Genomic DNA, 55749 nt, shown 5'->3' with positions numbered 1-55749 from the left:
ACCCTGTTCTCCTTCTCCGCGATCGGCAAGAAGGACGACAAGGGTCGCGAGCGCTACACGATGCGCAACGACGAGTCCGGCGCGGTGCTCTGGGATCCGGGCAACCGCACGGTGATCGTCGAGGTCGCCGACGACTGGACGCCGAACCTCAGCGTCAGCTTCGTGGACCGCGGCCCCCTCTCGGAGGCCGCGATCCCGTCGGCGTCTAGACCTTCTTGAGCACCGTGACGCCGCGTGCCTCGAGCAGCGTGCCCGAGCCGTGCAGCACCTCGCCGTCGAGACCGGTCAGCTCGACCGGCTCGGCGGTCCGGTTCACCACGAACCAGTAGTCGCCGCGCACCGCGAGCTCGACCCGCCCGCGCAGTTCCTCCGGCAGTTCACTGACGATCCCGGCCCGCTGCAACAGGTCACCCAGGACCGGGACGAGACCTTCCGGACCGAGCCGGGTCGACACGTACGCCGCCGAGCCCGTCCCCACGCTGCGCCGCGTGATGGCCGCACCGCCGTCCTTGTAGCCGGCGAGCACCTCCACCCCCGCAGCGGTGACCTCGACGCGATCGGTCCAGACCGTGCCGATGGTGCCGTTGTCGAGCGCGGCGCTGTCGCCGTCCAGCAACGGCTCGAACTCCTCTATCCGGATGCCGAGCAGGTCACGCAGCGCACCCGGGTAGCCACCGAGCCAGATGTGGTCGTTCTCGTCGACGACCCCCGAGAAGTACGTGGTGACGAGGTGTCCCCCGGCGTTCACGTAGGACTCGAGGCGTTCCCGCAGCGCCTGCGGCACCACGTGCAGGATCGGCGCCACGACCATGTCGTAACCGGCGAGCTCGGCGTGCGACGGCACGACGTCGGCGCGGACGCCGAGGTCGAGGAACGCCGTGTACCAGTCGAGGGCCTCCTGCTTGTACCGCAGCCGATCGGTCGGGTGCGAATCCTGCTCGCTGGCCCACCACGAGTCCCAGTCGAAGACGATCGCGGCCCGTGACGGCGTGCGCTCGGTCCCCGAGATCGGGGCGAGCTTGCGCAGGGTGTCCCCCAGCGCCACGACGTCGCGGAACAGCGTGCTGTCCTCGCCGGCGTGCGGGACCATCGCCGAGTGGTACTTCTCGGCTCCGGCCTTCGACTGGCGCCACTGGAAGAAGCAGACCGCGTCGGCACCGTGCGCGACGTGCGTGAGCGAGTCACGCGCCAGCTCGCCCGGCTTCTTCGGGACGTTGATCGGCTGCCAGTTGACCGCGCTGGTCGAGTGCTCCATGAGGAACCACGGCTTGCCGCCCGCCACCCCGCCGGTGAGGTTCGCCGAGAACGACAGGTCGTCCAGCGACTGCGCACCCGGCAGGCGGTAGTGGTCGTTCGAGACGAAGTCGACGTCGGCCGCCCACGCGGCGTAGTCCATCGGCTTCTGCTCGCCCATGATCATGAAGTTGGTGGTGACCGGGATGCCCGGCGTCAGCTCGTGCAGCACGTCCCGCTCGGCGCGCAGGTACACACGCAGGGCCTCGGACGAGAACCGCTTGAAGTCGAGCTGCTGGGTCGGGTTCGGGTGGGTCGCCGCCAGCCTCGGCGGGAGGATCTGCGCCCAGTCGCTGTAGTGCTGCGACCAGAACGAGGTGCCCCACGCCGCGTTGAGCGCGTCGAGAGTGCCGTACTTCTCCTGCAACCACGACCGGAACGCCGCCGCGGCGTCGTCGGAGTAGTCGTAGATGTTGTGACAGCCCAGCTCGTTGGAGACGTGCCACGCGGTCAGCGCCGGGTGGCTTCCATAACGCTGCGCCATCACGCGGACCAGGCGCAGGGCGTGCTCGCGGAAGATCGGCGAGGTGGGGCGCCACTGCTGACGCCCGCCCGGCCAGATCGTGCGGCCCTGCTGGTCTACCGGGAGGATCTCCGGGTGCTTCGTGGTCAGCCACGGCGGCGGCGAGGCCGTCGCGGTCGCGAGGTCGACCGAGATGCCCCCGGCGTGCAGCAGATCCAGGATCTCGTCGAGCCAGCCGAAGTCGTACTCACCCTCGGTCGGCTCGAGGCGTGCCCACGAGAAGATGGCGAGCGAGACGATCGTGACGCCGGCCGCACGCATGGCGCGCACGTCCTCGTCCCAGACCTCCCGCGGCCACTGCTCGGGGTTGTAGTCGGCGCCGTACTCCAGCCGGGGCTGCTGCCCCGGCTGGGTCGGGCGAAGCCAGCGAGTTGTCACTTGACCGTGAACCCCTGCTCCTTGCCGTACGCCGCGGACTGGTCCTGCCACGCCTTGAGGCCATCGGCCAGCGGCGTCGAGGAGACGTACGCCTTGCCGACGCTGTCGTTGAAGATGCTGTTCGCGTACACCTGGAAGGGCAGGTACGACCAGCCGGGCGTCACGTTCTTCGAGGAAGCGGCGAAGATCTCGTTGGCCTTCTGGCCGCCGAAGTACTTGAACTCGGTGTTGAGGAACGCCGCGGAGTCGAGCTGCTTGACGGTGGCCGGGAACGCGCCGTTGTCGACGCGGGTCTGCACGCCGTCGCCGTCGTTGGCGTACTTCAGGAAGCCGTACGCGAGTGCCTTGTTGGAGGACTTCTCCGGGATGGCGAGCGAGCTGCCACCGTTCTCGGCGGAGGCGGTGCCACCGGCGGTCCACTGCGGCAGGGCCGCGACGCGCCACTTACCGGAGCCCGCGGGGGCGCCGGAGGTGAAGTTGGCGGGCATCCACGCGCCGGTGTTCAGGGTGGCGATGGACCCGTTGCCGAGGCCCTGGTACCACTGGTCGCTCCAGGAGCTGATCGGCGCGAGCAGCTTCTCGCTGATCAGCGCCTGCCAGACCTTGACGAACTCCTGCGAGCCGGCGTCGTTCAGGTTGATCGTGACGTTGGTGCCGTCGACCTGGTACGGCTTGCCGCCGGCCTGCCAGATGAGGCTGGTGACGAAGCCCGCGTCGCCGGTGTCGTTGGCGATGTACGCCTTCGGGTCCGCGGCGTGCAGCTTGCGAGCGGCGTCGAGGAACTCGGTCCACGTGGTCGGGACCGTGATCTTGTACTTGTCGAAGACGTCCTTGTTGTAGAACATCGCCATGGGGCCCGAGTCCATCGGGAGCCCGAATGTGCCACTGCCGGACTGGACCGACGCCCACGGGCCCGGGCTGAAGTCGGCCTTGAGCGACGAGGCGCCCATCTGGTTCAGATCGGTGATCGACTTACCGAGCGCGAACTGCGGCAGCGCGTAGTACTCGATCTGCGCGACGTCCGGGATGCCCGAGCCGGCCGCGAACGCGTTCTGCAGAGCCGTGTACTGGTCGTTGCCGGTGCCGGCGTTCACCAGGTTGATCTTCACGTTCGGGTAGGTCTTCTGGAAATTCGCGACGACCTGCTTGAGGGTCGGCTCCCACGCCCAGACGGTCAGGTTGCCGCCCTTCTGCAGCGCGGCGGTCACGTCGGCGTCGGAAACGGTCGTGCCTGACGTGCCCGACGAGGAGTCGTCGTCACCGCCGCCGCACGCGGCGAGGGTGAGGGTGGTGGCGGTAGCGAGCGCGGCCAGGCCGAGCAGACGCCGCCGGGTGAAAGTGGTCATGCGTGATCTCCTTATTCCTTAACGCTGCCGGCGGCAAGGCCGGACTGCCAGTAACGCTGCAGCAGCAGGAACGCGGCCAGCAGCGGGAGGATCGTGAGCATCGATCCGGTGATGACGAGGTTGAACACGACGTCCCCGCCGGCGGTCTGGGCCTGCGCGTTCCAGGCGTTCAGCCCGACGGTGAGCGGGTACCAGTCGGGGTCCTTGAGCATGATCAGCGGCAGGAAGTAGTTGTTCCAGGTCGCGACCATGCTGAAGAGCAGGACGGTGACGATGCCCGGGGCGAGCAGCGGCACGGCGAGGCGGAAGAAGATGCGGAACTCGCCGGCCCCGTCGACCCGCGCCGCCTCGATGATCTCCGTAGGGATCGCCTGCTCCGTGAAGGTCCACATGAGGTAGAGGCCGAACGGGGTGATCAATGACGGGATGATGACGGCCCACGGCGTGTTCGTCAGGCCCATCTTGCTGAACATGAGGAACGTGGGCACAGCCAGCGCGGTGCCGGGGACGGCGACCGCGCCGATGACGATGGCGAAGACGCCCTTCTTGCCGGGGAAGTCGAACTTCGCCAGGCCGTAACCCGCCAGCACGGCGAGGAAGGTCGCGCCGCCGGCGCCGACGATCACGTAGAACAGCGTGTTGCCCAGCCAGCGGACGAAGATGCCGTCGTTGTACGTGAGCGTCTCGCGGATGTTGTCCCAGAGCGCGAAGTGCCCGTCGTCGAACCACAGGCCGAACGAGCTCGCCAGCCCGTCCTGGGTCTTGGTCGAGTTGATCAGCAGCCAGACCAGCGGGATCAGGCTGTAGATCAGCGCGATGCCGGTGACCAGCGTGAGGACCACGCTCTTGCGGTTACGCGGCTTGCGGGGGGTGAGCGGCGACTTGTGGGTGCCGGTGCGCTCGGGCGCGGTGACCATGGTCGTCATGGCGCTCAGCTCTCCTTGGTGCCGCGCAGCTGCACGACGTAGGCGATGACCATGGTGATCACGCCCATGACGATGGCGACGGTGGCGGAGTAGTTGTACTGCTGGCCCGAGAACGACAGCGAGTACGCGTACAGGTTCGGGGTGAAGTAGGTCGTGATCGCGTTGGGCGCGACGTTCTGCAGGATGCTCGGCTCGTTGAAGAGCTGGAAGCTGCCGATGATCGAGAAGATCGTGGCGATGACCAGCGCGCCCCGGATGGCCGGGAGCTTGATCGACCGGATGATCCGCAGCTCACCGGCGCCGTCGATCTCCGCCGACTCGTAGAGCGTCGTGGGGATCGTGCGCAGCGCCGAGTAGAAGATCAGCATGTTGTAACCCACGAACTCCCAGGTCACGATGTTGCCGATCGAGGTGAGGATCAGGCTCGGCGAGAGCGGGTCCGGCAGGGTGATGTTGAAGGCGTCGTTGATGTTGCCGACCAGGCCGAACTGCGTGCCGTAGATGAAGCCCCACATCAGGGTGGCCACCACGGCGGGCACGGCGTAGGGGAGGAAGATCGAGATCCGGAAGAACGACTTGCCGTAGAGCCGGCCGCTGTCGATCGCGAGGGCGACCAGCAGCGCGATGAACAGCATTATCGGGACCTGAACGACCAGGAAGATCGACACCCGCCCGACCGACGACCAGAAGTTCGGGTCGGTGAGCGCCTGCTGGTAGTTGTCCAGCCCGACGAACGAGTTGCCGCCGATCAGCCGGTTCTTGAACAGGCTCAGGTAGATCGAATAGACGATCGGTGCGAGGAAGACCAGAGCGAAGACGGCCATGAACGGACCGACGAACCGCCAGCCCGTCCAGGACCGGCGTCTCGGTACAGCGATGTCGGCCACGTGACGTCCCTTCTCTGCACGAAGTATGTTTACGTAAACATCATGCTCCACGTCGGCGGGAAGGGCCCAGTGGCAGGCATTGTTTCACGGAAATCAATATCGTGATGTTAACGTAAACATCGTGGTGATCGTTACACTGCCGCAGCGGATCGTCAAGAGGAGTCGCAGGTCGTGCCGGATTTTGTTGATCATGACTCAGGGCTCTGTTGATCATGGCTGACGCTGCCCGCCGCCGGCCCCGGCGCGGCGTATCGATGGCGGACGTCGCGCGCCTGGCCGGGGTTTCGTCACAGACCGTGTCGCGCGTGTCCACCGGGCATCCCAGCGTGGTCGAGTCGACCCGCCAGCAGGTGCTGGCCGCGATGCAGGAGCTCGGCTACCGCCCCAACAGCGCGGCACGGGCCCTCAAGCGCGGGGAATTCCGCACGCTCGGCGTCATCCTGTTCACCCTGGCGACCACCGGCAACAGCCGCACGGTCGAAGCCATCCTGGCCCAGGCAGCCCAGGAGGGGTACGCGATCACGCTCATCCCCGTGGCGATGCCGACCCAGGACGGCGTGCTGGGCGCGTTCACCCGCCTCGGCGAGCTCGCCGTCGACGGCGTCGTCGTGATCATGGAAGTGCACCTGCTCGACGCCGCGAATCTGGAGCTGCCGCCGAACATGCAGGTCGTGGTCGTCGACTCGGACGCAGGCGAGCGTTACCCGGTCGTCGACACCGATCAGGCGGACGGCGCCCGGCAGGCCACCCGGCACCTGCTGGAGCTCGGCCACGAGACGGTCTGGCACGTCAGCGGCCCGATCGAGTCGTTCGCGGCCGGGCGGCGCACCCAGGCCTGGCGCGAGACCCTCGAAGCCGCCGGAAAGACCGTCCCGCCGCCGCAACTGGGCGACTGGACGGCCGAGTCGGGGTATCAGGCCGGGCTCGTGCTCGCCCAGAATCCCGGCTGCACCGCGATCTTCGCGGCCAACGACCAGATGGCGCTGGGCGTGATGCGGGCCTTCCACGAGCAGGGCCGCTCGATCCCGGGCGACGTCAGCGTCGTCGGCTTCGACGACATCCCCGACGCCCACGCGTTCTTCCCCCCGCTGACCACGGTCCACCAGGACTTCGCGGAGGTCGGCAGGCGCTGCGTGGAGGGCCTGCTGCGCCAGATCCGCAACGAACCCGGCTCGCCCGGCACCGACCTCGTCCCCACGCGCCTGGTCCTGCGAGGGAGTACCGCTCCCCCACGCTCTGCGTGAGAGAGGGTCCGGCCGCCCCACGGGGGAGGACGGCCGGACCGGTCTCACCTGGTTCAGACCGCGAGACGCTGACCCGGGAAGATCAGGTTCGGGTCGCTCACGACACTGCTGTTGAGCTGGTACAGACCGCGCCAGCCACCGCTCACGTGCTTGCTGCTCGCGATCTTCGCCAGGGTGTCCCCCGACTTGACCACGTAGCTGCGCCCGGTCGCCTTGACCGAGGTGGCGGCCTTCTTCGTGGCCTTGTGCGCCGTCGTCCGCGAGGTCGTCGACTTCTTGTGCGTCGAGGTCGTCGACTTCTTGTGCGAGGTCGCCTTCTTGTGCGTCGAGGTCGACTTCTTGTGCGAGGCCGAGGACGACGATCCGCCGGTGTTCTTGGCGGAGTAGGACTTGGACGAGCCGGCCTTCTTGCCGCAGACCGGCCACGCACCGATGCCCTGACCGTCCAGCACCTTCTCCGCGATGCGGATCTGCTGCGAACGGCTGGCCTTGTTGGCGGTGCTGGCGTACTTCGCGCCGCCGTAGGCCTTCCACGTGCTCCGGCTGAACTGCAGGCCCCCGTAGAAGCCGTTACCGGTGTTGATAGCCCAGTTGCCGCCGGACTCGCACTGCGCTACGGCGTCCCAGTTCACACTGGACCTCGCCTGCGCCGCACCACCCGATCCGAGCAGGACGGCCGTTCCGGCCGCACCCGCCACGAACAGGCCGAGGGCACGCAGAGACTGCTTGCGGACATGCTTTGCCATGAAAGATGAACCTCCACGCCTGTGAGGTCAGCTGTCGGATTCGGGCGAGGTAGCCCGGCCGTCCCGCGCGGTTATGGCGGGTCCGGCTTCACCCCGAGGCGCGCTGCAGCACGCCGAGGAACTTGGGTCCCCCACTTCCTGCCTTTGGTCAAAGGTCCCGGCCCGGTCGGCGGCAGGAATTCGGCGTTGCCGACCGCGGGGCCCGCGTCAGCGGACTGGCCGACGGTAGCCAGGCCCCGGGGGTGTTCGGCAAACTTCCGGCCCTAAAGGTGAGCTTGTTTACATCCCTGGCATGGCCCATGAATGCCCACGAAACTGCCTATTTCACCGGCTCGCCGGGAGCGTCGGCAGCAGCGCGACACGCAGTCCGAGCCGCAGTGCAGCCAAGGTCAACGCACTCGAGTCGGCGTTGGTGTCGAGGTCGGTCGCGTGGACGGGTTCACGCAGCCCGAAGGCGTACCATCCGCCGTCCGTGGTGGCCCCGATGACGACGTCGAAGTTGCGCAACAGGTCGTAGGCGTCCCGCACGAGCTGCGGCGTGAGGTCGGGGGAATCAACCGTGATCATGAGGAAGTCGTCGCGGCGGTGGACGCTGCGGGTGGCGGCGGCGCAACGGAAGAACCGGGTCATGCTCCTGAAGTGGTCGTTACGGCCCGGAAAGTTGCCCGTCCCGGCAGGAAATCCACTCTGTGTTCGTCGTCACATCATCGAGAATGTCCGGAACGGGCGAAACTCCCAGGCCAGGCCCCTGCGGTACGCGCAGATGCCCGTCCTCGAGCACGAACGGCTCGGTGATGTCCGTGGCGAAATACCGCCCGGACGCCGACGTGTCCCCCGGCAGGGTGAAGCCGGGCAGTGCGGCGAGAGCTACGTTGGCAGCACGCCCCAGACCGGTCTCCAGCATCCCGCCGCACCACACCGGGATCCCGTGCGCCGAGCACACGTCGTGGATGCGCCGGGCCTCCAGATAGCCACCGACCCGGCCGGGTTTGACGTTGACGATCGCGCAGGCGCCCAGCGTGATCGCCGCGGCAGCGGTGCGCGCCGACGTGATCGACTCGTCCAGGCAGACCGGGGTGGTGATCCGCCGGGCCAGCTCGGCGTGGCCGAGCACGTCCTCCTCGTCGAGCGGCTGCTCGATCAGCAGCAACCCGAACGGGTCGAGCCGGGCGAGCTGCCGGGCGTCGCCCACGGTGTAGGCGGTGTTCGCGTCGACCTGCAGCAGCACGTCGTCGCCGAAACGCTCGCGGACGGCGCGGACCGGCTCGACGTCCCAGCCGGGCTCGATCTTCAGCTTGATCCGCAGGTAGCCCTCGGCGAGGTAGCCGCCGACGGCGTCGAGCAGCTCGGGGATCGAGTCCATGATCCCGACGGAGACGCCGCAGGGCACCCGGTCGTGCACGGCGCCGAGCTCACGGGCGAACGAGCGCCCGGCGGCGCGCAACTCGGCGTCCAGGACCGCGGTCTCCAGCGCCGCCTTCGCCATCCGGTGACCCTTGAACTGCTCCAGGGCCGGGCCCACGGCGTACGCGTCGAGCTGCCCCACAGCCGCAACAGCGGGCACGAGGAAGCGCCGCAGCACGTCGGCTGCCGCGTCGACGTACTCCGAGGAATAGCGGGGATCGGACATCGCCACGCACTCGCCCCAGCCCTCGGCGTCGTCGGTGACCACGTGCACGAGCAGCACGTCGCGGGCGGTCTCCGTGCCGAACGAGGTGCGGAACGGGCTGAGCAGCGGCATCGCGACCCGGCGCAGCTCGACCCCGGTCAGCCTCATGCCGGCCGCCGCAGGACGTATCCCCGGGCCCGGTCGAATCTCACGAAACCGGCACCCGACGCCATCAGTCCACCGAGGACGTCGCGGACCTCGAGCCGCCATCGCGCGGCTGCGGCCGGATCGTGCGTACGCAGAGATTCGATGTCAGCCGGAACCGCCACCACCACGTCCTCCCCCTCTGGTGCTTCCCTCGGCTGCCCGGTCAGGTCCCAGCGGACCAGGAGCCGGTCGGACGGGTCGTCGCCGTTGATCACGTCGTGCATCGGCCCGTAGAAATCGGTGAGGTACTCCACCGGCTCGGCACCGAGCTTGACCAGGTTGAAATGGGCGTTGCGGGCCACGAGCGGGTCGTAGGTCCACGTGATCGCGTCCGCGCCGTGTGCGAGGGCCCACTCGCGCTGGTGCTGCTTGAGGGCGTATCCGACACCCCGGCCGACCACCGTGCGCGTGACGCCGGCGACGTGGCTGTGCAGTTCCCGCTCGGCGGGCGGCCCGAAGAACCCGACACAGCCGCCGACCACGGCGTCGTCGTCGTACGCCGCCGCGATGTAGTTGCCCGCCTTGGCGAGCGCCCGCAGCATCTCGACCCCGAGCAGCGGGGCAGGCCCGTCGTGCCAGATCCCGCCCAGAACCACGTCCAGCGCCGCCAGTTCGGCGAGCCCGTCCACCGTACGGATCTCGAGGGTCATCGCCGTGCCAGCTCCTCGACCAGCCCCGCGATCAGCGCCGCCCGGCCGGGAAGCTCTGCCACGAGGACGTGCTCGTCGTCCGCGTGGGCGCCACCGCCGACCGCGCCGAGCCCGTCCAGGGTGGGTGTGCCGATGCCACCGGTGAAGTTGCCGTCCGAGCCGCCGCCGACCGCGGCGGACCCCGGCACCGGCAGCCCGAGCCGCGCGGCGACCTCGGTGGCGAGGGCGAACAGCTCCGCGGTGGCCGCCGGCATCAGCGGAGGCCGATTGGGTCCACCGAGGACCTCGAGCCGGGAGCCCGGCAGCGCCGGGCGCAGCGCGTGCACGGCGGCGTCCACGCGGGACTGCTCGACGGTGTCACGGACCCGGACGTCGACGGCGACCTCCGCGGTGGCGGGAACGGTGTTCGACGCGGTGCCACCGGTCAGAAGGGTGGGCGTGACGGTGGTGCCGAGCGCGGGATCGCCCAGTGCGGCGAGCGCCAGGACCTGGTGGGCGAGCTCGATCGTCGCGTTGACACCGCGTTCGGGTTCGAGACCGGCGTGGGCGGCGCGGCCGTGGGCCCGTACCCGATACATCGACGTGCCCTTGCGCTCGGTCTTCAGCGCTCCCCCGGCGGCGGCCGCCTCCAGCACCAGGGCCGCGGCGCACCCGGCGGCTTCCTTCTCGATCAGCGCGCGGGAGGTCGGCGAGCCCAGCTCCTCGTCACAGGTGATCAGCAGCGTCACACCGTCCGGCGTGGACAGCTCGGCGAGCACGTGGAACGCGAGCACCAGCCCGGCCTTCATGTCGACACAGCCGGGGCCGCGCAGCACGCCGTCGCGGATTCCCCACGGATGGGTGCTCAGCGACCCGGACGGCCACACGGTGTCGTGATGGCCGAGCAGCAGCACCCGGGCCGGCCCGGCACCGAACCGCCAGCGCAGATGGACCAGGCCCTCGACCTCGATCCGCTCGGGCGGCGCGCCCAGCAGGCGGGTGCCCATCCCCGCGACGACCTCGGTGCTCGCCGCCAGGGCCACCGGATCGACGGAGGGTGATTCACAGGTCACCAACTGCCCGATATCGCCCAGCATCGCCGGCAGACGGGCGGTCATCCGGTCCGGCAGGCTCATACCCGGTCACTTTACGGTGCGCAGACCCGATAGTGTGCTTTCCCGTGACCCGGCCCCTGCGTCCTGGCGACCCGACTGAACTGGGCGGTTACCGCCTGCTGTCACGATTGGGCGAGGGCGGGATGGGTGCGGTCTTCCTCGGCCGCGCCGACGACGGCCGGCTGGCCGCGATCAAGGTCATCCGCCCCGAGTACGCCTCCGACGACGAGTTCCGCAACCGGTTCCGCAGCGAGGTCACCCGGGCCCGGCAGGTCCCGCCGTTCTGCACCGCCGCGGTGCTCGACGCCGACCCCGAGCACGAGACGCCGTACCTGGTGGTCGAGTACGTCGACGGTCCCGACCTGGCCCAGGTGGTCGACGACAACGGCCCGCTGAGCGGGGGCAACCTGCACAGCGTGGCGGTCGGCGTGGCCACCGCGATCGCCGCCATCCACGGCGCCGGGGTCATCCACCGCGACCTCAAGCCCCGCAACGTGCTGTTCTCGCTGGGCACCCCGAAGGTCATCGACTTCGGCATCGCGCGCGCCGTGGAGATCACGAGCAAGCACACGCGTACCGATCAGATGGTCGGCACTGTCGCCTACATGGCGCCGGAGCGGTTCGACTCCGACAGCAGTGCCACCGGCCCGGCCGCCGACGTGTTCGCCTGGGGTGCGGTCGTCATGTACGCGGGCACCGGCCGCACGCCGTTCGCCGGGGACACACCCGCGGTCACCGCCGCGAAGATCCTCACCCAGCCGCCCGACCTGGACGGCCTGCCCGACCCGTTGCGCGAACTCGTCGCCCGGACCCTGGCCAAGGACGCGCGGGAACGCCCCACCGCGCACGAACTGCTCGACATGCTGCTCACGGCGGGTTCGTCGACCGAGGCGCAGAACCTGGCCGGGCGTCCCGAGCTGCGGCAGGCCGCCGAAGCCGCGCGGGCCACCCGCCCCCGGGTCCCCCGCAGGCGCGGCCTGATCGCCCTGGCCTCGGCCGCCGCCCTCGCGGTGCTGGCCGGTGGCGGCCTCGGCGTCGCGCACGCCGTCAATTCCGGCGACTCGGAGAAGGCCGAGGCGCAGGCGCTCTTCCCCGTCGCCGCGCCGGCACCCCGCGCCGTCCGGGGCCTGTCCGTGATCGACCCGCTCGACCGCCCGGGCCAGTGGAAGCAATCAACCGGTGACTCGGGCGGCACGTGCGTCTTCGCCGATGCCGCGCTGCGGGTCACGACCGACGAGGCCAACACGTACGACTGTCCCGGCCCGACGGACAGCTTCGCCGGCGACCAGAGCATCGAAGCCGACGTCACGGTCATCAACCCGGGCAGCTGCGCGCAGATCCGCTTCCGGGCCAACGGCCGCAGCGACTACCTGCTCTCCGCGTGCCCCGGCCAGGTCGAGCTGGCCCTCGAGAACGACGACCAGAAGACCACCCTGACCTCGGTGGCCTCCGAGGACTTCCGGCTCGGCAGCACCCGGCGCGTCCGCATCGACCTGCGCGCGCAGACGGCAACCGTCTCGGTCGGCGGCAACCCGATCTTCCAGGCCCCGATCACCGACGCCAGCCTCGTCGCCGGTCAGGTCCGGCTCGGCGCCGACAGCGACCCGAGCGACGGCCCCGGCCGGGCCTCGTTCGCCAATGTGGAGATCCGCTCTTTGTAGCGGTCCACCACCTCGCTGTAACGCATCCCCGCCGGTTGATCCACGTCGATGAACCTCGCGTATCTTGACGTACCGGTCGGTTGCGGGGCTCATCAGGGCTCATTACGGCGAGGGTGGGCATGGCGGACAATCACGACGGTGACATCCCGGAGCAGCACGACCCGGTGCTGGTCCGCCCGTACATCACCACTGAACCGGGCGGTGCGGCGCCCGCCGGGCACGACAACCGGCAGCACGAGGTCTGGCCGCACGCCGCGATGCTCCCCGAGGACGCCACCGACACGCTGCCCGCGGTCCCGGCCGCCCCGGCCCCGGACGCCGCCCCGAAGACCTTCGCCCGTCAGCGGCTGGTCGTCCTCTCCGGCGTCGCGGCCATCGCCGTGGTCGCCGCGGCCGGCATCGTCCTGTTCACCGGCGACAAGACGGAGAACCCGTCCGACCCGGCGCAGATCGCCGCACCGGTGTTCACGGACGAACCCGGGGCCACCGGCTCACTCGGCGCCGCGACCGCCACCCGCAAGAGCTCCCCCGGTACCTCGGCGAAGGCGAGCCGCAGCGCCCGCGCGTCCAGCGGCGCCTCGGGCCCCTCGGGCTTCGACGTCCCGGCCGTACCGCCCGCCGGGCAGTCGTCGCAGGGCCAGACCCCGACGTCCGCGGGCACGCCGACGCCGACCCTCGACCCACCGCCCGCCGCGGACCTCACCGGCCCGATCACCGGCAACAGCGGCCGCTGCCTCGCGCTGGGTGGCCTGCTCGGCATCGACAACACCCCGATCCAGACCAACGGCTGCAGCGGCGTCAGCTACCAGAGCTTCACCCTCGCCCCCGACGGCACGATGCGCGTGGCCGGCCACTGCACCCAGGTCACCGATGACGGCACGGTCCGCACGGTCGGCTGCGACGACCGTGCGAGCGCCCAGTGGCGCACGGGCCCCGGCGGCACCCTGGTCAACCCCGCATCCGGCCTGTGCCTCACCGACCCGGGCAGCTCCGGTGCGACCGTCCGCGTCTCCGCCTGCACCGGCTCCGCCGACCAGGTCTGGAAGACCGCGGCCTAGGCGTCTCCCACGGCCGGTGACCAGGGAAGCAGTAAGACTGCTCACTTGAGATCAACGGCCGACCGGCCGCCGGCGAGACTCAGAACAGGTCGGTAGCCCTGCCAGGCCGTGTAGCTCTCTGGGGCAACGGGGGGACGCTCCCGGACGCACCGCCTGCTCATGCCGATGACAACAAGACGGCCGACGAACTCGTGGCGCGGTGAGCAAAGGATCGCCCTCCCGGGATCCATCCGCCACTACTTTACGGCTATCTGAATACTCACTATCTGCCATTCGAACTTGTGTGATCCCCCTCAACCCGACAATGGCACACCCGCCCTTCCGATAATGGGGCTCCTTGAGAAGAATCAAGGAATGAAATACGCTCAGCTGGAGATTTTCACGACCGTTGAACTGGCGTGGATGCGTGACCCGACACGGCGCCGGAACCACTCCGCGGCAACCGAAGAGTTCCGGCGTGAGCACAAGGTTCGGCGGGCCTTCGGAAAAGCTCTCGGCCACACCACCCGGCTACGGCGCGACTCTCCCGAAGCCCGGACACCGGACGGCAAGCTGATATGGATCGAGGCCGCACGAGCGTTGTTCCGTGAGGCGAACTCCCACCGGGCACAGGTCGTCGCTGACCATGAGCGCGACCGCAGACGTGCCACCGGTGACCTGTTCGACTGGGGCCGGTTCACCCACCGCTGGCTTGCGAAGTACGCCGCCTCCTACTAACCGGACTCCACGTCGAACCCGGGGCTTGACACGACAATCAACGCGCGCACGTGAAAGCACGCAACTAAAGTCCACGACCGGTGGCGAGTCCGGCGGGAATGGACGCGACATGGGCGAAGCGGCGGCTCCACGCCTACGCGATGAGAGTGCGCCTTGCGCTCCCTCTTACAGAGGCTGGTAAGCGTCGTGCTCGCCGTAGTAAATGACGGCAAACGTTGCCTCTTCGGGAGTGGGGATGGTCCCCTGCCGCCACTCGCTCCAGACCTCGACGGTTTCGCGGGCTAGATCAACTTCGAGTAGGTAGTGGTGACCTGACTCGGTTGTCACGCCGTCGGGAACGTCGTCCCCTTCAAGTACTACCGCGTCGGCCGACGGTGTCCACGGACGCTTGGCGTAGATGGTTGGGCCTGCCGAGTACCCATCGCCGATGGGGATGTCATGGAGATTGGTGATGACTTCAAGGAGGCTCGGCACGACCACGATCGTATGGTCCGCAGCAGTCGGTTGAAATAAGAGCAGCCATTCGTGCTCGTACGCTGCGCTCATTTGCCGCGGGCAGCGTGCTGCCCTGCGCACGGTAAGTGGCCGTCGTGTGGACGGCCGCTTTGTCAAGGACTGGCCCAGGTCGGTCAGCTGGTTCCCGCCGACCCTGTGGTGTGCTCACGGGATGATTACTGCGCCCGTGGCGTTGCTCGCGGCGGTGGCCGCTCATGCAGGATTCCAGGTGTCGATGACCGTATTGGTCTATCCGGCCCTGGCCCGTGTGCCGGGCGAAGGCTGGGCCGCGGCCCATGCCGCACACAGCAGGGCGATCACTGCGCTGGTCGCCGTGGTTTATGGGCTGCTGGCGGTAGCCTCGGGGTGGGCGCTGTTCACTGGGCCGGGCGCGTGGACCTTGGCCTGCCTCGCGGCGGTCGCGGTGGCGGTGTCGGTCACCGTGCTGCTCGCCGCGCCGGCGCACGGCCGGCTGGCCGCCGGCCACGACCCGGCGCTCCTTCAGCGGTTGTTACGAGCGGACCGGGTCCGGGCGGTAGCCGCTGTCCTCGCGACGTTAGCGGCAATCCCGGCCGTCTGGTGACGAGCAGGCCCCTTGGCGAGCCATGCGGAGTCGGCCCACCGGCGACTTCTATGCTGCCGACGCCGATTGGCCCGCGGTTCTCGAGACCGTGTTCGGCCTCGGTGTGTTCCGTGTCTTGGAGGACTACTCGGAGCCTGACAACGAGCTGCGCGAGTTCCATTCCGCCGCAGAGGTGTCCGACGGTCGACAGGGACGAAGCTTGGCGTTGTTCGTAGTGACGCGTACGCCGCCCAAATCAACCGCCGGTGCACTCAACTGCCGCGGATATCGAACGGTCCCGCCGGTCGGCAGCCGCTCCAGGTGGCCCGCAGCCGGTACGCCCAGTGCAGACGCTGACGGTGCGTTCGTGGTTGTTGCCGTTGAGGGGCTGGTCAGGGGTGATCCAGCGGGTTGCTTTTTTCGGCCGGATCACCGCCTGAACCTGACTCAGTTGCCCGCGGTCAGGCGAGGGTCGCGATGTCGATTACGAAGCGGTAGCGGACGTCGGACTTGAGCACCCGGTCGTACGCGTCGTTGATCTCGGTTGCGGCGATCAGCTCGGTCTCCGGGGAGATGCCGTGCTCGGCGCAGAAGTTGAGCATCTCCTGCGTCTCGCGGATGCCGCCGATCGACGAGCCGGCGAACGAGCGCCGGTTGTTCATCAGGGTGAAGGCCTGCACCGGCAGCGGCTCGGGCGGGGCGCCGACGTTGACGAGGGTGCCGTCGAGGGTGAGCAGCGAGAGGTATGCGCCGATGTCGACCTTCGCGCTGACCGTGTTGATGATCAGGTCGAACGAGTTGGCGAGCTTCTCGAACGTGGCGGGGTCCCCGGTCGCGTAGTAGTGGGCGGCGCCGAGCTTGCGGCCGTCCTCCTGCTTCGACAGGGTCTGCGACAGCACGGTGACCTCGGCGCCCATCGCGTGGGCGATCTTCACGGCCATGTGCCCGAGACCGCCGAGCCCGACGACGGCGACGTTCCTGCCGGGGCCCGCCTTCCAGTGGTGCAGCGGGGAGTACGTCGTGATGCCGGCGCAGAGCAACGGCGCGGCCTTCTCGAACGGCAGGTTCTCCGGCACGCGCAGCACGAAGTCCTCGTCGACGACCACGTGCGTGGAGTATCCGCCCTGGGTGACGGTGCCGTCCCGGTCCACCGCCGCGTAGGTGCCGGTGTTGCCGGCCAGGCAGTACTGCTCCTCACCGGCGAGGCAGTTCGCACACTCGCGGCACGAGTTCACCATGCAGCCCACGCCGGCCTTGTCGCCCACCGCGTGCTTCGTGACCTCGGAGCCGACTTCCGTGACAATGCCGACGATCTCATGACCCACAGTCAGCGGGTACGCCACCGGGCCCCACTCGCCGCGCACGGTGTGGATGTCCGAGTGGCAGATCCCGGCGTACCGGATCTCGATGAGTACGTCCTTCGCCCCGACATCCCGGCGCTCGATCGTGGTACGGACGAGCGGCTCGGTCGCGGACGGGGCGGCATATGCGTTGACAGTCTTCATGATCCTCCTAGTGAACACCCTGCCGGGAAAGTTCGCTCTCGAAGCGCGCGAGGGTGTCGACCGCAAGGAGGAGCACTTCCCGCGCTTATGCGGTGAGGAATTCCTTGTGGGCCTCGTCGATCAGATCGGACAAGGGTCGCTGGTTGCCGGGCTGGTTCCAGCGGTTGCGTGCGACGAAGAACATCGCGACCGCGGCCCACCCGGACACGACGGCGGCGGCGTCAGAGGTGCCACGGTCGCGGAGAGCGGCGGCTATGGCGTCCGCCAGGGTGGCGCGTTTGACCATCTCACGTTCTTGCAGCTCAGGGCTCGCGGCGATGACGGCGCCCAGCTGGATCGCACCCTCGCGATACCGCTCGTAGAGCGTGTCGGAGGCGAGCATGAGGCCGGCCACCGCGGCGTGCAGCGGGTCGGTGCCGGATGGCTGGGCGCGGATCTCGGTGGCGATCAGGTCGTCGGAGGCCAGCTGGCCCGCGAAGACCACCTCGCGCTTGTCGGCGAAATGATGGAAGAAGGTCCGCCGGTTGAGGCCGGCCCGCTCGGCGATCTGCGCGACCGTCGTCTTCTCGAAGCCCTGCTCGACGAAGAGGCTCAGCGCCGCGTCACGCAGCCGCCCGTACGCGTCAGGCTCCCATCTCACCACGTCCCCAAGCCTACCCGATTGCACTCAGTGGCATCGTGAGCGTACGGTGATGCCACTGAGTGCAATCAACGACGCGGAGGTTTGGCATGCGGGTATTCGTCACCGGGGCGTCCGGGCACATCGGCTCGGCGGTCGTGACCGAGCTGCTCGGCGCCGGGCATCAGGTCGTCGGGCTGGCACGTTCCGACAGCTCCGCCGCCGCGATCACGGCAGCCGGCGCGGAGGTGCAGCGTGGTGACCTGAGGGATCTCGACGCGGTACGCGAGGCCGCGGCAGCGTCGGACGGGGTCATCCACCTGGCGTTCGAGCAGCTCACCGCGGACATGGCCGAGAGCCTCGGCACCGACCTGCGGGCGATCGAGGCGATCGGGACGGCGCTGGAGGGGTCGGGGAAGCCGTTCGTGGGCACCAACGCGTCGATGACGCTGTCATTCCTCGGCGGGATCACCGATCGGCCGGCCACCGAGCAGGACGTCATGCCGGGCGGGCCGCGTGCCGACGCGGAGAACGCCGTGATCGCGCTCGCCGAGAAGAACGTGCGCTCGTCCGTGGTGCGGGTTCCGCCGCTCGTGCACAGCGAGCACGACCGCAGCGGCCTGTTCCCCATGCTCGTCGGGATCGCCCGTTCACGGGGTGTCGCGGGATACGCCGGCGACGGCGCCAACCGCTGGCCGGCCGTGCACACGCTCGACATCGCGCGGCTCTACCGCCTGGCACTCGAGGGTGCCCCGGCCGGATCGCGGCTCCACGCCGTCGCGGAGGACGGCCTGACGCTGCGGGAGCTCGCCGAGGTCATCGCGGCAAAGCTCGGCGTGGAGGCCGGGAGTGTCGCGCCTGAGGACTTCGGGCCGCTTGCGATGTTCGTCGCGCTGGACAACCCGATGTCCAGCGAAGGGACCCGCCGGCTGCTCGGGTGGCAGCCGGCCGGCCCGACCCAGGCCGAGGATCTCGGCCGGGCCTTCTACTTCACGAGCTGAGCGTCGTGGGCGGTGGTCAGGGCCTGCAGGAACAGCTCCGAGGACTGGGCGCCCGAGATGCCGTAGGCGCGGTCCAGGACGAAGAACGGGACCCCTGACGCACCGTACGCCCGAGCCTGCTGAATGTCCGCGTTGACGTCGGCGGTGTACTCGTCGCTGCCGAGAACCCGCTCCGCCTCGGCGGCCGGGACGCCGACCTCGTCCGCGAGCCGGACGAGCGTGGGGGTGTCCATGGCCGCGCCCTCGATGAGGTTGGCGCGCATGAGCCGCTCGTGGGCCTCGGCGCCCAGGCCGTGCGACTTCGCCAGGTGCAGCAGGCGGTGTGCGTCGAACGTGTTGAAGCTGATCGCGTTCTCGAAGTCGTAGTGCAGGCCCTCGGCCTCGGCAAGCTGGCCGACCTGCGCGGTCATGGTCTTGACCTGCGCCTTCGAGCCGCCGAACTTCTTCGCGAGTGCGTCGTAGACGGGCTCGCGCTTGTCCCTGGGCGCCGACGGGTCGAGCTGGAAGCTGCGCCACACGATCTCGACGTCGGCGGCGTGCTCGAACGTGTTCAGCGCCGTCTCCAGGCGCCGCTTCCCGATGTAGCACCACGGGCAGACGACGTCGGACCAGATCTCGACCAGCAAGGCAGTTCCTCTCACAGACAGGTTCCGTCGGAGCACGCCTCGGCGTCCCCGGATCCCAGCACGATCAACCCACGCAACGCCGGCTCGACGACCGGGGCCGGAGCCTGCGAAGAGACCGGCGGAGATGCCACGGGCGGCGGGTCGGTAACCGGTTGCGATGTCATCGTGTACTCCTGGGTTACTTCTTGTGCGTTACCCCATGATGCGTGAGCATGGAGGTGATCCGTAAGGGGGCACATCCGTGTCAGTCACGCACACCGGGGTAAGTAAGCCCGAAGGCCCCACTTCCGACGGCTGCGCGATCCGGGAGGTCCTGGACCGCGTCGGCGACAAGTGGAGCGTACTCATCGTCGTGCTGCTCGGGCACCGCACGCACCGGTTCAATGAGCTGCACCGCTCGATCGAGGGCATCAGCCAGCGCATGCTGACCCTGACGCTGCGCACGCTCGAGCGCGACGGGCTGGTGAAGCGTACGGTGCATGCGAGCGTCCCACCCCGCGTCGACTACGAGCTGACGGAGCTGGGCCGCACTCTGCTCGTACCCGTGCAGGCCCTTGATGATTGGGCCCGCGCCCACCGCGACGACATCCGCGCGGCCAGGGTCACCCACGACGCCCGCGTGAGTTAGAGCCGGAGCGGGGGGAATCCCGCGACGGCCGGGCCCCGGCCGCTGGACCACTCGATGTAGTCCAGGATCGGGATGACGGTGTCTCCGATGAGGACGACCCGGTCCTGGACGGCCGCGGTGATGCCGTGCCGGACGCCGCGCTGGGCCAGGTGCTGGGCGCAGACCACGGCCGCTGCCGGGTCGACCCAGGCGGCCGGTTCGGCGTCAAGTGCCCGGGCGAGGTCGATGCCGTGGACGGCACCCTCGACGCACCGGGTGACCAGGAAGTCGCCGAGGCTCACGGCGCCCATCCGGACCGTGACGAGCCGGGTGTCCGGGACGCCTTCGAGTGCCTGCGCCGCCGCTTGGACCGCCGTGGCGAGCTCCGCGGACCAGGAGACCGGTGAACGGGCGTCGTCGATCGCGCGCTGCTTGACGGCGGCCGCTGCCCGCGCCGCGACGTCGTAGTAGCCGGCCAGCTCGACCGTGCGGGCGGCGGGTTCGGGGCGGGCCACCGCGGGCGCGACCGCACCGATGTTGCGGGTGACGTGGGCGACAAGTTCCAGGACGCGCCACGGTTCGAGCCGGGCCGGGAGCTCGAGCTGGGCCGGTTCCAGGGCCTCCACCCGGGCGGTGAGCAGGGCGAACTGGGCCAGCGCGGCAGTGCGGGCGACAGATGCGGACATGCGCACATCGTGTCATGACCATTAGACGATAAAATTGAAAACCATTACCGTTTCGCCGCATGAACCGAGTACTTCCCCTGGCACTTGCCGCCGGTCTCGCCTTCTCCATCGCGGCCTGCGGAAACTCCGACAGCAAAGCCGCCGCTGATGGCAATGCCGCCCTGAAGGTCGTCGCCACCACCCCCGAGGTCGCCGATTTCGTCCGGCAGATCGGCGGCGACCGGGTCGCCGTCACCCAGATCATCAAGCCGGGTGTCGACCCGCACGACTACGAGCCCACCCCCGCCGACCTGCAGGCGATCGGCGCCGCCGAGGTCGTCGTCGAGAACGGCGTCGGCCTCGAGGAATGGCTCGACGGGACGATCGAGGCGGCCGGGTTCGACGGTACGGTCGTCGACGCGAGCAAGGGCGTCACCCTGCGTACCGACGATCCGCACATCTGGCACAGCCCGGTGAACGCCAAGATCATGGTCACGGACATCGAGAAGGCTCTCGCCACCGCCGAGCCGGCCGCCGCGGGCACGTTCGGCACCAACCTGACCGCGTACGCCGCCGAGCTCGACAAGCTGGACGCCGACAACCAGGCCGCGTGGGCGAAGGTCCCCGCCGCGCAGCGCAAGCTCGTCACCAACCACGACGCGTTCGGCTACTACGTCGACCGCTACCAGCTCGACTTCGTGGGCTCAGTCATCCCCAGCCTGGACACGTCGGCCGAGCTCTCCACCGCGCAGCTCGCCGCGCTGGTCGCCAAGATCAAGCAGACCGGCACGAAGGCCATCTTCACGGAGAGCTCGCTGCCGCCCAAGACCGCCGAGGCCATCGCGGCGCAGGCGGGGGTCAAGGTCATCGGCGGCGAGGACGCGCTGTTCGGCGACAGCCTCGGCCCGCAGGGTACGGAGCAGGGCACGTACCTCGGCGCCGAGCGCCACAACACGGCCACCATGACGGCGGCCCTGGGTGGCTGAGCCTCCGCCGCCGGGGCCCGTCCCCGCTCAGCGGCACGCGTCGCAGCCCACGGCGCTGCGGATCGAGGCAGCCGGATTCGGTTACCGCGGCACCACCGTGCTGTGGGACGTGGAGCTGACCGTCGGCGAGGGGCGGACCCTGGCGCTGGTCGGGCCGAACGGGGCCGGCAAGTCCACCCTGATCAAGTCGGTGACCGGGCTGGCCGACCTGGTCACCGGTTCGGTCACCGTGCTCGGCCGGGCACTGCCGAAGGCGCGCGGGCTCGCCGCGTACGTGCCGCAGGCCGAAACGCTCGACCCGGACTTCCCGGTAAGCGCGGCCGACGTCGTGCTCATGGGCCGCTACCGCCGGATCGGCTGGTGGCGGCCCACCGGCCGGGCCGACCGGGACGCGGCCCTCGCCGCCCTGGACCGCGTCGGGCTCGCCGACCGGGCGAGCACGCGCTTCGGGCTGCTCTCCGGCGGTCAGCGCCAGCGCGTCCTGGTAGCCAGGGCGATAGCCGCCGAGGCCCGGCTGCTGCTGCTCGACGAGCCGCTCAACGGGGTGGACGCCACCAGCCAGGAACGCATCCTGACGGCGCTGGGCGAGCTCACCGCCACGGGCACCGCGGTCGTCATCAGTACGCACGACCTCGCCGTCGCCGCCCGGATCGCCGACCAGGTGTGCGTGCTCAACGGGCGGCAGTGGGCGGCGGGGACACCGGGCGAGGTGCTCACCCCGGAGGTGCTGCGGGAGGCGTACGGCAACCACGCCGTCGACCTGCCGGACGGCCGCACGATGCTGGTGGAGACCTGATGCTCGAGGCCCCCTTCATGCTCCGCGCGCTGGCCGAACTCACCCTGCTCGCCCTGATCTGCGGCCCGGTCAGCGTCTTCGTCTTCGCGCGGCGGCTCTCCTTCGTCGCGGACGCGCTCACCCACACCGTCTTCCCCGGCGTGGTCGCCGGCTTCCTCGTGTCCGGCGCCGACGGCGTCTTCGGCGGCGCGCTGGTCGCCGGGCTGGTCACCGCCGTCGTCCTGACGCTGCTCACCCGGGGCGGGCTGCTCTCCGACGACGCCGCGACCGCCGTCGTGCTGACCGCCCTGTTCTCCGTGGGCGTCGCGCTGGTGTCGAGGCGGTCGTCGTACACCTCGGATCTGACCGCGTTCCTGTTCGGGCGGCTGCTGACCGTCACGCCGGGTCAGCTCGTGGAGACCGCCGTGCTCGCCGTGCTCACCCTGACGCTGGTCGCGATCGGCGCGCGGGCCTGGGTGTTCCGCGCCTTCGACGTGGGCGGTGCCGCGGCGGCCGGCTACCGGATCGCCCGGCTCGACCTCGCCCTCAACCTGGTGGTCGCGCTGGTCGTGGTCGCCGCGGTCCGGGCGGTCGGGACGATCCTCGTGGTCGCCCTGCTGATCGTCCCGGCGGCGGCCGCCCGGATGCTCACCGACCGGCTGATCGCGATGGCGGCGGCGGGGACCGTGCTCACCCTGCTCTGCGGGTACGCGGGCCTGTGGCTGAGCTGGACGGCGTCGGTGGACCACGGCGTGCGGCTCACATCGGCCACCGCGGTGGTGCTGGCGCTCGTGCTCGCGTACGTGCTGCTCCTCCCCGTCGGTCTGCTCCGGCGACGGCGGCCGGCATGACCTACGCGTACGCGGAAGCCGTCCTCGCCGGAGCCCTGGCCGGCCTGATCGGCGTGCAGGTCGTGCTGCGCCGCCTCTCCTACTTCACGATGGCCCTGACCCACGCGACGTTCCCGGGCGTCGTCGCGGCCGCCATCCTCGGTGTGAGCATCACACTCGGCGGTGCGCTGGCCGGCGTACTCGTCGCCTGCGGGGTGGCCGCGCTCACCCGCCGCCGTGGCCAGGACGCCGCGGCCGCGACCGGAGTGATCGTCGCAGCGGGTTTCGCCATCGGCGTGGGCCTGGTCGCCCTCCAGGACGGCTTCAGCCGCGAACTCTCCTCGTTCCTGGTCGGCAGCATCGTGACAACCGGCCGCCAGGACGTCGTGACCACGGCGATCGTGCTGATCCTGGTCGCGGGCGTGCTGGCCTTCTTCGGGCGGGGGCTGCTGTTCACCGGCTTCGACGCGGCAGCCGCCCGGTCCGCGGGCTACCGCCCGGGCCTCTACGACCTGCTCCTGCTCGTCACGATCGAACTGGTCATCGTCACGATCGTCCCGGCCGTCGGCACGATCCTGGCACTCGCCCTGATCGTGGCCCCGGCCGCCGCCGCCCGGCTCTGGTCCACCCGCCTTCCGGTGGTCACCGGTCTCGCGGTCACCCTGGGCATGCTCAGCGGCCTCCTCGGGCTGCCGCTCTCCGGCCTGCTCGACATCGCCGCCGGCGCTGCCATCACCCTGGTCGCAGCCGCCTTCCTCATCGCCTCGCTCGCAGCCCGGAGAACCTCGTGATCCCCCGAGCGGTCACGGCCCTGCAAGCAATGGGCTACGAGCACCGCCTCAACATCCTCGTCGCGCTGCGCGACGGCGAGTCCACCCCGGACGACCTGTCCCGGCGCCTCAACGTCGACACCACGGTCATCGGGCACCACATGCGCTACCTACGCGACGCCGCCCTGGTCACCCGCCGCCGCGACGGCCGCAACGTCTACTACCGCCTCCGCGACCCCACCGTCGACCGCCTCATCGCCGAGGTCCTCCACTACGCCTCCCAGCCGCAGCGCTGAGTGTCGCCTGCGCCACGCATTGTGAGGCTAGAAAATATTAACTATTTCATTGGAAAATACGATGTTGTGGGTTTGACAGTCGCTGCCGCATGACATCGGAACGTGTCAAGGAATTGGGGCCGGCGGGTGTTAAGCGGCTTGTGATTCCGGTCCGGGTTGGTTGATCCAGACCTGGTCAGGTAGGTCGAGGATCTTGGGTAGTAGCCGGGTGGTGCTGAACCGGTGCGGGTGGGCCGCACGGGCTGCGGTCAGGGTGGTTTCCCGGCCGGCGCGGACGGTGTGGTGGCGGTCGTGGTGGACCTCGGCCGGGGTATGCAAGCCGATCCCGGAGTGCCGGTGGGCGTGGTTATACCAGGTCACGAACTCGGTCATGAACGCCCGCGCCTCGGGCAGGGATGCGAAGCGGTCCGGGAAGACCGGCGCGTATTTCAGCGTCTTGAACCAGGCCTCGCTGAACGGGTTGTCATTGGACACTTTCGGTCTTGAGTGTGAGCGGGTCACGTCGAGGTCTTCGAGGAGATCAGCCACTGATTTCGAGGTCATCGAGGTGCCCCGGTCGGCGTGGACCACGTGCGGGACTCCGTGGGTGTCGAAGACCTCCCGCATCATGGCCTGCGCGAGGGCCCCGGATTCGCGGGCGTGGACTTTCACCCCGACGATGAACCTCGAGTAGATGTCGATCATCACGTAAGCGTCGAAGTAGGTGCCCTTGACCGGGCCGGCAAGTTTCGTGATGTCCCAGGAGAACACCTGCCGCGGCCTATCCGCGACCAACTCGGGACGAGCCCGGGCCGGGTGCCGGGCCAGCCGTCGACGGTCACCAACTTGGCGGTTCTCGCGCAGAATCCGATACATGCTGGCGATCGAGGCCACATATACGCCTTGGTCCAGCAGGGCCGCGTAGATCTGGGCCGGGGCTGCGTCGATGAACTCCGGACTGTTCAGCAGTCGCAGGACCAGTTCACGCTCGCCGGCGGTGAATGCGTTCGCCGGCACCCGCGGGGCCGGGCGTGACAGGGTTGGGCGCAGCCGGTCGCGTTCCGCGCTGGAACGGGCGATCCCGGTGACCCGAGCCGCATCCCGTGTTGTGGTCCCCGCCCTGGTCAGTGCCTGGTAGGCGGTCATCAGCGTTTGCCGAGCCCGAACACGTCCGGACCGTCCGGCTCGCTCCTGGAGATGTCCTCCAAGAGCTCGTGCGCTTTTCCCATGATCGTCAACGCCGTCTCCGTGCGCGCGAGTTTCGACTGGGCCAGTTGCAGCTCGCGGCGTAACCGGGCGATCTCGGCCTGTTCCGCACTGGGTCGTCCGACCGTCTGACCGGCCGGTTTTCCTTGCAGCAACCCGCTGTCACGGGCCCGGCGCCACTCACCGATCAACGACGAGTACAAGCCCTCACGCCGCAGGAACGCCCCACCCTCACCCTCCAACACGGCCTGCTCATACCCGGCCAGCAACTCCAACTTCTGACCCGGGGTGAACGACCGGCGGGCCCGCGGCCCGCCCGCACGAGGGCCTGGCTTCTTGCGACTCATGACCCCATCCTGGGCCGTCACGATGTCAACAGCAGTATTCAACGGTTCCCGATCCTGAACTCGCCCCGTCAGGCGGACTTGCTATGAACCGCTGGCCTCAACTCACCCTGACAGACAGGGCATTGCGTTGGGCCGCAGTTCGGCGCAACATTCCGTCCCACCCAGTGACGCCATTTCGGCAGCGTCACCCTATGCCCGACTGTGCTTACTCTTGGTTGACATTGCGGCGTGATCGTTGCCGATCGGGGCCGGGCCGAGGGAACCCGGCCTGGTCGGTCCGGGCTGGGGTGACGCGGGTCGGCGGAGCTTTCAGCCGGTGCGGCCGTTGGCGTAGACACAGCGGAAGCCGAGGTGTTCGGCGAGGGCGGCCCAGCGGGTGGAGCGGACGAGGCGTTCGACGCTGTCGATGCGACCGCCGTTGACCAGGGCGTTGAGGACGACGGTTTCGAAGGCGGCGGATTCGACCCAGTCGATTGCCTTGGTGAAGCCGCAGAGCATCGCGGCCTTCGTTTCGTGGAGGAATTCCTGCAGGACCCGGTCGGAGGCTCGCAGCACCGAGCAGCTGCCGAAGTAGAGTGTGCGCCCGGCGCAGCGGCCGGACATCCAGGCGCCGATCTCGTCGAGTTCGACGGTGGTCTTGGCGGTGAGGCAGAGCTGGGACGGCTGGCCGTGCAGGGCGAAGAAGCCGACCTTGTAGTCCTTGTACTTCTGGGACAGCCACGTGTCGAGGTAGTAGTGCAGCTCCTCGATCGTGGCCGTGTCGCGGTGGATGAACCTGATGCTGCCGAGCCGTTCCAGCAGCTCAAGGGTGGGCAGGACGGAACCGCGCTCGGTAAGGTCGTCCTCCCATTGTCCCTCCACGCAGAACACGCCCCCCGGCTTACGCACTACCACTCCCTCCCTGGATCCTCGCCGACCCTAAGGCCTTGACCATAGACGCTGGCCGGACTGGAAGCGGTGCGCGGACCGGGCACCCGGGGACGCAGGCTAAGGCGTGAGGTGGGCCAGGGGTATGACGAGGCGGTCGACGATCGCGGGCGGCCAGGGGAAGGCGTGGCTCACCGCACGCTGGTGGGCAAGGCCGTGCAACCCCAGCCACAGCGCGACCGCGTCGGCGAGCGGGTCGTCGCTGGTGGAGCGGCCGGCCGTTACGCAGTCCTGCAGGGTTCCGGCGATCACCCGCAGCGCGCCCTGTCCCAGCTCGGCGGCGGCGTCCGGCGTCATCGCCTCCGCTGCCACGGCGTCGGGGGCGCTCCACAGGCCGCCGAACATGACCCGGTAACGCTGGGGGCGGCTCCGGGCGTACTCAAGATAGGCATCACAGACAGCACGCAGCCGCACCACCGGGTCCTCAGCCACGGCGGCGTCGCGCAGGCGCTGCTCAAACTCGGCGAAGGCCTCCCCCACCAGGGCGACCAGGATCGCCTGCCGGTCGGCGAAGTGCCGGTAGATCGAGGGCGCGGCGATGCCGATCTGGCGGGCCACGGCACGCAGCGTCACCGCCTGCTCGTCGCCGGTCTCGTCGAGGATCGACGCCGCGGCGGCCACGATGTCGGCCCGCAACCGCGAGCCTTCCCCACGGGGGTTCCGGCTGCGGGATTCTGTCGCGGTCACGGCCAAGACATTACTGGTCGCCGAGCAGGCCGGACCGTCGCCACAGCACGAGACCGGGGCCGCCGATCAGATCCAGCTCCCGCAGGTACGCGACCACTTTCGCACCCGCCCACCGCAGCGTCTCCCGGTGACCGGGGTTCGACCGGGCGGCCCGCGCACCGGTCTGCGGGTCGATGCCGACCGACGCGTACACGCCGGGCGCGATCAGGCGGCGGCCGGTCAGGTAGGCGGCGCGCGCGATGATCAGGCGGTCGTAGCCGAGCCGGCGGCGCCCGGCCGCGCGGACCTGGCGGGCGAGTTCCTCGCGGGCGTACCGGACGTGCCGGGCCTCCTCGATCACGTGGATCCGGGAGACCATCCGGACCAGGGGCTGCACGGACTCGTCGGCGGCGGCCTCGCGCTGCAGGGCGTCGAGGATCTCCTCCGCGATGAGGATGGCCGCGTACATGCGGGGGCCGGTGGCGGTCGCCGCGATGAACGTGCCGAGCCGCTGGTCGAACGGCCCGACCCGGTAGACGGGGCAGTCCAGCTTCGCGATCATGCGGCCGAACATCACCGAGTGCCGGCACTCGTCGGCGACCTCGGTGAGCGCGTACTGGGCGTGGGCGGTGGTCGGGTCCTGTTTGTAGTACTCGCGGATCAGCAGCTGCATGAGGATCGTCTCGAACCAGACGCCGAGGCCGGCGATGCTCGCGACCTCGTGTTTCGTCAGGGTCAGCCGCTGCTCGGGGGAGAGCCCGTCCCACAACGGCGTGCCGTGGAGCGACGAACGGTGCTGCGGCACGAACCATCGGCCGGGCACCAGCGGCGCGTCCCAGTCGATCTCCACGTCGGGGTCGTAGGAGTGCGCCGCCGAGGACTGCAGGAGACGGGCAGCTGTCTGCGATCGGTCCATTCAGCACCGCCAGGGTTGACGTTACGACAGGTAACAGATACTTCTATGAGCATGGACGCGGGCAGGGAACAGGTCAAGGGCGGGGACGGGCGGAGCCGCCGGTGGGCCGATCATCGGGAGCGTCGCCGCGGCGAGCTCGTCGAGGCCGTCATCACCGCCATCCGCGAGCTCGGCCCCGAGCCCGGCATCGACGCGATCGCGGCTCACGCCGGGGTCAGCAAGCCTGTGCTCTACCGCTACTTCGAGGACAAGGGCGCGCTGTGGGAGGCGGTCGGCCTGCGTGCGGCGCAGGACCTGATCGCGGTGGTCGCGCCCGCGGTTGCCCGGGTACGCGAGGAGCGCGCGGTCGTGACGGCCGCCGTGGACGCGTACCTCAGCTTCATCGAGGGCGACCCGCACCTCTACCGCTTCGTCGTCCACCACCGCGGTCTCGCCCGGGAGCGCGACGTCGTCGCCGACGCGGTCGACACCGTGGCCAGCGGTCTGGCGCGCATCCTCGGCGATCGGCTGCGGACGCTCGGGCTGGACTCGGGAGCCGCACTGCCGTGGGCGTACGGAATCGTGGGTTATGTCCAGACCGTGGGTGACTGGTGGCTGCGACATCGGCAACCGATCGGCCGGGAGGCCCTCGTGGAGTACCTGACGGCCTTTCTCTGGAGCGGGATCGCCGGCATCCGGACCGCCGCCGACCTGCCCTTCGGCCTGTCCCCCGAGGCCGTGCGGCCATGACCGGCCCGCCCGAGGAGTACCGGGGCCCTGCCACCGTCCACGCCGGGGACGCCGAAGTGACGGTCGAGGTCCGGCTCTCGGCACGGTTCGAGCCCCTCGAGGGCCGCTACCGCTGGGCCGGACGGGCCGCGCCGGACGAGACCTTGAGCGCCCGCCTCCGCTCCGGCGACCGGGACGTCACCATCCAGATAGGTACGCACGGAGCGCCCGCGAAGCTCGCCGAGCCCGACCCCTGGGGCCGTGTCCGTCTCACCGGTTCCGGGCGGCCGCCGTGGCGAGGGTGAACACTGTGGGTATGGCCGACCACTTCGACGTGCTGATCATCGGCGCGGGGCTCTCCGGGATCGGCGCGGCCTGGCGGCTGCAGCAGCAACGGCCCGGCACGACGTACGCGATCCTGGAGTCCCGCGCCGACCTGGGCGGCACCTGGGACCTGTTCCGCTATCCCGGGGTCCGCTCCGACTCGGACATGTTCACCCTGAGTTACCCGTTCCGGCCGTGGCGCGGGGAACGCTCCCTGGCGGACGGCCCGGCGATCCTCGACTACATCCGCGACACGGCCCGCGACGGTGGCATCCTGCCGCACATCCGCTTCGGCACCCGGGTGCTCAGCGCGGCCTTCCACGACGGCCGCTGGTCGGTCACCACCAGCTCCGGGACTTTGACCTGCGATTTTCTGTACGCGTGCACGGGCTACTACGACTACGAGGCGGGCTACCAGCCGGAGTTTCCCGGCGCGGACGACTTCCAGGGTCGCATCGTGCACCCGCAGTTCTGGCCCGCCGACCTCGACCATGCCGGTAAACGCGTCGTCGTCATCGGCAGCGGCGCCACCGCCGTGACCCTGGTCCCCGCGCTCGCGGCGACGGCGGCCCACGTGACGATGCTCCAGCGCTCCCCCACGTACATCGCGGCCCGCCCGGACCACGATCCCGTCGCCGACACGCTGCGCAAGCGGTTGCCGCCGGCCCTGGCCCACCGTGTCATCCGCGCCAAGAACATCCTCATCACGCAGGGCTTCTACCACCTCGCCCGGCGCCGCCCGGAGCGCGTCAAGTCGATCCTGCGCACGTTCGCCCTGCACCACCTCGACGACCCCGCGTACCTCGACGAGCACTTCACCCCGTCCTATCAGCCCTGGGACCAGCGTCTCTGCGTGGTCCCGCAGGGTGACCTCTTCGCCGCGATCAGGTCAGGCAGGGCCGCCATGGCCACGGCCCACATCGACCGTTTTGTTCCCACCGGCATCCGCCTGACCGACGGCCGGGTCCTGGAAGCGGACGTCGTGGTGAGCGCGACGGGCCTGTCCGTGCTGGCCATCGGCGGCGCGGAGCTCACCGTCGACGGCAAGAAGGTCAATCTCGGCGAGACCGTCGCCTATCGCGGGATGATGCTCGGTGGCATCCCGAACTTCGCGTTCTGCGTCGGCTATTCCAACGCCTCCTGGACCCTGCGAGCGGACCTGTCCCACCGCTACGTCTGCCGCTTGCTCGGCCACATGGCCAAGCACGGTTACACGACGGCGACACCCGGCATCCCCGCGGGCGAACGCCGCCCGCTCATGGAGCTGACCTCGGGATACATCCAGCGGGCCCTGAACAACTTCCCGTCCCAGGGCGACCGCGCCCCCTGGACGGTCCGGCAGAACTACCTGATCGAAGCGGTGACGGCCCCGCACGCCAACCTCCGCAGAGACATGCACTTCTCCCGCACCCCGCCGCCGGCCTGACAGCGACCGCAGCGTGCCAATTGAGGGGTTTGAGCGTTCTGGCACTCCCTCAGGCCAGGCGGCGAAACAGTCTGACCTAAAGTGATCTACATGTCCGTGTGGCCGACGAGTCAAGTTCACCACCGCTGGCTGGACCAGCACAGCCGCGATCTGCTGGCCTTCGGCCGCCGCACCGCCGACCCGGGCGGCGGTGCGCGCTGGCTCGACGCCCGCGGCCTGCCGGTGCCGGGACGGCCGGCCTCGGCCCTGATCAGCTCCAGGATGACCCACGTGTACGGCATCGGCGCGCTGCTCGGCGTCCCCGGTGCGGGCCCGGTCGCCGCCCAGTCGATGGCCGGGCTGACCGGGAGACTGCGCGACACCGTGCACGGCGGCTGGTTCTCCTCGGTCACCGACGACGGCACGCCGGAGCCGGGCAAGTCCTGTTATGACCATGCTTTCGTGATCCTGGCCGCGTCGACGGCGACCCAGGCGGGCCTGCCCGGGGCGGCGGAGCTGCTCGCCGACGCCTGCGCGCTCTTCCTGGAGCGTTTCTGGGACGACCGCGCCGGCATGTGCGTGGACACGTGGGACAGCTCGTTCAGCACGCTGGACGAATACCGCGGCATCAACGCCAACATGCACACCGTCGAGGCGATGCTGTCCGTCGCCTCGGTCACCGGCGACCAGGCGTGGACCGAGCGTGCCCTGCGCATCTGCCGTTTCGTGGTGACCACCGCGTCCGCGCACAACTGGCGCATCCCGGAGCACTACGACAGCGCGTGGACACCGATCCCGGAGTTCAACGCCGACAAACCCGACCACCCGTTCAAGCCGTACGGCGCCACGATCGGCCACGGCCTGGAGTGGTCCCGCCTGCTCCTGCACGCGGCGGCGTCCCCGCTCGGCGGCAACGAGGAGTGGCTGACCACCGCGGCGACGGAGCTGTTCGACCGCGCGGTGACGGACGGCTGGGCCGTGGACGGCAACCCCGGCTTCGTCTACACCACCGACTGGTCCGGCCGGCCGGTGGTCCGTGACCGCATGCACTGGGTCGCCGCGGAAGGCATCAACGCGGCAGCGGCCCTGCACGCCCTCACCGGCCGCCAGGTCTACGCCGACCACTACCGCGAGTGGTGGGACTACGCCGCGGAGTTCCTGATCGACCACGAGCACGGCTCCTGGTTCCACCAGCTCGACGCCGCCAACGTCCCCACGGACACGGTCTGGCCGGGCAAAGCCGATCTCTACCACGCCTTCCAGACCACTCTGGGCCCCCGGCTCCCCCTCTGGCCGATGCTGGCGACCGCGGTGGACCAGCACCTCGCCTGAGCGACGCAGTCGTTTCAGGGCCGGTCGGGGCCCGCGGACATGAGAGTGTGTACGCGAAGGCCTCGATCGGAAGGTGCGTGCCCTCATGCCGACGAAGTTCCTGATCGCGATGCGAGGCTACGACATCAGGCAGGTCGACCGCCTGCTCGCAAGCGCCGACGAGGCCATCGCCTCCGGCAGCGAGGCTCAGCGTGATTCCGCGCGGGAAGCGCTGACGAACCCCGAGTTCACGCAGCGACTCCGGGGCTACGCCCGCATCGAGGTCGACGAGGCCATCCGGGACCGCCTCACCAAACTGGCCTGACGCCACCCGCCTCACCTCCTTGAGCCTGGGACCCTCACTGTCCTATAGTCCTAATGTCGTAGGACAATGGAGGCGTCACGATGATCGAGTTCGTGCTGGACAGCCGGTCGAAGGTGAACACCTATGCACAACTCGTGCAGCAGGTGAAACAGGCGTTGCGGGTGGGGCTGCTGACGCCCGGGGACCAGCTGCCCAAGGTGCGGGATGTCGCGCAGTCGCTGGCGATCAACCCGAACACGGTGCTGAAGGCGTACCGGGAGCTCGTGCTGGAAGATCTCGCCGAGGGCAGGCCGGGCGTGGGCACCTTCATCCGCAACACCCTGGCCGGCGAGTCTCTCGTCCACCAGGCCGAGTTGCGCGGTGAGCTGGTGCACTGGCTGCGCAAGGCGCAGGTGGCCGGTCTGTCCGATGAGGACATAACTGCGCTCGTCGAAACGACAACCAGGTCGCTGCGGCAGGACGACGCCCTGCGGGCGGAAGACAGCAACGACACCGTGCGGTCCGAAGTCCTGTGAGAGGAACGGAAATGGAGCACGTCCTGGTAGCCGACGCTGTCGGTAAACGGTTCGGGAAGCGGTGGGCGCTCAAGGACTGCACGGTGGCGCTCCCGGCGGGGAACGTCACCGCGCTCGTCGGGCCCAACGGTGCCGGTATGAGCACGTTCCTGCATCTGGCGGTCGGGTTGTCGCGGCCGGATGCGGGCGGGATGCGGGTGCTGGGCGCGGATCCGTACGAGAACATCACCGTCCTGGCCGATCTGGGTTTTGTCGCGCAGGACACCCCGGTCTACCGCGACTTCACGGCCGACGAGCTGGTCGTCATGGGTGGCAAACTCAACCGGCGGTGGGACGCGCCGCTGGCCCGCACCAGGCTGGCGCAGCTCGGCATCCCGCCACGCAAACAGGTGGGCAAGCTGTCCGGCGGGCAGCGGGCCCAGGTCGCGCTCGCCCTCGCGCTGGCGAAACGACCGCGGTTGCTGATCCTCGACGAGCCGGTGGCGAGCCTCGACCCGCTGGCCCGGCAGGAATTCCTGCAGTCGTTGATGGGCAGCGTCGCGGAGTCCGGCACCAGCGTGCTGCTGTCGTCCCACATTCTCGCGGATCTGGAACGGTCCTGCGACTACGTGGTGGTCATGCAGGCGGGCCGCGCGCAGCTGACCGGCAGCATCGACGACATCGTCGCCGGGCACCGGCGCCTGATCGGGCCCCGGCATCTCGGCGAGCCGATCGGCGGGGTGACCGCCATCGTGCGGGAGCGCCACACCGACCGGCAGTCGACGCTGCTCGTGCGGACATCGGGGGCGATCAGCGATCCGTTGTGGACGGTGCAGGAGCCGACGCTCGAGGACATCATCCTGGACCATCTCGCTCAGCGCGACGAGCGGGCGACGTACGAGGATTGGGGCGTGGCGGCATGATCTGGCTGACCTGGCGGCAGCACCGGCGGCAGTTGCTGGCGAGCGTCGCCGGCCTCCTGGCACTCGCCGCGGTGCTGGTGCCGACCGGCATCGCCATGCACCACGCGTTCGACCGGCTCGGGCTGGCGCAGTGCCTCGGCGCCGCCGCCACGGCGGGCTGTCCCAAGAAGTTCGACGACTTCACCAACGCGTACGGCACGTTCGTCTTCCTGGCCGTGCTGCTCCTGGTCCTGCCCCTGCTGATCGGGATCTTCTGGGGCGCGCCGGTGGTCGCCCGCGAGGTCGAGCAGGGCACCCATCGGATGGTGTGGACGCAGGGCATCACCCGGCGCCGCTGGATCCTCACGAAGGTGTTCCTGCGCGGCGCCGCGGTGACGGTGTTCGCCCTGCTCTACGGTCTCGGCACGGCCTGGTGGTGGGAGCCGATGTCGCGCATCGACTCCGACCAGAGCCGTTTCGGGGCGGTGTTCTTCGATCTGCAGGGCATCGCACCGGTCGGCTACACCCTGTTCGCCGTGGCACTCGGGATCGCGGCGGGCACGGCGATCCCGAAGGTCGTCCCCGCGATGGGGGTGACGCTGGCGGGATTCATCGTGGTGCGCGTCGCGGTCGCGATGGCCGCCCGGCCGCGTTTCATGCGGCCCGAGACGAACGAATGGCTCGTCGCGAGCGGGCCCGGACGCCGGCGCGAGGCCGGGCCCGGTAGCTGGATCATGTCCACGACCGTGCACCAGGCCGACGGCAGGTTCGTCGCGGACGGGACGCTGCGATGCCCGCTGCCGGCCGACGGCGGATGCCAGTCGGACAACGACTTCGGGGTGCGGGCGGGGGCGTACAACCTCGACACGTTCCAGCCGGCGGACCGTTACTGGACGTTCCAGGCGATCGAGACCGCCGTCTTCGTGCTGCTCGCGGCCCTGCTCATCCTCTGGACGGTCCGCCGCCTGCGCCGCGTGGTCTGAAAGCGCCGCGCAGTCAGACGCCTGCCAGACGGCGGGGCGACGGGCGGAGGTAGACCGCCCACGTCACCAGGACGCACAGGGCGTAGAAGCCGATGAAGGTCAGATAAGCCGCGTCCGCGGTGTGGTAGGTCAGGAACGACTGCCGGAAAGCGAGATTCACGAGTACGCCGCCGAACGCCCCGATCGCCCCGGCGATCCCGATCACCGCGCCGGAGAGGCGGCGGGCCTCGTGCTCGTCGCCCGGGTGCCGCACGGCGAAGATGCGCGGGATCATCTTGTACGTCGAGCCGTTGCCCAGCCCGCTGAAGACGAACAGCGCGACGAAGCCCACGAGGTAGAGCGGCAGCGAGCGCAGCTGGGACGCCAGCAGCACCGTTCCCGCGCCGGCGGCCATCGCGACGAAGTTCCAGAACGTGACCCGGGCACCACCGAGCCGGTCGGCGAGGGCGCCCCCGACCGGGCGGATCAGCGAGCCGAGCAGCGGGCCGAGAAACGTGAGGTAGGCGGCCTTCACCGGCGTGCTGAACACGTCCGCGAACTGCACCTGCAGGACCTGGCCGAACGCGAACCCGAAGCCGATGAACGAGCCGAACGTGCCGATGTAGAGCAGCGACATGACCCACGTGTGCCGTTCGCGGACGGCGTCGCGCATGCCGCGCTTCTCGTTGCGTGCCTGCGACAGGTTGTCCATGAACAGTGCGGAGCCGAGGGCGGCGAGCACGACGAGCGGGATGTAGATGCCCGCCACGAGCCCCGGGCTGCCCGCGCCGAACACCGCGAGCACGAACAGGCCGACCAGTTGCACGGCGGCCACGCCCAGGTTGCCGCCGCCCGCGTTGATGCCGAGCGCCCAGCCCTTGAGCCGGTCGGGATAGTAGGCGTTGATGTTCGCCATCGAGGAGGCGAAGTTGCCACCGCCGACGCCCGCGACCGCGGCCAGGATCAGCAGGGTCGAGTAGGACACCCCGGGCTCGAGCAGGAACGCCACGAGCAGGGTGGGAACGAGCAGCAGGGACGCGCTCACGATGGTCCAGTTCCGGCCGCCGAACCGCGCGACCGCGAACGTGTACGGGATCCGCAGCACCGCGCCGACCAGCGCCGGGACCGCGGTGAGCAGGAACTTCCCGGCCGGGTCGATGCCGTACGCGGGACCGAGGAACAGCACGAGCACCGACCACAGCGTCCACACCGAGAAGCCGATGTGCTCGGAGAAGATGGAGAACGCGAGGTTGCGCCGCGCCACCCGGGCACCGGTCCGCTCCCAGAACGCCGGGTCCTCCGGCCGCCAGTCGTCGATCCAGTGCCCGTGCACGGTGAGAGCCGGGCGGTCCAGGGCTGCGGTGCTCATGGGGAAACCTCCGGGTAGATGACGATGGTCCGGTCCGCGTCGACGCCGACGGGGAACGACGTGAGGTCCGGCTGGCCGCTCAGCGAGCAGCCGGTGGCCAGGTCGAAGACGAACAGGTGCATCGGGCAGACCACGACGGTGTTGTCGATCTGGCCGTCGGCGAGCGGGCCGCCCCGGTGCGGGCACAGCGCCGAGACCGCCCGCACCGACCCGTCGCGCAGCCGGAAGACGGCGACCATCTCGCCGTCCACGGTGTAGGTCCGGCCCTCCCCCACCGGGATCTCGTCGAGCGGCCCGAGCCGGTGCCCGCGCAGGCCGTTCATCGGACCGGCACCTGAGGCAGCACGACCAGCGGCAGCGAGGTGCGGAACTGCCCGGGGGTGACCGGTTCCGCGCGTTCCTTCCACGGATCCCGGTAGGCGGCGACCGACGTGGCCATCGCGGCGTCCAGGTCCGCGGCGAGCCCCTCGGCGTCGTCCACGACGATCGCGCGGAGATGCTCGATGCCGACCCGCGGGACGAACGCGTACGTCCGCTCGAGCCAGTTGGCGTTCTCCCGGTAGTACTGCAGGAACCGGCCCGTGAGCGTGATGACCTCGTCCGCCGACCCGACCGTCGCGAGCAGATCACCCTTGCGCACGTGCGCACCCGCGGCACCACCGACGTAGATCTCCCAGCGGCCGCCGTCGACGGCCACGACGCCCAGATCCTTGACGTACGCCTCGGCGCAGTTGCGCGGGCACCCGGTCACGGCGAGCTTCATCTTCCCGGGGCCCTCGATGCCCTGGAACCGCTCCTCGATCGCGATCCCCAGTGCCGTCGAGTCACCGACCCCGAAGCGGCAGAAATCCGAGCCGACGCAGGTCTTCACGGTGCGGAAGCTCTTGCCGTACGCGTACCCGGACGGCATGTCGAGCTCGGCCCAGATCTGCGGCAGCTTCTCCTTCGGCACGCCGAGCAGGTCGATGCGCTGCCCGCCGGTGAGCTTGACCATGGGTACGTCGTGCCGCTCGGCCACCTCGGCGATCCGGCGCAGCTGTGCGGGGGTGGTGACGCCGCCCTTCATCTGCGGCACGACGGAGAACGTGCCGTCGCGCTGGATGTTCGCGTGCACCCGGTCGTTGATGAAACGGGCGTCGCGCTCGTCGACGTACTCGTCGCCCCACATCATCTTCAGCAGCGAGGCGAGGCCCATCTTGCTCTTCGCGTCCTCCTCGCCGCCGGGGACGAGCGTCGCGAACACCGAGGACACCGACCGCAGCCCGTGGGTGCGGATCGCGTGCATCAGCTCCGGCTTCGGCATGGGTACGCCGGGCACGTACCACGAAGCCTTGGGGTCCTCCTCCGCCTCGCCGCCGGCGGCCCACTCGACGATCTGCCGGACCAGGCCCTTGCACGTCCCGCAGCCCTTGCCCGCCCGGGTCTTGTCCATGACGCCGCTGACCGTCCGGCACCCGCCGTGCACGGTCTGCACGATGGCTGCCTTGCTGACCCCGTTGCAGTTGCACACCTGCGCGTCGTCGGCGAGTTCGGCCGCGCTCACCTCGGCGGGCGGGCCACCCAGGTCGAACATCAGCTCGACGCGGTCCTCCGGCAGCGCCAGGCCACGATCGAACGCCTGCATCAGGAACGCGACCTTGGAGACGTCACCGACGAGCGTGGCGCCGATGAGCCGGCCGTCGCGGATGACGACGCTCTTGTAGACGCCCTTCCGCGGTTCGCTGAACACGAGCGTCTCGTCGTCGTCGCGCTCGGCCTCCTTGACGCCCATCGCGGCCACGTCGACGCCGGCCACCTTGAGTTTCGTCGCCACCCGGGAGCCGTGGTAGGCGGCGTGCGGGTCGCGGCCGGTCAGGTGGTCGGCGAGGACCTTGGCCTGCTCCCACAGGGGCGCTACCAGCCCGTACGTCTCGCCGCGGTGCTGCGCGCACTCCCCCACCGCGTAGATGTCGGGCTCGTCCTGCGCCCGCATCTGGTCGTCGACGACGATCCCGCGCTCCACCACGAGCCCGGCCGTCTCCGCGACCGTGGCGTTCGCCCGGATGCCGGCGGCGACCACGACGACGTCGCAGTCGAGCACCCGGCCGTCCTTGAGGCGGACCCCGGTGACCTCGTGCTTGCCGAGGATCTCGGTGGTGTGCGCGCCGGTCACGATGTCGATGCCGAGCTGTTCGACGCTGCGCCGCAGGATCGCGCCGCCCTGCGCGTCCAGCTGGGAGTTCATGAGATGCCCGGCCGCGTGCACGAGCGTGACGTGCCCGAGGTGGTTCTGCAGGCCGCGGGCCGCCTCCAGGCCGAGCAGCCCGCCACCGATGACGACCGCCCGCTCGTGCTCGCGGGCGTAACGGATCATCGCCCGGGTGTCGTCGAGCGTGCGGAACGCGAAGACGCCCTGGTGGTAGCCGCGGCCGGGGCGGTGGATGCCGGGGATCGGCGGCACGAACGCCCGGCTCCCGGTGGCGATGATCAGCGTGTCGTAGGCGGTGGCGCTGCCGTCCTCGGCGTAGACCTGCTTGGCGAAGCGGTCGATGCGCGTGATGCGGGTGCCGGTGTGCAGGGTGATGGCGTTGTCCGCGTACCAGGAGAGGTCGTTGAGGAAGATGCCGGACTCGTCCTGCACGCCCGCGAGGACGTTGGACAGCATGATCCGGTTGTAGTTGCCGTACGGCTCGTCGCCGAACACCGTGATCTCGAAGCCACCGCCGCGGGCCAGGATCTCCTCGACCGTGCGCACCCCGGCCATCCCGTTGCCGATGACGACCAGTCGCGGCGCCATCAGACCTCCACCAGCCCGAGGTCCACGACGACGGTCCCGGTGAGCCCGGCCGGGGCGGCGAGCCACAGCTCGACCGTGGTGCCGGAGTCCAGGTCCTCGACAACGCGCAGCGACACGTGCACGTCGCTCCTGGCCCCGATCGGGAAGTAGCGCATCGGCACGCCGTCGCGCATCAGAACAGCGCAGACGAGCTCGCCGCTGGAGTTGCCGCCCCGGAAATAGACGGCCTGGGCGACGACACCGTCGGGGACGACCAGGCGCAGCGCGCCGTCGACCGGTACGGGCTCGTCGAGCCCCTTGCCCTCGAAGGGGAAGACGCCCTGCAGGAAACGTGGTGTGGAGTGCACCTCGGCCGGTCCTTTCGTCGGGGTGAGCGGCGCGATCATCACCGCGCACGCTTTGAACGCGGGCATCCGGGAGTGCCGGTCCAGCGCCGGGTCGGTCAGCGTGTTGATGCCGGGCCAGTGGAACGGCGCGAAGACCGTGTCCGGCCGGATGCCGGGGTCGCAGCGGGCCCGGAGCACCGCGGCACCACGCCGGGTGCGCAGCTCGACCAGGTCGCCGTCGGTGATGCCGTGCCGGCGGGCCAGGTCGGGGTGCAGTTCCGCACGCGGCTCCGGGGCCGCCACGGTCAGCGACCGCACCCGGCGGGTCTGGGTGCCGCTCTGGTACTGCTGCATGTTGCGGCCGGTGGTGAGCACGTACGGGTAGTCCCGGTCGGGCAGTTCGTTCGGGTCGCGGTGCTCGACCCGGACGAAACGCGCACGCCCGTCCGCGGTCGGGAAGCCGTCGGTGAACATCCGTGGCGTCCCGGGATGGTCCTCGGCCGGGCACGGCCAGAAGACGCCGTCCTCGTCGTCGATCCGCTCGTAGGTGATGCCGGCGTAGTCGGCGATCCCACCCGCGCTGGCCCGGCGCAGCTCCTCGAAGACCTCGCGCGGCTCGTCGGAGAAGAAGGCACCACGGCCGAGCCGGTCGGCGAGGTCCTTGAGGAAGCGCAGGTCGGTGCGGACCTCGCCGGGTGGTTCGGCGGCTTTACGGCGCCGGATCACCCGGCCCTCCAGGTTGGTCATCGTGCCCTCCTCCTCCGCCCACTGCGCGGTGGGCAGCACGACGTCGGCGAGGGCCGCGGTCTCGGAGAGGAAGATGTCGGAGACGACGAGCAGATCGAGGGCGCGCAGCCGCTCGATCACGTTGCTGCTGTGCGGAGCGGACACCGCGATGTTGCTCGCGAGCACCAGGAGCACGCGCACGCCGCCGGGGGTGCCGAGCCGGTCGAGCATCTCGTAGGCGGACAGCCCCGGCTGCGGAAGCTCGTCGGGGTCGATCCCCCACACCCGGCCGATGTGCTCTCGCGCGGCGGGATCGTCGAGGCGCCGGTATCCGGGCAGCTGATCGGCCTTCTGCCCGTGCTCCCGGCCGCCCTGCCCGTTGCCCTGCCCGGTGATCGTCCCGTAGCCCGAGAACGGACGGCCGACCAGGCCGAGGGCGAGCGCCAGGTTGAGGTACGCCTGCACGGTGTCCGTACCGTTGCTGTGCTGTTCGGCGCCGCGCGCGGTCAGGATCATCGCCGGCCGCTCATCCGCGAGCAGATGGACGGTTTCGCGCAGCTGGGCCTCGGGCACCCCGGTCATCCGCTCGACCCGCTCGGGCCAGTACCCGTTCACCGCTGCCCGCACGGCGTCGAACCCGGTTGTCCGTTCACTCACGAACGCCTCGTCGACCAGGCCCTCCCGGACGGCGACGTGCAACAACCCGTTGGCCAGCGCCAGGTCCGTGCCGGGCACAGGCTGAAGATGACGGTACGCACCCCGCGCGGTCGCCGTCCGCCGGGGATCCACGACGATGTGCTTCGCCCCCGCGGCCCGCCCGGCGTCCAGGAACTGCATGGACGGCGGCATCGCGTCGGCCGGGTTCGCGCCGACGAGCAGCACCGTGCGGGCCTGAGCCACATCCTCGATCGGGAACGGCAGCCCCCGGTCGACACCGAGCGAGCGATTGGCCGCCGTCGCCGCCGACGACATGCAGAACCGGCCGTTGTAGTCGATCGACGAGGACCGCAGCGCGACCCGGACGAACTTCCCCAGCGTGTACGCCTTCTCATTGGTGAGCCCGCCCCCGCCGAACGCCCCGACGCTGTCCGCACCGTGCTCGCGCTGACTCGCCCCGATCCCGGCGACGATCCGCGCCAGCGCCTCCTCCCAGCTCCCCGCCCGCAACGGGCTCGACCGGTCACCCGCAACCGTGCGGACCAGCGGAGTGAGCAGCCGCTCGGGGTGGTCGAGCAGCTCGGCCGCGGTCCATCCCTTGGCGCAGAGCCCACCCCGGTTGACCGGGAAGTCGGCCGGCTCCAGGCGCAGTCCCGGCCCGGGCCCGCCCCGGGCCGGCGGCTCCGAGATCAGGTGGATGCCGCACTGCAGCGCGCAGTACGGGCAGTGCGTCTCGGTCAGCGTCACGCCACCGATCGTGTCCGCACGGCGTTTCGGTAACCGGCCCGCAACGATTGCCGTGCCGTTCGGTAATCCTTACAACGCGCCCAAGGTCAATGTGAGACCGCGGCCGCGTGCACGTATCGCGTGACCACGAGGTCCTCGATCACCGGGTCGGCGCACAGCGGCGGCGCCGCTGAGGGGACGGCGCATGCTCGCCACGAGGACGGCGTCCGGCCCGAGCGGCGGCGTCACCACCGCGCCGCTGCCGGCGACGGCGTTCGCGATGTCCACGCGTACGTGATGGCCGGTGGAGAGCAGAAGCGGCACGACCACCGTGCCCACCCCGAAGGTCATCGTCTCGACCCGCGGGTGCTGGACGTCCACGTAGGTCAGCCGGACCTCGGTCCCCGGAAGCCGCAGCGCGACCCGGTCCACCAGCGCCCGGATCTGCTCCTGCCCCGCCACCGACCGCGTCCCGTGCGCCACCGCGACCAGCCGCCTCATGCCGGCTCGTCCACCCGCAGCCGGTACCCGCGCTTGATCACCGTCTCGATGTGCCCGCCGCCGCCCAGCGCCGTCCGCAGCCGGGCGATCGCCACGTCGACCGCGTGCCCGTCCGTGCCGCGCGGCAGCGAAGCCACCAGCCGTTCCTTCGAGACCACCGCGCCCGGCCGGGCGGACAGCGAACCCAGGATCGCCATCGCCGCCGGGGCGAGCGGCTGCACCCGGCCGTCGATCAGCACGGCGTGGCCACGGATCTCGAGGGTGTCGCCGGCGACCGAGAGCTTGGGCGTACGGCGGGGCAGTTCGTCGGTGACCGTCTTGACCAGGGCGCCGAGGCGGGACCGGTGCGGCATGACCACCGGGACGTCCTGCTGGACCAGCGACGCCGCGGTCACCGGTCCCACGCACGCCGCCATGGCCGGGCCGCGGAAGGCGTCCAGCACCTGGCCGGCCTCGTCGCCCGCGATGTCGAGCAGGCCGCGGACGGCGGGGGCGCTGGTGAAGGTCACGGCGTCGATCTGGCCGGCGGTGAGCTGGGTGACCAGGCGGCGCACCGGGGTGATGTCGGGTGGCAGCGTCCAGCGGTAGACCGGGATCTCCACGACGGCCGCCCCCGCCGCGCGCAGGGCGTCGGTGAGCTCGGACTGCGGGCCGCCGTGCAGCTGGACGGCGATGCGGCGGCCGGCGATCCCCTGGGCGAGGAGGCGTTCGAGGATCTCCTCCGACGACTCGGTCGCGGCGGACCAGTCCTCGCTGAGGTCGGCGGCCCGGATAGCGCCGCACGGTTTGGCGCCGCGCGCGATCAGCCGGGCCCGGCCGAGGGCCGCCCGCAGCGGATCGCCCATGCCCCAGCCCTCGGCGGCTTCGAGCCAGCCCCGGAAGCCGATGCCGGTCGTGGCGACGACGATCTCGGGGGCGAGCCCGACGCAGGCCGCGGTGGCGGCGTGCAGCGCCTGGTCGTCGCGCAGCGGCACGATGGTGATCGCGGGCGCGAGCACGACCCGGGCACCACGGCGTTCCAGCAGCGCGGCGAGCTCCTCACGCCGCCGCTCGGCGGTCACGGCGACGGTGAACCCGGCAAGCGGCCCCGGCGTGCTGGAAAGGTTCACCCGTCAGATGCTCGCCACGGCAGGTTACGCGGGGTGGCCCCGGTTGTTTCCCCGGCGATAACGCGTTATCACAACGGCCCCGCGGATCTTGTGAGTCACGGCTCCGGCGGGGGCTGGATGGTGAGCTGCCCCCACTGCCCCGCCTCCGAGCGGAACACCTGCTCCACCCGGTCGACGTCCGCCGCCAGGTCCGTGCCGGCATCCCAGTCGAGCTCGGCTTCCTCCAGGCTCAGGGCCGCGTCGTCATAGATCCTGGCGACCGGGGCAAAACCGATCAACGTCTCGTACGCGGTGACCGCCGTCGCCATCGCCGCCAGCACCGCCGCCACCACCCCGGTCACCGTGCGCCCGGTCTCCCCGAGGGCCTGACCCGCCACCCCGGCGAGCGCCGCCAGAGCGAGCAGCGCGTTGCGCACCAGGATGGCCTGTCTGTCCGCGGCGTGGTATTCCCCGCTGCGCCGGCGGTAGAAGGCGAGCTGTTCGGTGATCCGCAGGTCCTTGTAGAGCCGGCGGACCGCGGCGTCACGATCGCTCACCGGGGTTCCTTCCCGGCTTTCACGGCCACCACCGCGTGCCGCAGCGCCCGCAGCCGGGCCTCGGCGGGGCCGGCATAGGGGCCGGTCCGGGCGAGATAGCGGAAGTGCAGGGCACGCAGCCGCTCGGCCCGCACCCGGGCCTGCAGGTACTCGTCGACCGTGGCCCGCTCGCGGGCCCATTGGCTGCTGGTGGCGAGCAGCACGCCCGCGGCCGCGAGGACCAGCCCGGGCCAGCGCTGCCCGGGGATCAGGGCCTGGATCCCGCCGAGCGTGGTGACGACCGCCGAGCCCAGCAGCACCAGGACCTGCTGCCGGCGGTAGGCGTTCTGTTTCCGCAGGGCCTCCCGGTCGTACGCGGAGAAGTCCGGCTCCACCACCTCGGCCAGCACCGCCAGGTCCTCCGCCAGGGCCGGCCAGCGCTCCCGGACGTGCTCAGGGATGACAGGCTTCGACGCGGCCGGGGCCCCGAGCCGGGGGAATCGAGCCAACAACGACAGCGACATCGGGAGATGTTCTCAGCTCGGCGGCGTCAGCAGGGTCCTCAGGCGGGCACGAACTGCCGCGGTGTCGGATATCTGCACGATGTGGACGAGCGGCGAACCGGCGATCCGGGTGGCGGGGTCGTTGCCGCACTCACCCTCGCGGGCCCCCGCGATCCGGTCGGCGGCACGCCCGCTGCCCGCCAGGACCAGCACCGCCCGTCCGGCCCGCAGCGCCCGGGCCGCGTCGTCGTAGGCGATCCGGCCCCCGTTGACCAGCACAGTCACCGCCGGATGAGGATCGGCGACACGAGCCGCCACGTCGACGATCCACGGCGCCTCGGCGCCCCACTCGCGCCCGGGCGTCAGCACGAAGTGGCTGTGATGCGGCTCGAGCGGGGCGGCACCGGCCGCTGCCGTAGCGCCGCCGGGCAGGGTGACCGTCGCGGCCGCGGCGACGCCGACGAGGGGGAAGCCGTTGCGGGCGCGGCCCATCAGCCGCATCACCCCGGCGTCGGTGCCGCCATCCACGACCGTCGCACCGCTGTCATGGATGGCCGGGATCACGCCCTCGGCCATCACGGCGCGCAGCCCGTCCAGATCCGCGGCGGTCATGCCGCCCGCGCCCCCGACAACCGTGACGACCGGGCGAGGTGTGCCGAGGCCGAGATCGTGCAGCGCCGCCGGCAGCTCGCCCGGCTGCCCGACCCGCACGGCGAGCGCCGCCCGGCCCGCACCGAAGTCGATGGTAAAGACTTTCACGGCAGCGTCAGCTCGGCCGCGACGCCGTAATGATCCGACAGGTACGCCTGCCACCCATCACCCAGCGTGACCGGATCCCGCAGGACGAGCCGGGTCTCCGCCACCGTCCCCGGCCGGACCAGGACGTGGTCGAACGCGGGTGGCGACGGCCAGCGCGGAGTCGGACGATACGTGGGCCCGGTGTCATCGGCCCGAGTATCCCGCAGTCCGGCGGCCGTCAGGAAGCCCGCGAGCGACGCCGCTGTCCGGGGCACGTTCAGATCCCCGGCGACGACCACCGGCAGCGAAGCATCGACCCCCGAGACGACCGCGGCGAGCGTGGCCAGCTCGCGACGCTGGACGTGGGTGTACCGGGCGCCCGGTGACCAGTCGCCGTCCCGGTTGGCCGACAGGTGGGTGTTGATCACCGCGAGCGGGCCGTCGGCGGTCGTGACCTGGACGACCTGGGCACCCTTGCGCATGATGAACTCGGGTCGCGCCGGCCCGCTCATCGGATAGCGCACGAACCGGGCGCTCCCGACCGGCAGCCGGGACAGCACCACGAGCCCGCCCTCGAGCAGCACCGCCCCGCTCCAGGCCCGGTAGCCGTACGAGCGGGCGAGACCTCGCAGCAGCACCGCGTGGGAGCGGTACATCACCTCCTGCAGGCACACCACGTCGTACCCGGAGCTCTCCAGCAGCCCGCCGAGAACCCGCAGCCGGGCCCGGACGTCCCCCTTCATCAGCGCGTTCAGGGTCAGCAGCGACACAGCCATGATCAAGACCTTATGGGTACGTTCCTCAGGTACCGCTCAAGGAGTACGCGTACCGCTCATGGTTGCATTTCGGGAGCCGATGGGCCGGACATGAATGCCGCCCCCGCAACTCTGGACGGCTCGCTCGACAGCCTCGTCGCCGGCGTCTACGTCAGCCACAAGGGCCTCGCCGACCGGGCCGGAGCGCTCGTGCGCGCCGCCGTCACCGCCGGGGACCGCCAGCTCGCCGATCTCGGCAGGCTCGTCGTCGCCGAGCTGCACAACCGGGGCGGCCGTGCCCCCGAGGGGATCGCGCAGGCCCGCGCCGTGCTCGCCGGTACCGGTGACCGGATCGTCGTCGCCCACGCCCACGCCGTCGTGGCCGGGGGGCTGTGGCGGATCGGGGACAACGCGCAGGCGGTGCGGAACGCGTACCCGGCGAGCCGGATGCTGCATCCCGGTGACCCGCCGGTGCTGCGCGCCGACCATGCGATCGTCCTGGCTCTGCAGGTCAACGACCGGCGGATCGGGGGCATGTCGCACCGGGAGTTCCGGGTGGCGCAGGAACTGGCCGAGGCGACCCGGGTGCCCGCGCTGATCCTGGCGAACCTGAACAACTGGGCGTGGTGCTCGTACACGTCCGGTGACCTGCGGACCGCCGCCGACCTGGTGGACCGGATGCGGATGTGCAGCGAGCGCACCGGGGAGCCGCTGAACGCCTCCTGCGCCGACACGATGGCGCGGATCATGCTGGAGACCGGGGATCCCGCCGGGGCGCTCGCGCTGATCGAGCGGGCCATCGCGACGTCCGAGCCGACCGACTCCGACGCCGTGCCGAACGCCCTGATCACCCTCGCCGACATCCAGCGCCGGGACGGCAACATCGGCGCGGCGCTGCACACGCTGAGGGCCTGCCGGGAGTTGGCGGCCCGGGACCGGCTCGCCGACGTCGACGCGCTGGCCCGCAAGATGATCGCCGGGTGCCATGCCGAGCTGGGTGACTTCGCCACCGCGTACCACGAGATGGTCGAATTCCACGAGGCCTGGACCGTACGCCGATCCGAGCGCAGCGAGGTCATGGCCCGCGTCGCGCACGCCCAGTTCGCCGTCGACGAGGCCCGCCGCACCACCGAGCGGTTCCGGGAGATGGCCGAGCGGGACGCGCTGACGGGGCTGTGGAACCGGCGCCGCTCGGACGCGCAGCTCGCCGATCTGATCCGCACCCCGGCCACACAGCGCGGCCCGGTCAGCGTCGCCCTGATCGACCTCGACCACTTCAAGGCGGTCAACGACACGTACACGCACGCGATCGGCGACATGGTCCTGTGCCGGGTCGCCGAACTGCTCGCCAAGGTGGGCGGTCACGCGGGCCGGCACGGCGGTGAGGAGTTCATCCTGATCCTCGACGCGGACCCGGCGGTCGCCGCCCGGCGGGTCGAGGGCCTGCGGGCGGCGATCCAGTCCTACGCCTGGACCGCCGTCGCGAACGGGCTGAGCGTCACGGCCAGCATCGGGCTCACCGCGCTGCGCCCGGACGACTCTGCCCGCACCCTGGTCAACCGCGCCGACGAGCTGCTCTACGCGGCCAAGCACGCCGGCCGCAACCGCGTCATCACCGGTTAACGCACCGACAGCCGGTAGATGGAGATGCCGTATCCGTTGCTGCGTCGCAGGCCGTAGACGCGTACCCAGCGGGCGGGGGTCGCCTTGAACGTCGTGGTGACCGTGCCTTCCTTGCCCTTCGCGCCGGTGTACGCGGACCGCCACGTGCTGCCGTCCTGCGACACCTCGACGCGGTACTCGGTGGCGTACGCGCGCTCCCACACGACCTCGACCCGGCTGACCGACCAGAGCTCGCCCAGGTCGACCGCGATCCACTGGTTGTCGGCGAAGCCGCTGCCCCAGCGCGTGGTGTCGTCCCCGTCGACGGCGTCCTCCGCCGGCCAGCCCCTGCCCTCCGAACTGGAGGCCGTGACCGGGCGGTGCAGCGCGAGATCGGCGCCGTCGCTGACCCGCCCCGCCGGGGTGGTGGGGGTCGTCTTCGGGGCCGGGGCGGTGGTGCTGAGCGAGATCGACGGCCCCGTGGACGGTACGCCGGTCGCGAGTGGCACCAAACCGTTCGAGACCTCGCCGTCCGAGAGCCCACCCAGCGAGGCGACAGCGCTCGGCGCCGTGCCGGTGGCCGCCGTCGCGCCCGGCGTCCCGTCGGACAGCGCCCGGGCCGGCGGCCCGCCTGCCGCGGGCGCCGCCGGGCCGTCGTCCTCGCCGGACACCAGGAGTGCTGCCGCCACGACGGCCAGGGTCGCGGCCCCCGCCGATGCCCAGACCCACCGCCGACGCCCCCGCGGCGCCGCCGGCGCGGCCTCCGGAGCAGCGGGCTGCTCCGGAGATGGTGGCTCCTGCCGCAGCAGGGGCGGGGTGGCCGCCGCCGCCTGACGCTTGCCGAAAGCACCCGAGGTCAAGGACATCGACGCTGGTGGTTGCCTTGGTTTCCAGCCCGGCCTGGGGTCCGGATCACCCTGCTCGTTGGTCACGGGTGCCTTGATATCACCGGCGGGCAAGACACTCCACTGTGGCCGATTGTCAGATTCCGGCACGCCGCCTGTGGAACACCCGGCGCCACGCGCCGCGGACCGTGTCACGCCCGGCCTTGAGCACCACGCCGACCTGGTTGAACACTCCGTCACTGGTGATCAGCAGCTCCCCGACGTAGGCCGAGGCGCGGTCCATCACCAGCCGGGCGTGGGCGAGATGCTCGGCCTCGTCGCGCAGGTCCCACAGCCGCTTGCCCTGGTCCCACGCGTGCGCGCGGGTCGCCGCCACGAGCACCGACTGGCTCCAGTCGTCGAGGTCGCCGGCCAGCGCGTCGACGCGCAGCTGCCAGCTGGTCGAGTAGCGGCGGCGCAGCCGGGGGATCTCCTGGTAGAAGATCTTGTTGATCAGCAGGTAGTCGGGGTGCACGACGTCGCCGGGCGGGGTGCCGAGCCGCTCCCACGTGGCGACCAGGGCCAGCGCCAGGTCGTGGTTGATGTGCGCGTTGACACCGAGGATAGCGGCGGCGAGCCGGCTGATCCTCTCGTCCTGGGCCCGGCGGAACAGCACCTCCCAGGCGTCCGGGGTGCCGTGGTCCTCCTCGCCCCAGAGCCGCAGCGCGTCGAAGTAGCGCTTGGCGAACTCGACGTCGAGCAGCTCCAGGAACGCGGGGTCGACCACGTCGGGGCCGGTCAGCGCCGCCCCCACCCGGTCGGTGATGGTGAAGTAGAGCGAGTTGAACGACGCGATCCGGTTGGCGGCCGGCGGCGGGAGCAGGTCCATGATGCGCTGCGCCCGGGTCAGCATCTCGAGAACCTCGGCGATCGTCGCCGGGGGCACCGCGCAGAGCTCGGCCATCTCGCGTTTGGCCTCGCCCCAGCCCCGGCCGGACGGCACCAGGCCGGGCTCGTCCGGCGCGATGCGGATGCGTTCGGTGCGCAGCAGGTCGGCGCTGCTGCGCACGGTGTTGATGTCGAAGGCGACTGTCGCGGTCATCACGGCCCCCTCAGGCGTAACAACTCCGGAAATCAGCCACAGTCCACAGTCGGGCGGGCGATGACCAGCTTCCCGCAAGTTACCCGACAGTTCCTCATCGGGAGAGCAGCGTCACGAACCGCGTCACGTCGATGTTGCCACCCGAGATGATCACGCCGACCCGGCCGGAGACCTTGAGCCGCCCCGACAGCAGCGCGGCCAGTCCGGTGGCACCGCTCGGCTCGATCACGATCCGCATCCGCTCGAACGCGAAACGCATCGCGTCGCAGATCTCGTCATCGCCGACCAGCGCGATCTCGTCGACCAGCCGCCGGTTCACCTCGAAGGTCAGCTCGCCCGGGGTGGGCGCGGCCAGGCCGTCCGCCACGGTCCGGGAGACGGGTACGGCGACCCGCTCCCCGGCTTCGAGGGACCGCTTGGTGTCGTCGCCCTCCCGCGGCTCCACGCCGATCATCCGGATCCCGGGCAGCAGCCCCTTGGCGGCGGTGGCGCTGCCCGCCATGAGCCCGCCCCCGCCCACCGGCACGACCAGCGCGTCGAGGTCACCGGCCTGCTCCAGCAACTCCAGCGTGGCGGTGCCCTGCCCGGCCATCACGTCCGGGTGCTCGTACGGCGGGATCAGCGTCAGCCCCCGCTCGGCGGCCAGCGCCGCGGCCAGGGCGATCCGGTCCTCGCCGTACCGGTCGAAGGTGAGCACCTCGGCGCCGTACCCCTCGGCGGCAGCGCGCTTGGACGCCGGGGAGTCCTCGGGCATCAGGATCACCGCGTGACTGCCCAGCTCCTGCGCGGCCAGCGCGACGGCCTGCGCGTGATTACCCGACGAGTACGCCGCGATGCCGCTCGCCAGCTGCGCCGCGGTCAGCCGGGCACACGCGTTGTAGGCCCCCCGGAACTTGAACGCGCCCATCCGCTGGAAATTCTCGGCCTTGACGAAGACCTCCGCACCGACGAACGCGTCCAGGGTCCGCGACCGCAGCACCGGCGTGCGGTGCGCGACTCCCTTCAGGCGCTCGGCGGCGTCATGGACGTCGGCCAGGGTGATGCTCAACCTAGATCTCTCCTGTTTCATTGCCGCAGGCGGCTCTTCTGGACTTTCCCCATGGCGTTACGGGGGAGTTCGGCCACCAGGTTCACCACGCGGGGGCGTTTGTGGGCGGCGAGGCGCTGCGCCACGAAGTCGATCAGGTCCTTCTCGGGCACCGGGGCGTCGGTGACGACGAACGCGGTGACCTGCTCGCCGAGGTCGGCGTGGGCGGTGCCGATGACGGCGGCCTCGCGGACGGCGGGGTGCAGCAGCAGGGCGTCCTCGACCTCGCCGGCGCCGACGCGGTAGCCGCCGGTCTTGATGAGGTCGGTGGAGGCCCGCCCGACGATGCGGTGCCAGCCGTCGGCGCCGATGGTGGCGACGTCACCGGTGGTGAACCAGCCGTCGGTGAGCGGGGAGCCGTGGCCGAGGTAGCCGTCGAAGAGGGTCGCGCCGCGCACCTGCAGCTGGCCGATCGTGACGCCGTCGTTCTCCAGCGGGACGCCGGCGTCGTCGATGAGGCGGGTCTCGACGCCGCGCACCGGGACGCCGACGTGTCCGGCGCGGCGCGGGCCGTCGTGGCGGGCACTCACGGTGATGAGCGTCTCGGTCATGCCGTAGCGCTCGACCGGCGCCTGCCCGGTGAGCGCTGTCAGATCCTCGAAGACGGGCACGGGCAGCGGCGCGCTCCCCGACACGAGCAGCCGTGCGCTGCGCAGCTCGCGGGCGGCGTCCGGCGCCGCACAAATCCGCGACCACACCGTGGGCACGCCGAAGTAGAGGCTGCCGCGCGCTTTCGCGTACGCCTCAGGGGTGGGCTTTCCGGTGTGCACCAACCGTGACCCGACGCGCAGCGGGCCGAGCACGCCGAGCACCAGCCCGTGCACGTGATAGAGCGGCAGGCCGTGCACGAGGGTGTCGCCTGCCGTCCACTGCCACGCCTCGGCGAGCGCGTCGAGGTCGGCCGCGATCGCCGCGCGCGAGACCACGACGCCCTTCGGCGGCCCGGTCGTCCCGCTCGTGTAGAGGATCAGCGCGGGTGCGCCCGCCTCGGGCTCGGGCGGGACGGAACCGCTCACCCCGGGCCGGGTGATCGGCATGGCCGGGAGGTCGCCGGACGGCCCGTCGGAGAGCACCACCGCGGCGCCGGAGTCGCGCAGGATGTGGGCGCGCTCGGTCGTGCCGGCGTCGGGCGGCACGGGCACGATCGGCACCCCGGCGAGCAGCCCCGCGGTGATCGCCACGATCGTCGGCAACCCGGCGGTCGCGTCGACCGCCGCCACCGGCACACCCCGCAATTCGGCCGCGAGCGCCGACGCCCGGCTGAGCAACTCGTGGCGCGACACGGACTCCCCGGACGCGGTAACCGTTCGCGGGGTGTCCTCGGCGTCGTGCAAGGCTGTCAGCAAGCGCATGCACCGATCTTCTCAGAGCCCCTGAGCCGGTCTGACACACCCTTGTAACAACCGTATTCAGCGTGGAAAGGACAGACACCCCGATGCTGCCCGACGACGGCGTGACCGCTGCCCTCACCGCCGGGGGCGTGACCGTCCTCGCCGACACCGGTGGTGGCCGCCTCCCCGCGCTGACCTACTGGGGACCGGCGGTCCCCGGTCTCGACGCCGACCTGGCCGCCGCGCTCATCACCAGCTCACAACCGGTGCACGGCACCAACGACGTCGAGCCGCGGCCGCGCGTCGCCCTGCTGCCCGAGCAGCGCACCGGCTGGGCCGGGCGTCCCGGCCTCAGCGGCTCCTTCGACGGGACGGGATGGTCGGCGGCGTTCACCGTCACCGCGGTGACGCTGGATGGTGTACCGGTGGGCGGTTTTGTCACCGCGGGTGCGGCGACGCTGGAAGTGCACGCGAGCGACGAGACCGGCCGCCTGGCGGTGCGCGTCACGCTCGAGTTGCGGGAGTCCGGCCTTCTGCGCGTACGAGCACAGTTGCGCAACCTCGCCCCCGGGACGTACACCCTCGACAGCCTGACCCCCGCGCTCCCGATCCCGCCCGGCGCGGTCGAGTTGCTGGACTTCACCGGCCGGCACAACCAGGAGCGGGTGCCGCAGCGCAGCACGCTGTTCACCGGCGCGCACGTCCGCGAGAACCGCAAGGGCCGCACCGGCGCGGACAGCGCCTACCTGCTGCACGCGGGAACGGCCGGCTTCGACTTCGCAAGCGGTGACGTCTGGGCCGTGCACACCGCGTGGAGCGGCAACCACCTGCACTACGCCGAGCGTGTGCACACCGGTGAGCAGCTCCTCGGCGGCGGCGAGCTGCTGCTGCCCGGCGAGATCCGGCTCGGCACCGGCGAGACCTACGAGACCCCGTGGCTGTACGGGGCCTACGGCAAGGGGCTCGACGAGGTGGCCCGCCGTTTCCACCGCCATCTGCGCGCCCGGGAGAAGCCCGTGAGCGCCGGCCGCCCGATCACGCTCAACGTGTGGGAGGCCGTCTACTTCGACCACGACACCGAGCGGCTGATCGACCTCGCCGAGCGGGCCGCGGCGATCGGCGTCGAGCGCTACGTGCTGGACGACGGCTGGTTCGGTTCGCGCCGTGACGACTTCTCCGGGCTCGGCGACTGGGTGGTCTCCGCCGACGTGTGGCCGGCCGGGCTGCACCCGCTCGTCGACCGGGTCCGCGCGCTGGGCATGCAGTTCGGTCTCTGGTTCGAGCCCGAGATGGTCAACCCGGACTCCGACCTGGCCCGCGCGCACCCCGACTGGATCATGGCGGCACGCGCCGAATGGCCGGTCGAGTCACGCCACCAGCAGGTGCTCAACCTGGCGATCCCGGCGGCATACGAGCACATCAGGACGCAGATGCTCGCGATCCTCGACGAGTACGACATCGGCTACATCAAGTGGGACCACAACCGGGACCTCGTCGAGGCCGGCGATCAGACCCACGGCGGCCGGCCCGCGGTCCATGCTCAGACGCTGGCCTTCTACCGGCTGCTGGACGAGCTGCGCGCCGCCCATCCCGGGCTGGAGATCGAATCCTGCTCGTCCGGGGGCGCTCGCGTCGATCTGGGCGTGCTGGAGCGTACGGACCGGGTGTGGGTCTCGGACAACATCGACCCCCACGACCGGCAGCGGATGCTGCGCTGGACCACCCAGCTGGTCGCCCCGGAATTCCTGGGCTCGCACATCGCGTCGGGCCGTTCGCACACCACGGGCCGGCGCCACGACCTCGGATACCGCGCCGCGACGGCGATCTTCGGTCACCTCGGCATCGAGTGGGACCTCGCCGAGGCGAGCGCCGGCGAGCTCGAGGAGCTGGGCGCCTGGCTGGCCTTCTACCGCGAGCAGCGCGGGCTGCTGCTCGGCGGCGACGTCGTCCGGATGGACGGCTACGACGACCGCATTCTGGTGCACGGTGTGCTCGCCCCCGACCGCAGCCGGGCCCTGTTCGCGATGGTCACGACGGACAGCATCCTCCCCGACCCCGCCGCCCGGCTGCGCCTGCGCGGCCTGGAACCCGAGCGCCGCTACCGGGTCCGGCCGGTCACCGTCGGCAAGGAGCTCTCCGGCCTGGCCCCGCCGCCGTGGTGGGGCGAGGACCGCTCCGGCCAGGTCCTCACCGGGTCCATCCTGGAACAGGCGGGTGTCGCCTGCCCACGCCTGTTCCCCGACCAGGTGGTCCTTTACCGCGCCGACGCCGTGTAGTCCCGCAACGCCCGCGCGAGCGCCTCGCCGGCCGGGACGCTCACGTCAGGGACGACACCCGTGCCTTCCCAGTTCGTTCCCGTGACCGGGCTGATCGAGCGCGCGACGGGAACCGTGACCTCCATCGTCGCCGACAGCGCGAACATCTGAGTGGGGTGGGCGCCGCCACGCGTGGTCTCCCCGACCACCGTGGCGCGCCCGAGGCTCTGCAGCGTGTAGCTGAGATCCTCGGCGCCGGAGAACGTGAAGCCACTCGTCAGCACGTAGACCGGCTTGGCGAGGTACCGCTCACCGGGCAGGTACGCGAGGCTCCAGTACTGCCGGGTCGTCCCGGTCGCACCGTCGTAGATGTCCCCGAGGTGGGTCTCGTCATCGGGGAAGAAGTAGCTCATCAGGAGGTGGACACCGTTCGGCACCCCGCCCCGGCAGGTACGCAGATCGATGATGAGCGCCTCGGTATGCGCGACCAGTCGCATGGCGGCGGCGAGGGCGTCGCCGCCCGTGCCCGCGTCGGGGATCTCGGTCAGAGCGAGCAGCCCGACGTTGCCGTCCAGCCGCTCGACCCGCTCGATCCCGTAATTGACCGTCAGGAGCCTCTTCTTGTAGGCCGCGATCCATTCCTGCTCGGTCATCCCCGAGCCCATGTCCGCTTCCCGCGTGCGGATCCGCAGATGCTTGTCGGCGGTGACGTCGAAGAGTACGCCGGTGAGCCGCTCCCCCAGCGTCCGCTCGTCGAGCCCCTCGTAGTCCCCGGCCTGGATCCGCTGTGTGATCTCGGCGGCCTTGTCCGGGAAGATGTACTTGTCCTGGATGAGTTTCAGCGCCGCGTTGATGAGCTCTGTGGACATACGCGCCAAGATACGGCGCGAGGCCGGGCCCATGGGGGCACCCGGCCTCACACTTGTTCCTCCGGAAGCGGTCAGCTCTCGTTGACCCCGACCATGTTCGGCAGCGAGACGTACGGGAACGAGCTGCGGAACTCATGGTCGTTCGCGTTCACCCCGTCGCCGAGGCCCTTGACGGTGTCCGAGGCGCCCGGCAGCAGCACACCCTCGGCGGCCTGCACGGTCACGTCGAGCACGTCGTCGGCGAGCCGGCGGCCGTTCGGGAAGCCGGCGAGGTCACCGCCGACAACGCCGAGCCGGTTCGGGTTGGCCGAGGCCGGCACGCCCATGTTGAGCCGCAGCTGCTCGCTGGGCGCGAACTCCTTCTTGTCCACGTCCTTGTTGAGCAGCTGCGAGTTCAGGTCGGCCGCGACCGGGCCGGTGCAGCCGGTCTTGCAGACGCCGGTGAGGAAGACCTCGACCAGGTCGGTACGCGGCGTGGCCGGCGCCGGGATCTTGTAGATGGCCTCCATCAGACGCGGTACCTCGGGGTTGGTCACGTACTTGAGGAACTTGGCGTCGTCCATCGGCCGCGTGGCGTTGAACTGGTTCTTCACCCGCAGCGGCAGCACCGCCTCGTTGACCAGCGGCATGCCGAGCCGGGACACCTGCACGGAGGTGGCCGGCTTGCCGTTCATGCTCGCGCCGAGGCGCTTGGTCGTGGTCCAGATGCCCACGATCGGGTTGCGCGTCGCGTCGCTCTTGAGCGCGAGATCCGCCTTCGGGACCCGCAGCGCGATGGTGTTCACGTTGTAGCCCTTGAGCGTGTCCTGCCCGACCTCGCTCAGGTCACCGCCGTAGAGCAGGTCGAAGACGCGCAGGTCGGCGAAGAACGGGTCGTCGGCCTGGCCGGCGAACGACTTCGAGCCCGCGCCGGCCGATGTGATGGCCGCGTTGGACAGCGCCGCGTAGTCCGGCATGGACGCCTTGCCGGTGAACGAGGGCGCCACCCGCGCGCTCTTCAGGATCGTCTTCGTCTCCGTCGGCGTGATCCGCTGGAGCTTGTACGTCTGGCGGATGTTCAGGTCCTTGTCCGCCAGCGACGTGACGGGTCCCGTGGTGTAGAGGAACGTCGCGTCGTTCTGGTACGTCGTCGAGAACGTCCAGCGGTACACGATGTCGGGCCTGGCGTCACCATCGTTGTCGATGTTGATGTCGTGTGCCGTGCTCTCGGCGAACGGGTAGTAGTTCGGGCCACCGTTCGGCTCCTCGAACGGCGACCAGTTCGAGATGAGCGTGACGGTGTCCTGCATGTCAGGGCTCACGAACGCGTACAGGTCCGTGTTGTCCAGACTGGGCGTCGACGCGATCAGCGGCGCCTCGCGGTGCGAGGACGCGTTGCTCTGCATCGGGGCCAGTGCGGCCACGCAGGCAGCGGAGGCACCGATGGCTGC

General features: G+C 70.5%; 55 protein-coding genes, 2 pseudogenes and 1 riboswitch (2 of these 58 only partly in view). Of the genes and pseudogenes, 23 read left to right on the top strand and 34 right to left on the bottom strand.

The window, feature by feature from the left end; genetic code table 11:
- On the top strand, nt 1–219 hold the end of the coding sequence (locus tag Ahu01nite_RS09710) for a serine/threonine-protein kinase (RefSeq protein ID WP_203836115.1). 1299 nt of this gene lie to the left of the window's left edge; 219 of the gene's 1518 nt are visible here — the last part of the coding sequence; its start codon lies off the left edge, out of view; the stop codon is at nt 217–219.
- Here Ahu01nite_RS09710 and Ahu01nite_RS09705 read toward each other — a convergent pair.
- The 4 genes from Ahu01nite_RS09705 to Ahu01nite_RS09690 are packed head-to-tail and all read right to left on the bottom strand — an operon-like array spanning nt 206 to nt 5353.
- Nucleotides 206–2194, bottom strand: a complete 1989-nt coding sequence (locus Ahu01nite_RS09705; RefSeq protein ID WP_203836114.1) for a beta-galactosidase — start codon at nt 2192–2194, stop codon at nt 206–208. The two genes, Ahu01nite_RS09710 and Ahu01nite_RS09705, sit on opposite strands and share 14 nt — an antisense overlap.
- A complete protein-coding gene (locus Ahu01nite_RS09700) occupies nt 2191–3540 on the bottom strand; it encodes an ABC transporter substrate-binding protein (RefSeq protein ID WP_203836113.1) in 1350 nt (449 codons plus the stop codon). Before Ahu01nite_RS09700 ends, Ahu01nite_RS09705 begins: the two co-directional genes overlap by 4 nt.
- Nucleotides 3541–3551: 11 nt before the next feature.
- Nucleotides 3552–4466 carry a carbohydrate ABC transporter permease gene (locus Ahu01nite_RS09695; protein ID WP_203836112.1) on the bottom strand — a complete coding sequence of 305 codons (915 nt, stop codon included), beginning with the start codon at nt 4464–4466 and terminating at the stop codon, nt 3552–3554.
- A 5-nt stretch (nt 4467–4471) separates the two neighbouring features.
- Nucleotides 4472–5353 carry a carbohydrate ABC transporter permease gene (locus Ahu01nite_RS09690; protein WP_203836111.1) on the bottom strand — a complete coding sequence of 294 codons (882 nt, stop codon included), beginning with the start codon at nt 5351–5353 and terminating at the stop codon, nt 4472–4474.
- Nucleotides 5354–5565: 212 nt separating this feature from the next.
- Between Ahu01nite_RS09690 and Ahu01nite_RS09685 the strand changes: the two genes are divergently transcribed.
- The gene (locus Ahu01nite_RS09685) at nt 5566–6597 is read left to right on the top strand and encodes a LacI family DNA-binding transcriptional regulator (RefSeq protein ID WP_239158742.1); all 1032 of its coding nucleotides are present in this window, start codon (nt 5566–5568) and stop codon (nt 6595–6597) included.
- Nucleotides 6598–6650: 53 nt separating this feature from the next.
- Here the strand turns inward: Ahu01nite_RS09685 and Ahu01nite_RS09680 are convergent, their stop codons facing one another.
- From Ahu01nite_RS09680 to Ahu01nite_RS09660, 5 genes are all read right to left on the bottom strand, one after another.
- Entirely contained in the window at nt 6651–7343 is a 693-nt protein-coding gene (locus Ahu01nite_RS09680; RefSeq protein WP_203836110.1) for a LysM peptidoglycan-binding domain-containing protein, read from the bottom strand.
- Between the two features lies 1 nt (nt 7344).
- Nucleotides 7345–7538: riboswitch (cyclic di-AMP (ydaO/yuaA leader) on the bottom strand.
- Nucleotides 7539–7667: 129 nt separating this feature from the next.
- Nucleotides 7668–7973, bottom strand: coding sequence for a DUF2064 domain-containing protein (locus Ahu01nite_RS09675; protein WP_203836109.1), 306 nt, complete (start codon nt 7971–7973; stop codon nt 7668–7670).
- Between the two features lie 16 nt (nt 7974–7989).
- The gene (gene menC, locus Ahu01nite_RS09670) at nt 7990–9120 is read right to left on the bottom strand and encodes an o-succinylbenzoate synthase (protein ID WP_203836108.1); all 1131 of its coding nucleotides are present in this window, start codon (nt 9118–9120) and stop codon (nt 7990–7992) included.
- The gene (locus tag Ahu01nite_RS09665; RefSeq protein ID WP_203836107.1) at nt 9117–9809 is read right to left on the bottom strand and encodes a GNAT family N-acetyltransferase; all 693 of its coding nucleotides are present in this window, start codon (nt 9807–9809) and stop codon (nt 9117–9119) included. Before Ahu01nite_RS09665 ends, menC begins: the two co-directional genes overlap by 4 nt.
- Entirely contained in the window at nt 9806–10924 is a 1119-nt protein-coding gene (locus Ahu01nite_RS09660; protein WP_239158741.1) for a M20 family metallopeptidase, read from the bottom strand. The genes Ahu01nite_RS09665 and Ahu01nite_RS09660 overlap by 4 nt, the downstream gene beginning before the upstream one ends.
- A gap of 44 nt (nt 10925–10968) precedes the next feature.
- On the opposite strand from Ahu01nite_RS09660, the gene Ahu01nite_RS09655 reads away from it, so the two are divergent.
- The 3 genes from Ahu01nite_RS09655 (at nt 10969) to Ahu01nite_RS09645 (ending at nt 14339) form a co-directional block, all read left to right on the top strand.
- Nucleotides 10969–12564 carry a serine/threonine-protein kinase gene (locus Ahu01nite_RS09655; RefSeq protein ID WP_203836106.1) on the top strand — a complete coding sequence of 532 codons (1596 nt, stop codon included), beginning with the start codon at nt 10969–10971 and terminating at the stop codon, nt 12562–12564.
- A gap of 119 nt (nt 12565–12683) precedes the next feature.
- On the top strand, nt 12684–13622 hold the full coding sequence (locus tag Ahu01nite_RS09650) for a ricin-type beta-trefoil lectin domain protein (RefSeq protein WP_203836105.1): 939 nt from the start codon (nt 12684–12686) through the stop codon (nt 13620–13622).
- A 354-nt stretch (nt 13623–13976) separates the two neighbouring features.
- A complete protein-coding gene (locus Ahu01nite_RS09645; RefSeq protein ID WP_203836104.1) occupies nt 13977–14339 on the top strand; it encodes a hypothetical protein in 363 nt (120 codons plus the stop codon).
- 165 nt (nt 14340–14504) lie between these two features.
- Here the strand turns inward: Ahu01nite_RS09645 and Ahu01nite_RS09640 are convergent, their stop codons facing one another.
- On the bottom strand, nt 14505–14813 hold the full coding sequence (locus Ahu01nite_RS09640) for a hypothetical protein (RefSeq protein ID WP_203836103.1): 309 nt from the start codon (nt 14811–14813) through the stop codon (nt 14505–14507).
- 193 nt (nt 14814–15006) lie between these two features.
- Here Ahu01nite_RS09640 and Ahu01nite_RS09635 point away from each other — a divergent pair, with 193 nt between their 5' ends.
- The gene (locus tag Ahu01nite_RS09635; protein WP_203836102.1) at nt 15007–15417 is read left to right on the top strand and encodes a hypothetical protein; all 411 of its coding nucleotides are present in this window, start codon (nt 15007–15009) and stop codon (nt 15415–15417) included.
- Between the two features lie 440 nt (nt 15418–15857).
- Here Ahu01nite_RS09635 and Ahu01nite_RS09630 read toward each other — a convergent pair whose 3' ends face one another.
- Together Ahu01nite_RS09630 and Ahu01nite_RS09625 are read right to left on the bottom strand one after the other, a co-directional pair.
- Nucleotides 15858–16901 carry an NAD(P)-dependent alcohol dehydrogenase gene (locus Ahu01nite_RS09630; RefSeq protein ID WP_203836101.1) on the bottom strand — a complete coding sequence of 348 codons (1044 nt, stop codon included), beginning with the start codon at nt 16899–16901 and terminating at the stop codon, nt 15858–15860.
- Between the two features lie 85 nt (nt 16902–16986).
- Nucleotides 16987–17544: a TetR/AcrR family transcriptional regulator gene (locus Ahu01nite_RS09625; RefSeq protein WP_203836100.1), complete on the bottom strand. Its 558-nt coding sequence runs from the start codon at nt 17542–17544 to the stop codon at nt 16987–16989.
- A gap of 86 nt (nt 17545–17630) precedes the next feature.
- Between Ahu01nite_RS09625 and Ahu01nite_RS09620 the strand changes: the two genes are divergently transcribed.
- Complete coding sequence (locus Ahu01nite_RS09620) at nt 17631–18521, top strand: SDR family oxidoreductase (protein ID WP_203836099.1); 891 nt, start codon at nt 17631–17633, stop codon at nt 18519–18521.
- Here the strand turns inward: Ahu01nite_RS09620 and Ahu01nite_RS09615 are convergent.
- Entirely contained in the window at nt 18506–19162 is a 657-nt protein-coding gene (locus Ahu01nite_RS09615) for a DsbA family oxidoreductase (RefSeq protein ID WP_239158740.1), read from the bottom strand. The genes Ahu01nite_RS09620 and Ahu01nite_RS09615 overlap by 16 nt on opposite strands.
- Before the next feature lie 226 nt (nt 19163–19388).
- On the opposite strand from Ahu01nite_RS09615, the gene Ahu01nite_RS09610 reads away from it, so the two are divergent.
- Nucleotides 19389–19775: a winged helix-turn-helix transcriptional regulator gene (locus tag Ahu01nite_RS09610; RefSeq protein WP_203836098.1), complete on the top strand. Its 387-nt coding sequence runs from the start codon at nt 19389–19391 to the stop codon at nt 19773–19775.
- Here Ahu01nite_RS09610 and Ahu01nite_RS09605 read toward each other — a convergent pair.
- On the bottom strand, nt 19772–20440 hold the full coding sequence (locus Ahu01nite_RS09605) for a maleylpyruvate isomerase N-terminal domain-containing protein (protein ID WP_203836097.1): 669 nt from the start codon (nt 20438–20440) through the stop codon (nt 19772–19774). The two genes, Ahu01nite_RS09610 and Ahu01nite_RS09605, sit on opposite strands and share 4 nt — an antisense overlap.
- 59 nt (nt 20441–20499) lie before the next feature.
- Between Ahu01nite_RS09605 and Ahu01nite_RS09600 the strand changes: the two genes are divergently transcribed.
- From Ahu01nite_RS09600 to Ahu01nite_RS09580, 5 genes are read left to right on the top strand one after another with little or no spacing between them, the layout of a single operon-like run.
- A complete protein-coding gene (locus tag Ahu01nite_RS09600) occupies nt 20500–21405 on the top strand; it encodes a metal ABC transporter substrate-binding protein (RefSeq protein ID WP_203836096.1) in 906 nt (301 codons plus the stop codon).
- Entirely contained in the window at nt 21398–22201 is an 804-nt protein-coding gene (locus tag Ahu01nite_RS09595) for a metal ABC transporter ATP-binding protein (protein WP_239158739.1), read from the top strand. Before Ahu01nite_RS09600 ends, Ahu01nite_RS09595 begins: the two co-directional genes overlap by 8 nt.
- Nucleotides 22201–23031: a metal ABC transporter permease gene (locus tag Ahu01nite_RS09590; protein WP_203836095.1), complete on the top strand. Its 831-nt coding sequence runs from the start codon at nt 22201–22203 to the stop codon at nt 23029–23031. The genes Ahu01nite_RS09595 and Ahu01nite_RS09590 overlap by 1 nt, the downstream gene beginning before the upstream one ends.
- Nucleotides 23028–23801 carry a metal ABC transporter permease gene (locus Ahu01nite_RS09585; RefSeq protein ID WP_203836094.1) on the top strand — a complete coding sequence of 258 codons (774 nt, stop codon included), beginning with the start codon at nt 23028–23030 and terminating at the stop codon, nt 23799–23801. Before Ahu01nite_RS09590 ends, Ahu01nite_RS09585 begins: the two co-directional genes overlap by 4 nt.
- Nucleotides 23798–24076: an ArsR/SmtB family transcription factor gene (locus Ahu01nite_RS09580; RefSeq protein ID WP_239158738.1), complete on the top strand. Its 279-nt coding sequence runs from the start codon at nt 23798–23800 to the stop codon at nt 24074–24076. Before Ahu01nite_RS09585 ends, Ahu01nite_RS09580 begins: the two co-directional genes overlap by 4 nt.
- A 129-nt stretch (nt 24077–24205) precedes the next feature.
- Here the strand turns inward: Ahu01nite_RS09580 and Ahu01nite_RS09575 are convergent.
- From Ahu01nite_RS09575 to Ahu01nite_RS09560, 4 genes and pseudogenes are all read right to left on the bottom strand, one after another.
- Nucleotides 24206–25608 (bottom strand): annotated as a pseudogene (locus Ahu01nite_RS09575) (IS3 family transposase).
- Nucleotides 25609–25853: 245 nt separating this feature from the next.
- A pseudogene (locus Ahu01nite_RS09570) lies at nt 25854–26502 on the bottom strand (DUF6642 family protein); the annotation flags it as partial.
- 93 nt (nt 26503–26595) lie between these two features.
- Nucleotides 26596–27222, bottom strand: a complete 627-nt coding sequence (locus Ahu01nite_RS09565) for a TetR/AcrR family transcriptional regulator (RefSeq protein WP_203836092.1) — start codon at nt 27220–27222, stop codon at nt 26596–26598.
- A 10-nt stretch (nt 27223–27232) separates the two neighbouring features.
- The gene (locus tag Ahu01nite_RS09560; RefSeq protein WP_203836091.1) at nt 27233–28117 is read right to left on the bottom strand and encodes an AurF N-oxygenase family protein; all 885 of its coding nucleotides are present in this window, start codon (nt 28115–28117) and stop codon (nt 27233–27235) included.
- Between the two features lie 45 nt (nt 28118–28162).
- Between Ahu01nite_RS09560 and Ahu01nite_RS09555 the strand changes: the two genes are divergently transcribed.
- From Ahu01nite_RS09555 to Ahu01nite_RS09520, 8 genes are all read left to right on the top strand, one after another.
- Nucleotides 28163–28846: a TetR family transcriptional regulator gene (locus Ahu01nite_RS09555; protein ID WP_203836090.1), complete on the top strand. Its 684-nt coding sequence runs from the start codon at nt 28163–28165 to the stop codon at nt 28844–28846.
- Nucleotides 28843–29130: a DUF4873 domain-containing protein gene (locus tag Ahu01nite_RS09550; RefSeq protein WP_203836089.1), complete on the top strand. Its 288-nt coding sequence runs from the start codon at nt 28843–28845 to the stop codon at nt 29128–29130. The genes Ahu01nite_RS09555 and Ahu01nite_RS09550 overlap by 4 nt, the downstream gene beginning before the upstream one ends.
- A gap of 5 nt (nt 29131–29135) precedes the next feature.
- A complete protein-coding gene (locus Ahu01nite_RS09545) occupies nt 29136–30575 on the top strand; it encodes a flavin-containing monooxygenase (protein WP_438874763.1) in 1440 nt (479 codons plus the stop codon).
- Between the two features lie 90 nt (nt 30576–30665).
- Complete coding sequence (locus tag Ahu01nite_RS09540; RefSeq protein ID WP_239158737.1) at nt 30666–31886, top strand: AGE family epimerase/isomerase; 1221 nt, start codon at nt 30666–30668, stop codon at nt 31884–31886.
- Between the two features lie 85 nt (nt 31887–31971).
- A complete protein-coding gene (locus Ahu01nite_RS09535; protein WP_203836086.1) occupies nt 31972–32190 on the top strand; it encodes a hypothetical protein in 219 nt (72 codons plus the stop codon).
- An 80-nt stretch (nt 32191–32270) separates the two neighbouring features.
- Nucleotides 32271–32705, top strand: coding sequence for a GntR family transcriptional regulator (locus Ahu01nite_RS09530; RefSeq protein WP_203836085.1), 435 nt, complete (start codon nt 32271–32273; stop codon nt 32703–32705).
- A gap of 11 nt (nt 32706–32716) precedes the next feature.
- Nucleotides 32717–33607, top strand: a complete 891-nt coding sequence (locus Ahu01nite_RS09525) for an ABC transporter ATP-binding protein (RefSeq protein ID WP_203836084.1) — start codon at nt 32717–32719, stop codon at nt 33605–33607.
- Nucleotides 33604–34569: an ABC-2 membrane transporter-related protein gene (locus tag Ahu01nite_RS09520; RefSeq protein ID WP_203836083.1), complete on the top strand. Its 966-nt coding sequence runs from the start codon at nt 33604–33606 to the stop codon at nt 34567–34569. The genes Ahu01nite_RS09525 and Ahu01nite_RS09520 overlap by 4 nt, the downstream gene beginning before the upstream one ends.
- A 13-nt stretch (nt 34570–34582) precedes the next feature.
- On the opposite strand, the gene Ahu01nite_RS09515 is transcribed toward Ahu01nite_RS09520, so the two are convergent.
- The 10 genes from Ahu01nite_RS09515 to Ahu01nite_RS09465 form a co-directional block, all read right to left on the bottom strand.
- A complete protein-coding gene (locus Ahu01nite_RS09515) occupies nt 34583–35917 on the bottom strand; it encodes a nitrate/nitrite transporter (protein WP_203836082.1) in 1335 nt (444 codons plus the stop codon).
- Nucleotides 35914–36240 carry a Rieske (2Fe-2S) protein gene (locus Ahu01nite_RS09510; RefSeq protein ID WP_203836081.1) on the bottom strand — a complete coding sequence of 109 codons (327 nt, stop codon included), beginning with the start codon at nt 36238–36240 and terminating at the stop codon, nt 35914–35916. The genes Ahu01nite_RS09515 and Ahu01nite_RS09510 overlap by 4 nt, the downstream gene beginning before the upstream one ends.
- Nucleotides 36237–38693, bottom strand: coding sequence for a nitrite reductase large subunit NirB (gene nirB, locus Ahu01nite_RS09505; RefSeq protein ID WP_203836080.1), 2457 nt, complete (start codon nt 38691–38693; stop codon nt 36237–36239). The genes Ahu01nite_RS09510 and nirB overlap by 4 nt, the downstream gene beginning before the upstream one ends.
- The gene (locus Ahu01nite_RS09495) at nt 38693–41158 is read right to left on the bottom strand and encodes a molybdopterin oxidoreductase family protein (protein WP_498370793.1); all 2466 of its coding nucleotides are present in this window, start codon (nt 41156–41158) and stop codon (nt 38693–38695) included. Before Ahu01nite_RS09495 ends, nirB begins: the two co-directional genes overlap by 1 nt.
- 60 nt (nt 41159–41218) lie before the next feature.
- Nucleotides 41219–41629 (bottom strand): sirohydrochlorin chelatase, encoded by a 411-nt coding sequence (locus Ahu01nite_RS09490; RefSeq protein ID WP_203836079.1) that lies wholly within the window; start codon nt 41627–41629, stop codon nt 41219–41221.
- Nucleotides 41626–42738, bottom strand: a complete 1113-nt coding sequence (locus tag Ahu01nite_RS09485; protein ID WP_203836078.1) for a uroporphyrinogen-III synthase — start codon at nt 42736–42738, stop codon at nt 41626–41628. The genes Ahu01nite_RS09490 and Ahu01nite_RS09485 overlap by 4 nt, the downstream gene beginning before the upstream one ends.
- A gap of 95 nt (nt 42739–42833) precedes the next feature.
- Entirely contained in the window at nt 42834–43274 is a 441-nt protein-coding gene (locus tag Ahu01nite_RS09480; protein WP_203836077.1) for an SLATT domain-containing protein, read from the bottom strand.
- On the bottom strand, nt 43271–43777 hold the full coding sequence (locus Ahu01nite_RS09475) for a DUF4231 domain-containing protein (RefSeq protein ID WP_203836076.1): 507 nt from the start codon (nt 43775–43777) through the stop codon (nt 43271–43273). The genes Ahu01nite_RS09480 and Ahu01nite_RS09475 overlap by 4 nt, the downstream gene beginning before the upstream one ends.
- Nucleotides 43778–43789: 12 nt before the next feature.
- Complete coding sequence (locus Ahu01nite_RS09470; protein ID WP_203836075.1) at nt 43790–44515, bottom strand: hypothetical protein; 726 nt, start codon at nt 44513–44515, stop codon at nt 43790–43792.
- The gene (locus Ahu01nite_RS09465; RefSeq protein ID WP_203836074.1) at nt 44512–45270 is read right to left on the bottom strand and encodes an endonuclease/exonuclease/phosphatase family protein; all 759 of its coding nucleotides are present in this window, start codon (nt 45268–45270) and stop codon (nt 44512–44514) included. Before Ahu01nite_RS09465 ends, Ahu01nite_RS09470 begins: the two co-directional genes overlap by 4 nt.
- Before the next feature lie 90 nt (nt 45271–45360).
- On the opposite strand from Ahu01nite_RS09465, the gene Ahu01nite_RS09460 reads away from it, so the two are divergent.
- Nucleotides 45361–46872 carry a tetratricopeptide repeat-containing diguanylate cyclase gene (locus tag Ahu01nite_RS09460; RefSeq protein WP_203836073.1) on the top strand — a complete coding sequence of 504 codons (1512 nt, stop codon included), beginning with the start codon at nt 45361–45363 and terminating at the stop codon, nt 46870–46872.
- Here the strand turns inward: Ahu01nite_RS09460 and Ahu01nite_RS09455 are convergent.
- The 4 genes from Ahu01nite_RS09455 to Ahu01nite_RS09440 form a co-directional block, all read right to left on the bottom strand.
- Complete coding sequence (locus Ahu01nite_RS09455) at nt 46869–47711, bottom strand: discoidin domain-containing protein (RefSeq protein ID WP_203836072.1); 843 nt, start codon at nt 47709–47711, stop codon at nt 46869–46871. The two genes, Ahu01nite_RS09460 and Ahu01nite_RS09455, sit on opposite strands and share 4 nt — an antisense overlap.
- Nucleotides 47712–47832: 121 nt before the next feature.
- Nucleotides 47833–48777, bottom strand: a complete 945-nt coding sequence (locus tag Ahu01nite_RS09450) for a DUF5995 family protein (protein ID WP_239158736.1) — start codon at nt 48775–48777, stop codon at nt 47833–47835.
- 94 nt (nt 48778–48871) lie between these two features.
- Entirely contained in the window at nt 48872–49825 is a 954-nt protein-coding gene (locus tag Ahu01nite_RS09445; RefSeq protein ID WP_203836070.1) for a pyridoxal-phosphate dependent enzyme, read from the bottom strand.
- A 17-nt stretch (nt 49826–49842) separates the two neighbouring features.
- Nucleotides 49843–51216 carry an acyl-CoA synthetase gene (locus tag Ahu01nite_RS09440; RefSeq protein ID WP_203836069.1) on the bottom strand — a complete coding sequence of 458 codons (1374 nt, stop codon included), beginning with the start codon at nt 51214–51216 and terminating at the stop codon, nt 49843–49845.
- A gap of 62 nt (nt 51217–51278) precedes the next feature.
- Between Ahu01nite_RS09440 and Ahu01nite_RS09435 the strand changes: the two genes are divergently transcribed.
- Nucleotides 51279–53471: an alpha-galactosidase gene (locus Ahu01nite_RS09435; protein WP_239158735.1), complete on the top strand. Its 2193-nt coding sequence runs from the start codon at nt 51279–51281 to the stop codon at nt 53469–53471.
- Here Ahu01nite_RS09435 and Ahu01nite_RS09430 read toward each other — a convergent pair.
- Together Ahu01nite_RS09430 and Ahu01nite_RS09425 are read right to left on the bottom strand one after the other, a co-directional pair.
- Entirely contained in the window at nt 53450–54319 is an 870-nt protein-coding gene (locus Ahu01nite_RS09430) for a S41 family peptidase (protein WP_203836068.1), read from the bottom strand. The two genes, Ahu01nite_RS09435 and Ahu01nite_RS09430, sit on opposite strands and share 22 nt — an antisense overlap.
- A 71-nt stretch (nt 54320–54390) precedes the next feature.
- On the bottom strand, nt 54391–55749 hold the 3' portion of the coding sequence (locus Ahu01nite_RS09425) for a DUF4331 domain-containing protein (RefSeq protein ID WP_239158734.1). The gene runs 9 nt beyond the window's last position; only the last 1359 of its 1368 coding nucleotides appear in the window; its start codon lies beyond the right edge, outside the window; its stop codon occupies nt 54391–54393.

This window comes from Winogradskya humida, from assembly GCF_016862215.1.
Taxonomy (GTDB): Bacteria; Actinomycetota; Actinomycetes; order Mycobacteriales; family Micromonosporaceae; genus Actinoplanes; species Actinoplanes humidus.
This window is presented reverse-complemented; position numbering and strand designations above follow the sequence as displayed.

Coding starts and splice junctions, on each gene's coding strand:
- Ahu01nite_RS09535 (WP_203836086.1), top strand. CDS start 31,972: ATGCCGACGAAGTTCCTGATCGCGATGCGAGGCTACGACATCAGGCAG.
- Ahu01nite_RS09605 (WP_203836097.1), bottom strand. CDS start 20,440: ATGTCCGCATCTGTCGCCCGCACTGCCGCGCTGGCCCAGTTCGCCCTG.
- Ahu01nite_RS09650 (WP_203836105.1), top strand. CDS start 12,684: ATGGCGGACAATCACGACGGTGACATCCCGGAGCAGCACGACCCGGTG.
- Ahu01nite_RS09430 (WP_203836068.1), bottom strand. CDS start 54,319: ATGTCCACAGAGCTCATCAACGCGGCGCTGAAACTCATCCAGGACAAG.
- Ahu01nite_RS09680 (WP_203836110.1), bottom strand. CDS start 7,343: ATGGCAAAGCATGTCCGCAAGCAGTCTCTGCGTGCCCTCGGCCTGTTC.
- Ahu01nite_RS09550 (WP_203836089.1), top strand. CDS start 28,843: ATGACCGGCCCGCCCGAGGAGTACCGGGGCCCTGCCACCGTCCACGCC.
- Ahu01nite_RS09510 (WP_203836081.1), bottom strand. CDS start 36,240: ATGAACGGCCTGCGCGGGCACCGGCTCGGGCCGCTCGACGAGATCCCG.
- Ahu01nite_RS09660 (WP_239158741.1), bottom strand. CDS start 10,924: ATGAGCCTGCCGGACCGGATGACCGCCCGTCTGCCGGCGATGCTGGGC.
- Ahu01nite_RS09460 (WP_203836073.1), top strand. CDS start 45,361: ATGAATGCCGCCCCCGCAACTCTGGACGGCTCGCTCGACAGCCTCGTC.
- Ahu01nite_RS09525 (WP_203836084.1), top strand. CDS start 32,717: ATGGAGCACGTCCTGGTAGCCGACGCTGTCGGTAAACGGTTCGGGAAG.
- Ahu01nite_RS09665 (WP_203836107.1), bottom strand. CDS start 9,809: ATGACCCTCGAGATCCGTACGGTGGACGGGCTCGCCGAACTGGCGGCG.
- Ahu01nite_RS09475 (WP_203836076.1), bottom strand. CDS start 43,777: ATGTCGCTGTCGTTGTTGGCTCGATTCCCCCGGCTCGGGGCCCCGGCC.
- Ahu01nite_RS09530 (WP_203836085.1), top strand. CDS start 32,271: ATGATCGAGTTCGTGCTGGACAGCCGGTCGAAGGTGAACACCTATGCA.
- Ahu01nite_RS09675 (WP_203836109.1), bottom strand. CDS start 7,973: ATGACCCGGTTCTTCCGTTGCGCCGCCGCCACCCGCAGCGTCCACCGC.
- Ahu01nite_RS09520 (WP_203836083.1), top strand. CDS start 33,604: ATGATCTGGCTGACCTGGCGGCAGCACCGGCGGCAGTTGCTGGCGAGC.
- Ahu01nite_RS09685 (WP_239158742.1), top strand. CDS start 5,566: ATGGCTGACGCTGCCCGCCGCCGGCCCCGGCGCGGCGTATCGATGGCG.
- Ahu01nite_RS09590 (WP_203836095.1), top strand. CDS start 22,201: ATGCTCGAGGCCCCCTTCATGCTCCGCGCGCTGGCCGAACTCACCCTG.
- Ahu01nite_RS09440 (WP_203836069.1), bottom strand. CDS start 51,216: ATGCGCTTGCTGACAGCCTTGCACGACGCCGAGGACACCCCGCGAACG.
- Ahu01nite_RS09620 (WP_203836099.1), top strand. CDS start 17,631: ATGCGGGTATTCGTCACCGGGGCGTCCGGGCACATCGGCTCGGCGGTC.
- Ahu01nite_RS09560 (WP_203836091.1), bottom strand. CDS start 28,117: ATGGACCGATCGCAGACAGCTGCCCGTCTCCTGCAGTCCTCGGCGGCG.
- Ahu01nite_RS09450 (WP_239158736.1), bottom strand. CDS start 48,777: ATGACCGCGACAGTCGCCTTCGACATCAACACCGTGCGCAGCAGCGCC.
- Ahu01nite_RS09490 (WP_203836079.1), bottom strand. CDS start 41,629: ATGAGGCGGCTGGTCGCGGTGGCGCACGGGACGCGGTCGGTGGCGGGG.
- Ahu01nite_RS09465 (WP_203836074.1), bottom strand. CDS start 45,270: ATGGCTGTGTCGCTGCTGACCCTGAACGCGCTGATGAAGGGGGACGTC.
- Ahu01nite_RS09700 (WP_203836113.1), bottom strand. CDS start 3,540: ATGACCACTTTCACCCGGCGGCGTCTGCTCGGCCTGGCCGCGCTCGCT.
- Ahu01nite_RS09635 (WP_203836102.1), top strand. CDS start 15,007: ATGATTACTGCGCCCGTGGCGTTGCTCGCGGCGGTGGCCGCTCATGCA.
- Ahu01nite_RS09600 (WP_203836096.1), top strand. CDS start 20,500: ATGAACCGAGTACTTCCCCTGGCACTTGCCGCCGGTCTCGCCTTCTCC.
- Ahu01nite_RS09645 (WP_203836104.1), top strand. CDS start 13,977: ATGAAATACGCTCAGCTGGAGATTTTCACGACCGTTGAACTGGCGTGG.
- Ahu01nite_RS09540 (WP_239158737.1), top strand. CDS start 30,666: ATGTCCGTGTGGCCGACGAGTCAAGTTCACCACCGCTGGCTGGACCAG.
- menC (WP_203836108.1), bottom strand. CDS start 9,120: ATGAGGCTGACCGGGGTCGAGCTGCGCCGGGTCGCGATGCCGCTGCTC.
- Ahu01nite_RS09695 (WP_203836112.1), bottom strand. CDS start 4,466: ATGACGACCATGGTCACCGCGCCCGAGCGCACCGGCACCCACAAGTCG.
- Ahu01nite_RS09515 (WP_203836082.1), bottom strand. CDS start 35,917: ATGAGCACCGCAGCCCTGGACCGCCCGGCTCTCACCGTGCACGGGCAC.
- Ahu01nite_RS09585 (WP_203836094.1), top strand. CDS start 23,028: ATGACCTACGCGTACGCGGAAGCCGTCCTCGCCGGAGCCCTGGCCGGC.
- Ahu01nite_RS09555 (WP_203836090.1), top strand. CDS start 28,163: ATGAGCATGGACGCGGGCAGGGAACAGGTCAAGGGCGGGGACGGGCGG.
- Ahu01nite_RS09630 (WP_203836101.1), bottom strand. CDS start 16,901: ATGAAGACTGTCAACGCATATGCCGCCCCGTCCGCGACCGAGCCGCTC.
- nirB (WP_203836080.1), bottom strand. CDS start 38,693: ATGGCGCCGCGACTGGTCGTCATCGGCAACGGGATGGCCGGGGTGCGC.